The sequence below is a fragment of the Leisingera sp. ANG59 genome, assembly GCF_013317235.1.
Classification (GTDB): domain Bacteria; phylum Pseudomonadota; class Alphaproteobacteria; order Rhodobacterales; family Rhodobacteraceae; genus Leisingera.
Window position 1 is genome coordinate 1 of sequence record NZ_WLCM01000019.1, and the last position, 54,079, is coordinate 54,079.

The 54,079-nt window shown below is 59.4% G+C and carries 61 protein-coding genes and 2 pseudogenes (1 of these 63 cut by a window edge); 43 read left to right on the top strand and 20 right to left on the bottom strand.

The genetic code is table 11. From position 1 onward, the window contains the following. Window positions 1–466: 466 nt before the first annotated feature. The 4 genes from GKC28_RS16065 to GKC28_RS16080 all read right to left on the bottom strand — a co-directional run bounded on the left by GKC28_RS16065 (window position 467) and on the right by GKC28_RS16080 (window position 3,897). Window positions 467–895, bottom strand: coding sequence for a helix-turn-helix domain-containing protein (locus GKC28_RS16065; protein WP_174148034.1), 429 nt, complete (start codon window positions 893–895; stop codon window positions 467–469). A gap of 99 nt (window positions 896–994) precedes the next feature. Continuing rightward, on the bottom strand, window positions 995–2,005 hold the full coding sequence (locus tag GKC28_RS16070) for a replication initiator protein A (protein ID WP_174148035.1): 1,011 nt from the start codon (window positions 2,003–2,005) through the stop codon (window positions 995–997). A gap of 257 nt (window positions 2,006–2,262) precedes the next feature. After that, window positions 2,263–3,528, bottom strand: a complete 1,266-nt coding sequence (locus GKC28_RS16075; protein ID WP_174148036.1) for a hypothetical protein — start codon at window positions 3,526–3,528, stop codon at window positions 2,263–2,265. Between the two features lie 183 nt (window positions 3,529–3,711). Further along, the gene (locus tag GKC28_RS16080) at window positions 3,712–3,897 is read right to left on the bottom strand and encodes a hypothetical protein (protein WP_174148037.1); all 186 of its coding nucleotides are present in this window, start codon (window positions 3,895–3,897) and stop codon (window positions 3,712–3,714) included. Window positions 3,898–3,992: 95 nt separating this feature from the next. Between GKC28_RS16080 and GKC28_RS16085 the strand changes: the two genes are divergently transcribed. From GKC28_RS16085 to GKC28_RS16115, 7 genes are all read left to right on the top strand, one after another. Next, complete coding sequence (locus GKC28_RS16085) at window positions 3,993–4,256, top strand: BrnT family toxin (protein WP_174148038.1); 264 nt, start codon at window positions 3,993–3,995, stop codon at window positions 4,254–4,256. Continuing rightward, window positions 4,243–4,458 carry a CopG family transcriptional regulator gene (locus GKC28_RS16090; RefSeq protein ID WP_174148039.1) on the top strand — a complete coding sequence of 72 codons (216 nt, stop codon included), beginning with the start codon at window positions 4,243–4,245 and terminating at the stop codon, window positions 4,456–4,458. The genes GKC28_RS16085 and GKC28_RS16090 overlap by 14 nt, the downstream gene beginning before the upstream one ends. Window positions 4,459–5,122: 664 nt before the next feature. Further along, a complete protein-coding gene (locus GKC28_RS16095; protein WP_217434115.1) occupies window positions 5,123–5,323 on the top strand; it encodes a transposase in 201 nt (66 codons plus the stop codon). Between the two features lie 49 nt (window positions 5,324–5,372). Continuing rightward, complete coding sequence (locus GKC28_RS16100; protein ID WP_174148041.1) at window positions 5,373–5,720, top strand: transposase; 348 nt, start codon at window positions 5,373–5,375, stop codon at window positions 5,718–5,720. Next, window positions 5,717–6,088 (top strand): IS66 family insertion sequence element accessory protein TnpB, encoded by a 372-nt coding sequence (gene tnpB, locus GKC28_RS16105; protein WP_174148042.1) that lies wholly within the window; start codon window positions 5,717–5,719, stop codon window positions 6,086–6,088. Before GKC28_RS16100 ends, tnpB begins: the two co-directional genes overlap by 4 nt. A gap of 38 nt (window positions 6,089–6,126) precedes the next feature. After that, the gene (locus GKC28_RS16110) at window positions 6,127–7,629 is read left to right on the top strand and encodes an IS66 family transposase (RefSeq protein WP_254604271.1); all 1,503 of its coding nucleotides are present in this window, start codon (window positions 6,127–6,129) and stop codon (window positions 7,627–7,629) included. Between the two features lie 66 nt (window positions 7,630–7,695). Next, window positions 7,696–8,682 carry a glycosyltransferase family 2 protein gene (locus GKC28_RS16115; protein WP_174148043.1) on the top strand — a complete coding sequence of 329 codons (987 nt, stop codon included), beginning with the start codon at window positions 7,696–7,698 and terminating at the stop codon, window positions 8,680–8,682. Window positions 8,683–9,604: 922 nt separating this feature from the next. Here GKC28_RS16115 and GKC28_RS16120 read toward each other — a convergent pair. Together GKC28_RS16120 and GKC28_RS26860 are read right to left on the bottom strand one after the other, a co-directional pair. Then, window positions 9,605–10,225, bottom strand: coding sequence for a LysE family translocator (locus GKC28_RS16120; RefSeq protein ID WP_065269496.1), 621 nt, complete (start codon window positions 10,223–10,225; stop codon window positions 9,605–9,607). A gap of 2 nt (window positions 10,226–10,227) precedes the next feature. After that, the gene (locus GKC28_RS26860) at window positions 10,228–11,136 is read right to left on the bottom strand and encodes a DMT family transporter (RefSeq protein ID WP_065269485.1); all 909 of its coding nucleotides are present in this window, start codon (window positions 11,134–11,136) and stop codon (window positions 10,228–10,230) included. Between the two features lie 129 nt (window positions 11,137–11,265). Between GKC28_RS26860 and GKC28_RS16130 the strand changes: the two genes are divergently transcribed. Then, a complete protein-coding gene (locus GKC28_RS16130) occupies window positions 11,266–12,168 on the top strand; it encodes a LysR substrate-binding domain-containing protein (RefSeq protein WP_065269484.1) in 903 nt (300 codons plus the stop codon). A gap of 120 nt (window positions 12,169–12,288) precedes the next feature. Here the strand turns inward: GKC28_RS16130 and GKC28_RS16135 are convergent, their stop codons facing one another. Then, a complete protein-coding gene (locus tag GKC28_RS16135) occupies window positions 12,289–12,921 on the bottom strand; it encodes a tyrosine-type recombinase/integrase (protein ID WP_174148044.1) in 633 nt (210 codons plus the stop codon). A gap of 471 nt (window positions 12,922–13,392) precedes the next feature. Here GKC28_RS16135 and GKC28_RS16140 point away from each other — a divergent pair, with 471 nt between their 5' ends. After that, complete coding sequence (locus GKC28_RS16140; RefSeq protein WP_174148045.1) at window positions 13,393–14,289, top strand: LysR family transcriptional regulator; 897 nt, start codon at window positions 13,393–13,395, stop codon at window positions 14,287–14,289. Here the strand turns inward: GKC28_RS16140 and GKC28_RS16145 are convergent. The 3 genes from GKC28_RS16145 to GKC28_RS16155 are packed head-to-tail and all read right to left on the bottom strand — an operon-like array spanning window position 14,266 to window position 17,676. After that, on the bottom strand, window positions 14,266–15,738 hold the full coding sequence (locus GKC28_RS16145; RefSeq protein WP_174148046.1) for a pyridoxal-dependent decarboxylase: 1,473 nt from the start codon (window positions 15,736–15,738) through the stop codon (window positions 14,266–14,268). The genes GKC28_RS16140 and GKC28_RS16145 overlap by 24 nt on opposite strands. 2 nt (window positions 15,739–15,740) lie before the next feature. Beyond that, window positions 15,741–16,673, bottom strand: a complete 933-nt coding sequence (locus tag GKC28_RS16150) for a DMT family transporter (RefSeq protein WP_174148047.1) — start codon at window positions 16,671–16,673, stop codon at window positions 15,741–15,743. Next, the gene (locus GKC28_RS16155; protein WP_174148048.1) at window positions 16,657–17,676 is read right to left on the bottom strand and encodes a quinone oxidoreductase; all 1,020 of its coding nucleotides are present in this window, start codon (window positions 17,674–17,676) and stop codon (window positions 16,657–16,659) included. The genes GKC28_RS16150 and GKC28_RS16155 overlap by 17 nt, the downstream gene beginning before the upstream one ends. A 438-nt stretch (window positions 17,677–18,114) precedes the next feature. On the opposite strand from GKC28_RS16155, the gene GKC28_RS16160 reads away from it, so the two are divergent. From GKC28_RS16160 to GKC28_RS16170, 3 genes are read left to right on the top strand one after another with little or no spacing between them, the layout of a single operon-like run. Then, window positions 18,115–19,224: a fatty acid desaturase gene (locus GKC28_RS16160; RefSeq protein WP_174148049.1), complete on the top strand. Its 1,110-nt coding sequence runs from the start codon at window positions 18,115–18,117 to the stop codon at window positions 19,222–19,224. Between the two features lie 11 nt (window positions 19,225–19,235). Then, a complete protein-coding gene (locus GKC28_RS16165; protein ID WP_174148050.1) occupies window positions 19,236–19,700 on the top strand; it encodes a cobalamin B12-binding domain-containing protein in 465 nt (154 codons plus the stop codon). Window positions 19,701–19,759: 59 nt separating this feature from the next. Then, window positions 19,760–20,971 carry a methylaspartate mutase gene (locus GKC28_RS16170; RefSeq protein WP_174148051.1) on the top strand — a complete coding sequence of 404 codons (1,212 nt, stop codon included), beginning with the start codon at window positions 19,760–19,762 and terminating at the stop codon, window positions 20,969–20,971. A 903-nt stretch (window positions 20,972–21,874) separates the two neighbouring features. On the opposite strand, the gene GKC28_RS16175 is transcribed toward GKC28_RS16170, so the two are convergent. From GKC28_RS16175 to GKC28_RS16210, 8 genes and pseudogenes are all read right to left on the bottom strand, one after another. Further along, a complete protein-coding gene (locus tag GKC28_RS16175; protein ID WP_254604272.1) occupies window positions 21,875–22,165 on the bottom strand; it encodes a hypothetical protein in 291 nt (96 codons plus the stop codon). A 329-nt stretch (window positions 22,166–22,494) separates the two neighbouring features. Then, a pseudogene (locus GKC28_RS16180) lies at window positions 22,495–22,962 on the bottom strand (IS21 family transposase); the annotation flags it as partial. An 86-nt stretch (window positions 22,963–23,048) separates the two neighbouring features. Continuing rightward, window positions 23,049–24,053, bottom strand: a complete 1,005-nt coding sequence (locus GKC28_RS16185; protein ID WP_217434116.1) for a tyrosine-type recombinase/integrase — start codon at window positions 24,051–24,053, stop codon at window positions 23,049–23,051. Beyond that, window positions 24,050–25,039 carry a tyrosine-type recombinase/integrase gene (locus GKC28_RS16190; protein WP_174148052.1) on the bottom strand — a complete coding sequence of 330 codons (990 nt, stop codon included), beginning with the start codon at window positions 25,037–25,039 and terminating at the stop codon, window positions 24,050–24,052. The genes GKC28_RS16185 and GKC28_RS16190 overlap by 4 nt, the downstream gene beginning before the upstream one ends. Further along, window positions 25,036–26,298: a tyrosine-type recombinase/integrase gene (locus GKC28_RS16195; protein ID WP_174148053.1), complete on the bottom strand. Its 1,263-nt coding sequence runs from the start codon at window positions 26,296–26,298 to the stop codon at window positions 25,036–25,038. The genes GKC28_RS16190 and GKC28_RS16195 overlap by 4 nt, the downstream gene beginning before the upstream one ends. Window positions 26,299–26,462: 164 nt before the next feature. Beyond that, a pseudogene (gene istA, locus GKC28_RS16200) lies at window positions 26,463–27,008 on the bottom strand (IS21 family transposase); the annotation flags it as partial. Window positions 27,009–27,331: 323 nt separating this feature from the next. Then, window positions 27,332–29,740, bottom strand: coding sequence for a YbcC family protein (locus tag GKC28_RS16205; protein ID WP_174148054.1), 2,409 nt, complete (start codon window positions 29,738–29,740; stop codon window positions 27,332–27,334). A 14-nt stretch (window positions 29,741–29,754) separates the two neighbouring features. Further along, window positions 29,755–31,305, bottom strand: coding sequence for a proton-conducting transporter membrane subunit (locus tag GKC28_RS16210; RefSeq protein WP_174148055.1), 1,551 nt, complete (start codon window positions 31,303–31,305; stop codon window positions 29,755–29,757). Window positions 31,306–31,416: 111 nt separating this feature from the next. Here GKC28_RS16210 and GKC28_RS16215 point away from each other — a divergent pair, with 111 nt between their 5' ends. The 7 genes from GKC28_RS16215 (at window position 31,417) to rplP (ending at window position 38,303) form a co-directional block, all read left to right on the top strand. Then, on the top strand, window positions 31,417–32,307 hold the full coding sequence (locus tag GKC28_RS16215) for a LysR family transcriptional regulator (RefSeq protein WP_174148056.1): 891 nt from the start codon (window positions 31,417–31,419) through the stop codon (window positions 32,305–32,307). Between the two features lie 280 nt (window positions 32,308–32,587). After that, window positions 32,588–35,302 (top strand): EAL domain-containing protein, encoded by a 2,715-nt coding sequence (locus GKC28_RS16220; protein WP_174148057.1) that lies wholly within the window; start codon window positions 32,588–32,590, stop codon window positions 35,300–35,302. A gap of 356 nt (window positions 35,303–35,658) precedes the next feature. Continuing rightward, the gene (gene rplB, locus GKC28_RS16225) at window positions 35,659–36,501 is read left to right on the top strand and encodes a 50S ribosomal protein L2 (protein WP_019297986.1); all 843 of its coding nucleotides are present in this window, start codon (window positions 35,659–35,661) and stop codon (window positions 36,499–36,501) included. A gap of 3 nt (window positions 36,502–36,504) precedes the next feature. After that, window positions 36,505–36,783 carry a 30S ribosomal protein S19 gene (gene rpsS, locus GKC28_RS16230; protein ID WP_008554066.1) on the top strand — a complete coding sequence of 93 codons (279 nt, stop codon included), beginning with the start codon at window positions 36,505–36,507 and terminating at the stop codon, window positions 36,781–36,783. A 3-nt stretch (window positions 36,784–36,786) separates the two neighbouring features. Then, window positions 36,787–37,167 carry a 50S ribosomal protein L22 gene (gene rplV, locus GKC28_RS16235; RefSeq protein ID WP_008557868.1) on the top strand — a complete coding sequence of 127 codons (381 nt, stop codon included), beginning with the start codon at window positions 36,787–36,789 and terminating at the stop codon, window positions 37,165–37,167. Continuing rightward, complete coding sequence (rpsC, locus tag GKC28_RS16240; RefSeq protein WP_019297987.1) at window positions 37,167–37,877, top strand: 30S ribosomal protein S3; 711 nt, start codon at window positions 37,167–37,169, stop codon at window positions 37,875–37,877. Before rplV ends, rpsC begins: the two co-directional genes overlap by 1 nt. Window positions 37,878–37,889: 12 nt before the next feature. Beyond that, window positions 37,890–38,303 (top strand): 50S ribosomal protein L16, encoded by a 414-nt coding sequence (rplP, locus tag GKC28_RS16245; protein WP_019297988.1) that lies wholly within the window; start codon window positions 37,890–37,892, stop codon window positions 38,301–38,303. A gap of 543 nt (window positions 38,304–38,846) precedes the next feature. Here the strand turns inward: rplP and GKC28_RS16250 are convergent. Continuing rightward, entirely contained in the window at window positions 38,847–39,620 is a 774-nt protein-coding gene (locus GKC28_RS16250; RefSeq protein WP_174148058.1) for a hypothetical protein, read from the bottom strand. 358 nt (window positions 39,621–39,978) lie between these two features. Here GKC28_RS16250 and GKC28_RS16255 point away from each other — a divergent pair, with 358 nt between their 5' ends. The 18 genes from GKC28_RS16255 to GKC28_RS16340 all read left to right on the top strand — a co-directional run bounded on the left by GKC28_RS16255 (window position 39,979) and on the right by GKC28_RS16340 (window position 48,540). Next, entirely contained in the window at window positions 39,979–40,311 is a 333-nt protein-coding gene (locus tag GKC28_RS16255; protein ID WP_174148059.1) for a hypothetical protein, read from the top strand. Between the two features lie 91 nt (window positions 40,312–40,402). Next, the gene (locus tag GKC28_RS16260) at window positions 40,403–41,023 is read left to right on the top strand and encodes a 2OG-Fe(II) oxygenase family protein (protein ID WP_174148060.1); all 621 of its coding nucleotides are present in this window, start codon (window positions 40,403–40,405) and stop codon (window positions 41,021–41,023) included. Window positions 41,024–41,065: 42 nt separating this feature from the next. After that, entirely contained in the window at window positions 41,066–41,431 is a 366-nt protein-coding gene (locus tag GKC28_RS16265; protein WP_174148061.1) for a hypothetical protein, read from the top strand. Between the two features lie 74 nt (window positions 41,432–41,505). Continuing rightward, window positions 41,506–42,549, top strand: a complete 1,044-nt coding sequence (locus GKC28_RS16270; RefSeq protein WP_174148062.1) for a succinylglutamate desuccinylase/aspartoacylase family protein — start codon at window positions 41,506–41,508, stop codon at window positions 42,547–42,549. Between the two features lie 168 nt (window positions 42,550–42,717). Beyond that, window positions 42,718–43,065: a hypothetical protein gene (locus GKC28_RS16275; RefSeq protein ID WP_174148063.1), complete on the top strand. Its 348-nt coding sequence runs from the start codon at window positions 42,718–42,720 to the stop codon at window positions 43,063–43,065. A 212-nt stretch (window positions 43,066–43,277) separates the two neighbouring features. Then, on the top strand, window positions 43,278–43,478 hold the full coding sequence (rpmC, locus tag GKC28_RS16280) for a 50S ribosomal protein L29 (protein WP_039125973.1): 201 nt from the start codon (window positions 43,278–43,280) through the stop codon (window positions 43,476–43,478). Between the two features lie 11 nt (window positions 43,479–43,489). Next, window positions 43,490–43,720, top strand: a complete 231-nt coding sequence (rpsQ, locus tag GKC28_RS16285; protein ID WP_174148064.1) for a 30S ribosomal protein S17 — start codon at window positions 43,490–43,492, stop codon at window positions 43,718–43,720. 99 nt (window positions 43,721–43,819) lie between these two features. Continuing rightward, window positions 43,820–44,188 (top strand): 50S ribosomal protein L14, encoded by a 369-nt coding sequence (gene rplN, locus GKC28_RS16290; protein WP_005621870.1) that lies wholly within the window; start codon window positions 43,820–43,822, stop codon window positions 44,186–44,188. A 2-nt stretch (window positions 44,189–44,190) separates the two neighbouring features. After that, window positions 44,191–44,496 carry a 50S ribosomal protein L24 gene (gene rplX / locus GKC28_RS16295; protein ID WP_019297995.1) on the top strand — a complete coding sequence of 102 codons (306 nt, stop codon included), beginning with the start codon at window positions 44,191–44,193 and terminating at the stop codon, window positions 44,494–44,496. Next, complete coding sequence (gene rplE, locus GKC28_RS16300) at window positions 44,496–45,059, top strand: 50S ribosomal protein L5 (protein WP_039174354.1); 564 nt, start codon at window positions 44,496–44,498, stop codon at window positions 45,057–45,059. Before rplX ends, rplE begins: the two co-directional genes overlap by 1 nt. A gap of 20 nt (window positions 45,060–45,079) precedes the next feature. Next, on the top strand, window positions 45,080–45,385 hold the full coding sequence (gene rpsN, locus GKC28_RS16305) for a 30S ribosomal protein S14 (RefSeq protein ID WP_019297997.1): 306 nt from the start codon (window positions 45,080–45,082) through the stop codon (window positions 45,383–45,385). Window positions 45,386–45,398: 13 nt separating this feature from the next. Further along, window positions 45,399–45,791: a 30S ribosomal protein S8 gene (rpsH, locus tag GKC28_RS16310; RefSeq protein ID WP_008554600.1), complete on the top strand. Its 393-nt coding sequence runs from the start codon at window positions 45,399–45,401 to the stop codon at window positions 45,789–45,791. Window positions 45,792–45,803: 12 nt separating this feature from the next. Continuing rightward, window positions 45,804–46,337, top strand: a complete 534-nt coding sequence (gene rplF, locus GKC28_RS16315; protein WP_039191295.1) for a 50S ribosomal protein L6 — start codon at window positions 45,804–45,806, stop codon at window positions 46,335–46,337. An 11-nt stretch (window positions 46,338–46,348) separates the two neighbouring features. Further along, a complete protein-coding gene (gene rplR, locus GKC28_RS16320) occupies window positions 46,349–46,708 on the top strand; it encodes a 50S ribosomal protein L18 (RefSeq protein ID WP_174148065.1) in 360 nt (119 codons plus the stop codon). Window positions 46,709–46,822: 114 nt separating this feature from the next. Beyond that, window positions 46,823–47,392 carry a 30S ribosomal protein S5 gene (gene rpsE, locus GKC28_RS16325; protein ID WP_019298001.1) on the top strand — a complete coding sequence of 190 codons (570 nt, stop codon included), beginning with the start codon at window positions 46,823–46,825 and terminating at the stop codon, window positions 47,390–47,392. A gap of 13 nt (window positions 47,393–47,405) precedes the next feature. Beyond that, window positions 47,406–47,594, top strand: a complete 189-nt coding sequence (rpmD, locus tag GKC28_RS16330) for a 50S ribosomal protein L30 (protein ID WP_019298002.1) — start codon at window positions 47,406–47,408, stop codon at window positions 47,592–47,594. A gap of 250 nt (window positions 47,595–47,844) precedes the next feature. Then, on the top strand, window positions 47,845–48,057 hold the full coding sequence (locus GKC28_RS16335; protein ID WP_174148066.1) for a DUF1127 domain-containing protein: 213 nt from the start codon (window positions 47,845–47,847) through the stop codon (window positions 48,055–48,057). Window positions 48,058–48,324: 267 nt separating this feature from the next. Then, window positions 48,325–48,540: a DUF1127 domain-containing protein gene (locus tag GKC28_RS16340; RefSeq protein WP_174148067.1), complete on the top strand. Its 216-nt coding sequence runs from the start codon at window positions 48,325–48,327 to the stop codon at window positions 48,538–48,540. Between the two features lie 551 nt (window positions 48,541–49,091). Here the strand turns inward: GKC28_RS16340 and GKC28_RS16345 are convergent. Continuing rightward, window positions 49,092–49,598: an SMI1/KNR4 family protein gene (locus GKC28_RS16345; protein WP_174148068.1), complete on the bottom strand. Its 507-nt coding sequence runs from the start codon at window positions 49,596–49,598 to the stop codon at window positions 49,092–49,094. A gap of 197 nt (window positions 49,599–49,795) precedes the next feature. On the opposite strand from GKC28_RS16345, the gene rplO reads away from it, so the two are divergent. The 6 genes from rplO to GKC28_RS16375 form a co-directional block, all read left to right on the top strand. Continuing rightward, on the top strand, window positions 49,796–50,266 hold the full coding sequence (rplO, locus tag GKC28_RS16350) for a 50S ribosomal protein L15 (RefSeq protein WP_019298008.1): 471 nt from the start codon (window positions 49,796–49,798) through the stop codon (window positions 50,264–50,266). Window positions 50,267–50,377: 111 nt separating this feature from the next. Next, window positions 50,378–51,742 (top strand): preprotein translocase subunit SecY, encoded by a 1,365-nt coding sequence (secY, locus tag GKC28_RS16355; protein WP_174148069.1) that lies wholly within the window; start codon window positions 50,378–50,380, stop codon window positions 51,740–51,742. Next, a complete protein-coding gene (locus tag GKC28_RS16360; RefSeq protein WP_019298010.1) occupies window positions 51,739–52,386 on the top strand; it encodes an adenylate kinase in 648 nt (215 codons plus the stop codon). Before secY ends, GKC28_RS16360 begins: the two co-directional genes overlap by 4 nt. 270 nt (window positions 52,387–52,656) lie before the next feature. Beyond that, window positions 52,657–53,025 carry a 30S ribosomal protein S13 gene (gene rpsM / locus GKC28_RS16365; RefSeq protein WP_019298012.1) on the top strand — a complete coding sequence of 123 codons (369 nt, stop codon included), beginning with the start codon at window positions 52,657–52,659 and terminating at the stop codon, window positions 53,023–53,025. A gap of 14 nt (window positions 53,026–53,039) precedes the next feature. Continuing rightward, window positions 53,040–53,429: a 30S ribosomal protein S11 gene (gene rpsK, locus GKC28_RS16370; RefSeq protein WP_019298013.1), complete on the top strand. Its 390-nt coding sequence runs from the start codon at window positions 53,040–53,042 to the stop codon at window positions 53,427–53,429. A 113-nt stretch (window positions 53,430–53,542) separates the two neighbouring features. Then, a protein-coding gene (locus GKC28_RS16375) for a DNA-directed RNA polymerase subunit alpha (protein WP_174148070.1) crosses the window boundary here: on the top strand, window positions 53,543–54,079 show its 5' portion. 480 nt of this gene lie beyond the right edge of the window; only the first 537 of its 1,017 coding nucleotides appear in the window; its start codon is at window positions 53,543–53,545; its stop codon lies off the right edge, out of view.

The window sequence follows — 54,079 nt, forward strand, 5'->3', positions numbered from 1 at the left end:
TGCAGCTGCGCAAGGCTTCAATTGATTGGCACCGCCGCAAATTTCACGAGATCATCAAAGACGACTACTATCGCGACCTTTTCAGTTTCTGTTGTCTGAACAATGGCAGGCGAGCAATCATTTGAGCCGTGCTACGAAAAATTTGCGTCCAGCAGTTCCCCGCTTTGGAAGCTTGCAGCCTAAGACTGTTGGCCGCATCTTATGCTTCAGAGCAAGCCGTTATTAGTGCGGGCTGACCGGACGGTTACCTTGAGAGGCTGCTAAGGTCTTCTTTGCATATGTACAGAGCGCACCTCTCGCTGCGGGTGCATGGGGCGTAGGTCGAGAGCTTACGTCCCAGCTCTGGAATACTAGCAGGGGGCTTTTGTAGTGCGTAATCACCGATAATCTTAAGTAGTGTCACACTACAATTTTCAATAAGCTATTGGTATAATTAAAAAATATCGTGTTTCGACGTAATGGCTTCCTAATTTAGTAAGCGGGAAAAGAAGCTACGCTTTGGCCTGTTGTCGGAGAGAAGTGCTGTCACACGGCCTTCGGAGCTGTCCAGGCGCTTCCGTAGATCGTTGATCGTGTCAGTCATCTGCTCCTTTTGAGCCTCCAATCCGTTGGCCCGCTCGCGTGCGACCGCCAGCTCTTTTTCCAGTTCAAGAATGCGGTCTAAGTTTCTGTTGGTAGGGGTTAAATTGTCCTGTCGCGCAACGTTGCTTTGTTCGTGTTGCGCGTCGTGTTGCGTGGCGGTGGGGGGGAAGACGCGGTGCAATTCGGATGGGTCGATCTCATATGAACCGCTGTTACCTTTGGCCGCTGAAATCTTTCCGCTTTTTATGGCTCTTTGGATTGTTGTCTTGTTCTTCCCAGTGGCCTTCGCAGCCTCGGATAGTGTGTATTTCATGCTATTGCGCCACGTTTCTTATTGCCTGTTGCGCAACAGTTTAACGTGTTGCGCCTTGCAGCGCCAAGGAAACCTGGTGCGAGGCACCTCGAACTCAAGTTAACGCAAGCTGCCCTGCTTCCCGCAGTAGGCGACGAAGGCAGCACCTGCGTTCTTCGGCGGGTTTCCTTTGGTCGTTTCGCTCTTGGCGAAGGAGAGCCAGTCAGAGCGCAGGGCGTAGTAGTCTAGGCCTTTCTCCCTGGCGATACCCCGTGCCTTTTCCTCGGCCCATTCCGGCAGTCGGATCTCGGGCAGGAGGTCGCTCTGCGGTGAGCGGGGGCGGAAGATCACCAGATCTTCGGCGGTCAGCTCCATGCGATAGAACGGCGTGTGATCGTCCTCGATGATCTGGCGGATGTTCAGCCGGAACTTCTTCAGGGGGGCATTGCTGCCGGTCTTTTCCTGAAGCTTGGCGAGGCCGACCTGCCACTTTGGCTGACCTCCGCAATGCTTGCGGCCGATCTCATACAGGCGGCGTTCTAGGGGGCGGCGAAGGCGGAAATAGTCGTTCGAGATCGTCACAACCTCGTCGCCCTCGATCGCGCGCATCACCCAGTCGGACAGGATTACCTCGCAGTAGTCGAGCCGCCACTTGCCCTCTTCTTTCATGACGAAGCCGCTACCCGATTCCAGCAGGCTGAAAAAACGTGTCTCGCGCTTGTTTCCCGTCTGAATATCGGTCTGGAAGGTCGTCCCGATGAGCCTCTGGAACGCTTGTTCCAGGCGTTGATACTCGACCCCACCCGTCTTGCGGTTGGTAGTGATCATCAGCTCACGGGCGCTGAAACGCACTCGTTTGCCGATTTTCTCGCCCCGGTTTTTTCGGTGCATGAGCTGGCTCACGCAGAAAATCAAAATGTCCTTATCGAAGATCGTGGGCAGACCGACCCCGGACGGTACGATTTTCAGCCGGTTGTCGCCACCGCGATATTCTAGGTGGCGCATGTCTGGCTTGGTGGCGAGCGAGAACAGTGGGTGCTCCATCGAGGCCATGTCGTCCTTCGGCACCACATCGGAAATGTCGAGGATGAAGAAATCCTTTTGGGGGTGTCTGTCGGGGAGCAGGGGCATCCATTCGCCTAGTTGGGTTCGTTATATCTGGAACCAGCATTGGACAGGACCGGCGGGCTCGTCAAGTTCGTTATATCAGGACCCGAATCTGAGGTGAAATTCGTTCGTTAGTTTCGGAACCCAAATTCGTTAGTTTCGGAACCCAAATTCGTTAGTTTCGGAACCCTGTGGATAATTTCCTTTTTTTTAAACAGAAGGTTAGGGGCATATTTTGGCCCCGTAACATACTCCGTAGGTAACACTATTAACACTAGCGGTCAGCGACCGTGGCTCGGTCCCCGATCCCGTTCCGGGCTGGGACGCTCGGTGAGATCAGTTTCCCGTTCTGCCGAGGGTTCTTTCCGAACCGCAGGAGCTGCCAGGCCAAGATTCATCTCATGCCGCTCCACCTCTGCCAGTGCCTCCTGCGGCCAGCAGATTTGCTCATCGATCTGGGTTGCCTCCGGACGCAGCATATTTTTGACTACGGCCTCGACCCTGGCGCAAAACGCTCCGCACTTCGCCACCACTGCCGCCAGGTGCATCCGGTCGGACAGGCTGGGGAAGAACTCACGCCCGGACTCATACCCGTCACCCATGTTCGCCCGCAGTCCCATGCCGACCCCATGGGCCGCTTCAAACACACGCTCTGCCCCTAACCTGACAGCCCGGATCAAAGGCCAGGGATCCGTTTGGGGATCTCCCCTCACGCGATCCAGCTCCAGAGCGCCCTCAGGAGGCTCGTAGGAGCGCCCTTGGACCTTGTGGCGGGCAATCTCCCCCTTGAGCATCAGAAAGTCGCTCAGGGCCTCTGTGTCGCGTTCTGAGAGGTCTGTGTCCCGGATGGCATCCCACAGCCCCTGTGAGGGCGCTCTGACGCTCTCACGGGCCTTGTCCATGACCGCCCCATAGGTTTCCGGGGAAAGGTGCTGGCGCTGAGTGATTTCTTTCCGGGTGCCGCGCACGATTTCAGGGTCCAGATGCTCGCGGCACCAATCGGCCCAGGACGTTTGCAAGGCAGAGTATTCATTCCGCTCGCCTGTGGCCTCCTTCAGCTCGCGCAGCGCCTTGTTGGTCGAGATCACCGGCTTGCCCCGGCTTTCCCGGACCGGGGAGACCAGCACATCGACCACGGCGCCGCCCTTCTCATCAAGATCGAGGCGGGTGGCGATCACCGATCCTTTGCCGCCCCAGCCCTCGGCCCATGCCTTTGCCTGGTCAAAGAGCTGGCGGTTGCGCGGGTTGTCGGGGTCATGCAGGCTGCCGACCTTTTCCACCCATTCAGGGGAGACCACGCAGATGGCCTGCAAGCAGAGCGGCGCACCCTTCCGCTCGCCGGCCCCCAGCTCGGTCTTGTGGGCTTTGAAGGCGGCGAGATAGTCGCGGTCGTTCTCGGCCTTCGACCAGGCAAGGCCGAAACCGGGTTCCGCATCATCCCGGACCCGCGCCTTGCCGGTTTCGTCGTGGCGCTGCGCATGGAGGGACGCCCCGCGAAGCTGGGCGATGGTGGAGAGCTTGTTGACGCGGATGGCAGCTTTGAACATGGGGCGGTGATAGCGGAGAGCGACAGAATTGTCATTTCAAATGACAACCCACTAGGCAATTCTCTCCGAGCCGCTCCGCTAATTGCCATGGGCCGGAGGTGCTGCGCCCTCCTGGACCTCCTGCTATTCGCCCGCTCAGCGGGCGACAAATCCCTGCCTTCCCCTGCCTATTGGCGGGCGATGTCAGTCAGGGATTTGGGAGCTGCCGAACCGTTCCGCAAAATCCGGCGGCAGCATATGCTGCCGCTTTGGCGGCGTCCGGTCCCAGATTTCCGCATCGGTCAGGGTCTCGGAGCTGACCTCGTAATTCCCGCAGTCGAAGCGGGACGAGCAATCAGAGGGAGCATTCTCGTGGCGGTCGTGAGGCATTTGTTTCCCGATCTGGTTATTGGAGGACCAAGATGGCGGCGGTGGCCAAACAGAACCATTCTTGAAAGTGGATAATTATTATACCATATTCAAGCATGGATTTTGAGTATGACCCCGCCAAAAGTGCCTCGAATCTGTCGAAGCATGGCATCGACTTCGATCAGGCGCAGGCCCTTTGGGATGACCCATGGATGCTCGAAGCGCCCGCCAAGACCGAGGATGAACCGCGCTTCATCTCGATTGGGAAGATCGAGGGCAAGCACTGGGCGGCTGTCTGGACGCCGCGAGGCGAAGCGGTGCGTATCATCTCGGTGCGCCGCGCCCGGAAAGAGGAGATCAGCTACTATGAAGGCAACTGAGTTCGACAAGAAATTCGACGCCGGTGAGGACGTGGGCGATGCAATCGACTGGTCCCAGGCGCGCCGACCGAACGACCAGCCCAAGCGCGTGAATGTGGATTTTCCCGCGTGGGTCGTGGAGGGCCTGGACAAGCAAGCTCGGCACCTCGGCGTGACACGGCAATCGCTAATCAAGCTTTGGATTGCGGAGCGTTTGCAATAAGTTTTGGGTCGCTCACTACGTCAAAATCGAGAGATTGTTCTCCAGGCCAAGATTCCCAAAGTCGCAAAGAGGGAAAAGGCTGAGGTTCTGCGGGATCTGATTGGCCAGTTTTTGCGTGCTAACCTTACCCAAGACCTGTCGGAACGTAAGCACAAAGCGATTGGTTCATCGGTACCACAGCCTAAGATCTTGAAGACAGATGCTCTTCCGACGGTCATCAGGTCGATACGAATATCAACCGAGATGGATGCTGAGTTAGCTGAGTTCGCTGGCATCATGCAAATGACCAAGCGAGATGTAGTGCGATTGGCTATCACTATGGGTGTTGAGCGCATGCCTTGGGAGCTGAACTTAGATAATGATTTTCTCACGAAACGCCGTGGTAGCCGTAGCTTTCAACCTAAGTGGTCAAAGTGGTGATGCCCCCAACAGGGGGCATCTTTTCTGATTATTTGAACCGGTCCCATAAAAGCAAAAGCAGTCTCAAGAACCAGTACGTGGCATGACACCAATCACCAAAAGTCATCCAGTACGACAAAAAATTTCCTTTCTACCTGGATGTTTCAAACTTGAGAGGTAACCGTCCGGCCTGCCCGCACTGACGGCCCTCGTTAGTGAGGGATAATGTCCATTAGCGAACAAGTGGACATTATCGAGGTTGGGCATGGCAAAGCGGCGCAGACGTCGGAATTGGTCTGAAGACGAGAAGCGTATGGTTTGCGCGCAGACGCGGGTGCCCGGTGTATCGGTTGCCCAGGTTGCACGGCGCTACGATGTGAATGCCAATCAGGTCTTCAACTGGCTGAAAGAACCCCGGTTTGCGGCNGTAACCGTCCGGCCTGCCCGCACTGACGGCCCTCGTTAGTGAGGGATAATGTCCATTAGCGAACAAGTGGACATTATCGAGGTTGGGCATGGCAAAGCGGCGCAGACGTCGGAATTGGTCTGAAGACGAGAAGCGTATGGTTTGCGCGCAGACGCGGGTGCCCGGTGTATCGGTTGCCCAGGTTGCACGGCGCTACGATGTGAATGCCAATCAGGTCTTCAACTGGCTGAAAGAACCCCGGTTTGCGGCCGAGGCTGAAGAAGAACCCGTCACCCGGTTCCTGCCGGTCGAAGTTTTAGATGCTGAGCCTGCTTCAGCCCCGCCAGATGCCGGGGCGCAGATCGAGGTGGAGCTTGCCAACGGCCACCGCCTGAAGGTTCAGGGCGGATTTGATCCCGATGCGATTGCCGCACTGATCCGGAAGCTTTCGGCGTGATCCCGGTTCCGGCAAGCACGAAGATCTGGCTGGCCGCCGGAGTCACGGACATGCGCAAAGGGTTCGGCGGGCTGTCGGCACTGGCTGAGAAGGTGCTGGCGGAAGATCCGTTCTGCGGGCACTTATTCGTATTCCGGGGACGGCGGGGGGACCTGCTGAAGGTCATTTGGTGGGATGGCCAGGGGGCGTGCCTGTTTTCCAAGCGGCTCGAGCGGGGCCGGTTTGTCTGGCCTTCTGCGAAAGACGGCAAGATCAGCCTGACACCGGCTCAGCTGTCGATGCTGCTGGAAGGGATCGATTGGCGATTGCCGCAGAAGACCTGGAAGCCACTGACGGCTGGTAATTTTCCCGCGATAGCAGAGCTGTAGGATTCCCATCCCGCCATAGCCAGGGTATATTTCGGCCCATGCTGGATGCGCCCAAAACACTGCCTTCTGATCCCGGCGAGCTCCGCGACACAGCGGAAGGTTTGCTCGATCTGGTGAAGGCGCAGGCGCTGAAGATTGCCAAACTGGAACACCAGCTTGCTGGCCATAACCGGCACCGGTTCGGATCAAAGTCGGAAAGCCTGGATCAGCTTCAACTCCGGCTGGATGAGGAAGAGACAGCGGCGGCGCAGGTTGCCATCGAAGATGCTCCTGATGGTGATGCAAAGAGCCAGAAGGCCAAGCCTAAACGCAAGCCTCTGCCGCCGGAGCTGCCCCGGTTCGACCAAGTGCTGACACCGGGCGAGACCTGCAAATGCGGCGGCATGCTGCGAACTCTCTCGGAAGATGTCACCGAGGAGCTGGAATACGTCCCTGGCCGCTTTATCGTGAACCGGATTGTCCGTCCGCGCATGGCCTGCCGGGATTGCGACCTGATCATTCAATCAGCACTTCCATCGCGTCCCATCGAGCGCGGACGTCCCGGTCCGGGTCTCCTGGCCCATGTCCTGGTCAGCAAATATGCGGACCACTGCCCTCTGTACCGGCAATCGCAAATCTACGGACGGGAAGGGATCAATCTGGACCGGTCCACCCTGGCGGATTGGGTTGGCCGCTCTGCTGCGCTGCTGGAACCCTTGGCTGATGCCATCGGCCGTCATGTCAAAGCGGGGCAAGCGATATTTGCCGACGATACTCCCATCAGCATGCAGGCAAAGGGCAAGTGCGCCACGGCCCGCTTCTGGACCTATGTGAGGGATGAACGCCCATGGAACGGAGCTGACCCGCCTGCCGCCTGGTACCGGTTCACCTCTAACCGCAAAGGCGAGCATCCCTCAGCGCATCTGGCCAGCTACAACGGTTGGATGCACGCGGATGGCTATACCGGCTTCAACGAACTTTACCGGTCCGGTGCAATCCGCGAGGTTGCCTGCATGGCGCATATCCGCCGCAAGTTCGTCGATGTGTTCCAATCGCAGAGGCTGGCCGTTGCCGAAGAAGCGATCCGCCGGATTGCTGAGCTCTATGCCGTGGAAAAGGACGCCCGCGGATTGCCGCCGCAGGAGCGCGTCCAACTGCGCCAATCCCGGTCAAAGCCGCTGCTCGATGATCTGGAAGCCTGGCTGGCCGCGCAGCTGGCACGGATTCCGGGCAAATCCGAATTGGCCAAGGCCATCCGCTATGCTCTGACGCGGATGAAGAAGCTGTGCCCCTATCTGGATCACGGCATCCTGGAACTTGACAACAACTCCGCGGAGCGGGCGATGAAGCCAATTGCGATAGGCCGCAAAAATTACCTGTTCGTCGGCTCCGAGGGCGGCGGAAAAGCGGCTTCCATCGCCTATACCCTGATCGAAACTGCCAAGATGAACGGCGTAGATCCACAAGCATGGCTCACTTGGGTTCTCGCCCGAATTGCGGATCACAAGATCACTCGCCTCGACGAGCTGATGCCGTGGCGTTACGCTGTGCGGGCAGAGTGACAGCGCCCATTCAATCACGGTAGAGCAGATCTACCGGAAGGGCATAATTTAATAGCAGGCAATTATATGAAAAACGGCAACCGTTTCACGCTTGTGACAACCGCTAAGAATGAAGGCCCATATTTTCTTGAATGGATAGCTTATCACCGTTTGATAGGTTTCGATGATTTCATCATTTTCCAGAACGACTCGGATGACTGCACTCATGAGATACTTAGTTGCCTGAGTGACTTGGGACTCGTGAACTACAAGTATAATCGCGCCGGCAAAGGCAAGCACCAGATCCAAGCTTACAGGCGGGCGGTGCGGCAGCCCGAATACCTGCGGAGCGATTGGGTCATGGCGCTTGATATGGACGAGTTCCTGTGCTTGCAGCCCCCGCTGGAAACACTTGACGACTGGTTCGAGAAGCTTCCGGAAGCAGACCAAGTATATGTCAATTGGGCAATGTTCGGAAATTCCGGCCTGACTGACATAACACCCGATCTGGTATCAGAACGGTTCCAGCTCGCCACGCCACGAGAAGAAAGTATCAAGGATTTCCGGCCATTCAAAACCCTGTTTCGCCGCTCCCGTTTCCAGCGGCCAGGTATTCACATGCCGGTCCCGCTCGATGCATCAAACGATACAGTAAAGACCATCAATGCCTCGGGCTTGACTGAACAGCAATTTGAACAGCGGAACTTCCAAAGTACAGACCCAGGTCAGCTCGCCTTTGCCCAAGTCAACCATTATGTCGTCCGAGATGCCGCGAGTTTCGTCATCAAGTCATGGAAAGGCAGCGCACATCAGGCCAACCGTAGCGTCGATCAGACATTCTGGCAGAAACGGAACCGAAATCAATCCAGAGATGAAACCCTCTCGCGTTGGTCTTCCCGTGTCAAAGATGAGATGCAAGTGCTGGATGACCTTTCGGATGGCCGCCTAATGCAGCTGCGCAAGGCTTCAATTGATTGGCACCGCCGCAAATTTCACGAGATCATCAAAGACGACTACTATCGCGACCTTTTCAGTTTCTGTTGTCTGAACAATGGCAGGCGAGCAATCATTTGAGCCGTGCTACGAAAAATTTGCGTCCAGCAGTTCCCCGCTTTGGAAGCTTGCAGCCTAAGACTGTTGGCCGCATCTTATGCTTCAGAGCAAGCCGTTATTAGTGCGGGCTGACCGGACGGTTACCNTGCAGCTGCGCAAGGCTTCAATTGATTGGCACCGCCGCAAATTTCACGAGATCATCAAAGACGACTACTATCGCGACCTTTTCAGTTTCTGTTGTCTGAACAATGGCAGGCGAGCAATCATTTGAGCCGTGCTACGAAAAATTTGCGTCCAGCAGTTCCCCGCTTTGGAAGCTTGCAGCCTAAGACTGTTGGCCGCATCTTATGCTTCAGAGCAAGCCGTTATTAGTGCGGGCTGACCGGACGGTTACCCACCTGCAGAGCGAGGCACCGGTCTAATCGGGGAGGAGCTCGCAAACTGCACCTGTCATCGGATTGGATCGCATGGGGCGGATCGGCTGCACCCAGCCCGGAGCGGTCATTGAACCGCCACGGCGCACTGCCTCAAATGCTGCGGTCAGCACCAGTGGCAGTGATGCGCAGATAGAGACATTTGCAAAGTCTGGGGATCTGCCCACCGGGCGGCGATCCCATGCTGCACGAGCAATGGAAGGAGCAGACCTTCGCCGCAGGTGCAGCCACCAACCATCATCGAACTGAAGGGACGCCGGACTTTGCTGCCGTTGCCCTTCCCGGTGTTTGCTGACGCAGCATTCGCTCGTGGGTGCGGCGTGGTTTTCACTGTGAAGCAGCATGTGTCGCCAAACCGGCCGTTGAAAGTCAGTCCGAGAGGACAAGTCAAATCCTCCCTTTCGCCGCAACGTGGATCGACCATCGAAGAGCGGGACTTTTCAAACCTTCGCTGCAAATTCGCGAATGTCCCCTTCAGTGAGCTGTTCAACAAATGGCAGATTTCGTCGCTATCGAGTTGCCGCCATAAATACGCTTCCACCGATCAGGAACCCGCCACCTGTGTATCCGAACCGCCGCCGCGATTGTGCACTCTGGAAAGATTTGTGAGCTTGTGCGGCCAGTAGTGCATACCCGCCAAGAACGACCCCGACGATAACCGCTGAAGTCACAACGACAATGGCAAACTGAGTGTAGGTATTTGCTGTAGGATCGAGAAACTGTGAAAGAAATGCCACGTAGAAGATGATGGCTTTCGGGTTCAGGACGGCAGTGAAGAACCCGGCCCTGGCGCTGGAAATGCCGCTGACCGATGTTTCATCAAGTTGTAGGGTTACATCTTCCCGATGCGCTTGGATGATCTGTGAAATACCCAGATACGCCATATACACAACGCCCGCCCACTTAACGATTTGGAACAATTCAGAGGAAGCGGCCAGAATGGCACCGACGCCGAACAGGGAAAGCGCCACAAGAACGACGCCGCCGACCAATTCACCCGCAATGCACTGAAACGCGGCTTTTGTTCCTCGCGACAAAGCCAAGCCTGTGACGACAAGAACGCTTGGGCCGGGAATGATTGAAATGACGGTATAGGTGGCAACGAAAGCAAGCCAGAGTTCGAGTTCCAAGATCATATATCCTTAGCGTTAATTCTACTTCTGTTTGACGGCAGGGCGAGAAGTCCTGCCCCTACAATGATGACAATGCCAGCCAGAGAAAGCGTGTCCGGCAATTCACCGAAGAACAATCCGCCCCAGATCAGGCTGAACACCAAGTAACTGTAATCGAACGCGGCCACGGTCGCGGGGGGACCATTCTGATAGGCGATGGCGGCACCCACACTGCCGATCAGGATCACGGCTGCGAGGGCTGTAACGATGCCAAACAGTTTCAATTCCACGGGTTGCCACGATCCGAAGATGATCGATTCTTTCTGTCCCGCAAACAGGCTGAGGATCAGACCGCCAATGATGAACGCGATGTTCAGCGCAAGCGCCATGGCAAACGGATCATTATCGCGGCATTTGGCAGAGGTCAGGACCATCGCGCAGGCATAGAGGGACGCTGCAAGAACCGGCAAAAGCGTTGTGACCTGAAACTCCGACGTGTCCGGTCTCAAGACGAGGATGACGCCGCCGAACCCGAGGGCAATCGCCACGAGGGCGCGTGGTGCGGGCCATGTGCGGGCCAGCATCGCGGCAAGCACCGTGATCAGGATCGGGGACGTGTAGTAGGCCGCAGCGGCCAGCGAGAGCGGCATGAGCGGGAGGGACACGTAGTAGCTCAACCACATCAGGACCAGCAGAACACTTCGCGCAACAACCCATCCCAATGACTCGAAAGGGCGGACACCATTCTTCCAGACAAGCAAGTATAGGATCGGAAGGACCAACGCGGAACGAAGAACATACATCTGCCAAAGCGGCAGGGTGAGACTGGACGTCTTGATGATCGCGTCCCCCAGCGACAAGGCCAGAACCGCAATCACCACAGCCAGTACAGCCCGTTCGGTGTCATAAGTCTTTGCCGCTACTGTCACGGTTGCGTGTCCTGCTTTCCATTTATCGGGATCGGCACCAAATTGGGGGCCGATGTTTCAAGGCGACATAAATCATATATGATGCGTTGAGAAAAAAGAGATTCAGAACACTTTGCATGACCACAGATCATGGATAACCAGTTGCGGAACCTGCCACCACTATCACGGTTCAAGCCGTTCGAGGCTGCGGCTCGTCTCGAAAGCTTTTCGCTGGCGGCGGCGGAGCTGGGCATGACTCAGACAGCGATCAGCAAACAGATTGCGCAGTTGGAAAGTGATCTGGGGACCACCTTGTTCGAGCGCCGAAACCGTGCGGTGTTCCTGACAGGCGAAGGGCGCAGATTGGGACAGGTGGTCAGCACAGCTTTGTCCAGTATCGCGTCTGAGGTGGCGTATATTCGCGGCGATGGGCGCTCGGATGAACTGATCCTGCATTGCCAGCTTTGCGAGGCGTTTTACTGGCTGATGCCGAGGTTGGCCCGCTTTCATGAACGGCATCCCGGCACCGAGCTGCGCGTCATGAGTGCGCTCAAGCCGTTGACGGAGGCGCAAACCCCGTTCGATGTAGCGATCCAAACAACAGGCAGGCCGTCAGGAACCGCAAAGCTGGCCTTCACTGTGTCGGACGAGATTTTTCCGGTCTGCGCTCCTAGCTTGATTGATCCATCGACTTTACCTCTCGATCCCGACGATTTAGCGGCTTACTCACTTTTGTCCCACCGAGTCATCCCGCAGGACTGGATGGATTGGCCGGACTGGTTTGAGGCCTTTGGTGTTGCCCAGACAAGTGAGCGGTTCACACATTTTGACAGTTTTCCTATCGTTCTACAGGCGGCAGTGGCAGGGCAAGGCGTGGCCCTTGGCTGGAAGCGCACGGTGCAAGGAATGATAGACGAGGGAAAGTTGATCCGGCCCTGCCGTGAAACTGTTGTGCATCCCGCCGAACTCGCGGTGTATCAAGGATCGGGCGGTAAGCTGCACCCTATGACCAAGCCGCTATTGGCGTGGTTGTCAGATGAGCTTTCAGAATAGAGCAGTCATTCGACCATTTCGCAGCATCAGTCTTTCTGGGCTCGATCCAACCCACCGCTGCGATGCGAATGCAGGTCCGCTTCGGATTGGCGAACGGCACGAGCCGCCCGCCAAGATGGTTCAAATGTCGATTTGCTCGGCGATGCTCAGCGCATCTTCAAGTTCGACGCCAAGATATCTGACTGTGCTGTCAACCTTGGTATGTCCGAGCAGAAGTTGAACCGCTCTGAGATTTCCGGTTTTGCGGTATATCTCCGCTGCTTTGGTCCGGCGCAGCGAATGGGTGCCGTATCCGCTGGGCTCCAGCCCAATCGCGGCCACCCAATCCCTCACAAGCCGGCCATATTGGCGTGTTGAGATATGCGGGCGGTCATGAAACCTGCTGGGAAACATGAAACGGCAGCCGAGCATCTCCGGTGACTTGATCCATGCGGCAATGGTATCCCGCGTGTTTTCAGAGAGTTCAAACTGAACTGGCCGCTTGGTTTTGCTCTGGATCACGGACACGCGTTCGCGAACGCGATCATCCCTCACCAGGTCGGCGACGGCCAGTTTCACCAAATCGCATCCGCGAAGCTTGCTATCAATGGCCACGTTGAACAGCGCAAGATCGCGCAGGTTGCCCGCCAGCTCGAGCCGCGCGCGGATCGCCCAGACCTGTTTCGGCAAAAGCGGCCGTTTCTGGCCGATGATCCGGCCCTTGTTCCAGGCTCTTCGTTTCGGGGTGACAGCGGGAAGTTGGACTCTTGGCATTGTGCGCCCTCCAATCCTCCCGCCAAACCCAAACATCAGCACAGCGCTGACGCCTCAGTTTACTGGTGGTTTGAATGGCCGCTGTCAGGTTGCTTTTTTCTTTGGGAAACGCTGCAGACGCATTGGGCAGCAGAGAGCCCAAACTGTTTGATGCTGCGCTTTGCATGAATGTCCGCACTACTTTGTTCGTCCAAAACCGCGACAAATCAAAGTGCGTTTTGCCAAGAGATTGTATGACAAGATTTTTAATGGTCTCGGAAAACAAGCGCATTGCGCCAATAATCGCCGTTTGTGCCGTTGCAAAACATTCAAATACGAGAATATGTTGCTTGTTCAGAACCAAGAACAGGCTAAGATCTATATCCGCCTCCCTTTACGCGTTAGTTGGAGCTGAAACACACTTTTCACGTGCGTCAAATTGCGTAAAGTAACCCCAACAATATGATTTCGTCCAAAACCTGGGAGCAAAGATTGAACTGGAACAACCTGAAGGTGTTTTGCGCGGTCGCTAGAAAGAAGAACCTGACTGACGCAGCAACTGAACTGCGGATCAGCGCTTCCACTGCCTCGAGAAAGATATCCGAACTGGAAGACTCGCTTGGCGGCGCTTTGTTCAACAGGCGCACGACGGGGTATTACCTAACCCTTCTAGGGGAAAGAATCCTGCCCATCGCCATGGATACCGAAGCCCAGATGGGTTTCATCATGCGGCAGGCCAGCAGCGGAGACACCGACAAACGCTGTGTCGTCCGCATAGATCTGCCCGAGCTGCTCGGCACTCATATCATCCTGCCTGCACTGAGCTGCTTTCAAAAAGACAATCCTCATATTGCGTTTGAGTTCCTGAACAGCGTGCAAAACATCAAACTGTCCGGCCACGCCAGCGACATCGTTATTCGCCTCAGCGCTCCAACGTCAGGGCAATACAAGGTCCGGCGTGCGGGACAGATAACCCAAGCCGCATATTGCTCACCAAAGTTTTTCGACCGCCACCGAACGGCATTAGAACAACGGGAATACGATACCATCCCCTTTATTGGCTGGTGTGATGACTTTCGCCATATCCCGCTGGCAAGATGGCTGGACGAAGCCACCAGGGGTGCAGAGCTCTGGATGCAAATGTCCAGCCTTCAGTCACAGCTAGCAGCGATCTCTGAGGGGCTTGGCATTGGGGTGGTTCCGAAATTTGCCGCCGCCCGGCATGATCTGGTGCATGTGCTGCGCGACTGTCCGCCCTTGAACTCCGGTTTGTGGCTTATGCGCAATTCTGAGACCGAAGGTCATCTGCACGTGGACGCTGTCATGGAGTGCATAGAAGCTGCACTCCATGATAATCAATCGAGCTTAGTGTGCAGCCAGGCTGCGTGATCCTGCAGGCGGTTCTGGTTTCATCAGGCTGGCAGGGACCTTTTCCCGGGCAGCCTCGCTCAGCAGCATTTCCCCAACCTCCTGGATACGCCGACATAGGTCATCCAGATAGCTTTGGTTGACCTCCTGGTTGGCCAAGATCATCCGGATTCCGGTTTGGCCCCCAAAGGACGCGTAATCAATAAATGCTTCACCGGTCTCTGCGAGATAGGCGCAAATCCTGATATTCAAATCAGAAATCGCGGGTTCGTCCATGGCGCAGCTGGGGCGGTACTGGAACAGGACATTCAGGAATTCAGCTGGTGCGATCACCTCAAAAGCCTCATGCCCCTTCAGCAGCTTTACAAACTGGCGCCGCATATCGATCAAGTGGTCCACTTTGCTTCTGAACCCGTTCATCCCAGCAGCCTTCCAAGCCGTCCAGACTTTCAGGCAATCCGCCCGGCGCGCGCTTTGGAGCGACAATTCTCCCAGTTCTGGAAGCTGGTCGCTCGTAGCATGGAACAGGTAGTTTTCACCACCACCCGAGGTCGCCGATTTTAGCAGGCCCTTGTCACGGGTTAGGATAATTCCTGCTGTCAGCGGCACATTGAGCAACTTGTGTGCGTCCCAAGTGAAAGAATTGGCACGCTCGCAGCCTGCAAGCACATGCCGGTGCTGATCGGAAAACAGGATGGGCGCGCCCCATGCACCATCGATGTGCAGCCAGACATCATGCCGTTCCGCAACTTCGAGACAGGCACTGACGGGATCGTAGGCACCCAAAACAGTGGTTCCGGCTGTCAGCCCGATATAAAATGGGATCTTGCCCTGCCGCTTGCTGTTTTCGATGGCACATTCCAGTGCCAACGGGCACATCCTGCCTTCAGCGTCGCTGGCGACTCCAATCAGATTGCTTTCACCGATGCCCAGAACATTGGCTGCCCGGCGCATGGAATAGTGCGACTGATCCGAAACATAGGCTACAAGCTGTTTGCCTGCATAGCCTTCTGCTTTGATCTCCGGGCAAACCGAATGCCGAGCCAACATCATTGACACCAGGTTTGCCTGGCTTGCGCCACTGACCATCAGCCCCTCCCCGTTGTCGAAGCCGACAAGCTGGTTCAACTGGCGGATGACTTCCATCTCCATAAGGTTGGCAACAGGTCCGACCTTGAAGGTATGCATCACCGCATTGCTGAGCGAAGCCACCCAATCGCCCAGAACCGCGGGCATGCTAACGCCGGAATACAGCTGTTTGTGAAAGCCAAGCTGCGACACGTCCGGGTTCAAGGCCAGGAACTGCGAGAGAGCTTGTTCGATTTCCGCCAGGGAGCTGCCGTTCTGACTATCCAGCCCGACATCAACCAATTCAGCAAATTCATCCCGAGACTTCACGTGGCAGACAGGCCGGTCAGCAGCTTGATGTTGCTGCACAAGGCGGTTCAAAATTTGGCTATAGCGTTCCATACTCACGCTCCTTCAGAGATTTTTGAGGCGGCAGGTGCCTGCAGCCAGTTTGCAATTTTCTTTCCGAGGCCATCCGTCGAGATGACGAGGTAAACCCCCAGTACGGTAATCAGGCAGCCCGCGATCGAGAGCCCTCCCAGCCGTTCGCCAAACAGGATCCACGCCTGCAGAACCGTGGCCGGCGGCACCAGATAGAAGTAGCTTGCAACCTGAGCGATTTCGCCAGCCCGGATCACCACCATTAGCAGCAGCAGAGCCGAGACCGACAGTCCGAGGACCAGCCAGGACATTGCCATTACAAGCTGAGGCGTCACGGTGACGCTTTGGGTTTCAGTGACCATCGACAGAGCAAAGACAACTGCAATTGCGCCGACGTATTGATAGGTTGCCCCGCCCAGCAACGGCAGCCCCTGGCCCGCTCTCTTTTGCAGGATCGACCCCGCCGAAATTCCCAAAAGGGCAATGATGCAAGCCGTCAAGCCACCCAGGTTGACCGCGCCTTCGCCGATTTTCCCTGACCCGGCAATAACCAAAAGCGTGCCGGCAAAGCCTATGCACATGCCCAGTTTCTGCAGCCCCTGCAGCCCCTGCGCCAGCCAGAAACGGGAAAACAGCGCAGTCACCAGCGGCTGCAGCCCGACGATAATCGCCACAATGCCCGCCGACATGCCGGATTTGATGGCGTAAAACACACCCCCCAGATAGGCGCCGTGCAGCAGCATACCGACCAGCATCTGCCCGCCTTTTTCGGGCGTGCTCAAGCGGCGTTCCCGGAACAGCCTCGCCAGCAGGAAAAGCAGTCCGATGGCACAGGCGAAACGGATCGTCAGCATGAAATGCGGCTCGATGTAAGGCAGCCCGTATTTGGCGCCAATAAACCCTGTGCTCCAGAGCCAGACGAAAATGAACGGAAACGTGTTATTCAACCTTTGCATGCTGCCCTCCTTTGCGTGCTGCCGCCGCCGGGCTCATGATCGTGGGGCCTACCAGCTGGCGGCCTTCCAGCGCTCGATGGACCTCAGCGGCCTCACTCAATTCGAACCGGTTGATTTTCCCAGCGCGGATGATGCCCTCTCTGATCGCCGTCAGTACGGTCCCGGCAGCCATGCGGAATTCATCCTGGTCGGCGATGTAATGGGCGATCGACGGCCGGGTCAGGTAAACCGATCCCTGCGCTCCCAGGCGTGATGTGTCGAAGCCGTCCACCTTACCGGAGGCATTGCCGAACAGGACCAGAGTGCCGCGAGGTTTCAGGGCTTTCAGAGACTGGTCGAAGGTTGCGGCACCAACGCTGTCATAGGCAACGTCCACCCCTTGCCCGCCGGTCAAGGCCTGCACATCTTCCCCGAAGCTTGGGGAACTGCTCAGCAGGACATTGTCAAACCCGTTTGTTTCGGCGGTTGCCCTTTTGTCTTCACTGCCAACCACACCGATCAAATTGGCGCCCTTATGTATCAGCCATTGGCCTGCAATCCGCCCGATGCCGCCGGCTGCGGCATGCCACAGCACCGTCTGACCCGCCTGCACCGGAAAGCACCGGTTGATCAGGTATTCAACCGTCAGCCCTTTGAAGAGCAGCGCTGCAGCAATGTCATCCGCAACCTCGGCGGGCAGCGGCAGCACACGCTCCTGCGGAAACAGCCGATGGGTCGAATAGCTACCGGGCGCACCGCCAACTGTTGCCACCCGGTCGCCGATTGAAAACTCCTGCACGCCGCCACCCAAGGCGGCGATCCGTCCGACCCCCTCGACGCCGATACCGGATTGGCTGTGCAGCTCCCCGGGAAGCTGCCCCGATCTGAGATAGACATCAATGAAGTTCACTCCAACCGAGGTCATTTCAATCAAAACCTCTCCGGGGCCTGGCTGCGGCAGCTCCTTGTCAATGGCGTATAAGACGCTGGGCGGTCCGGCGCTGTCGAATACGATGCTAGTCATTTTTTCCATGTTGAATCACCGATTTTCTAATGCAACTGCCCAACATTACCCCTTGCGGGAATTTCAATTTAGGCAAGTTATTGGAATTTGGTTTTTCAGAAATGAAATACGGAGCGAAGGGTCGTCTCCTTGACATATTGCACTATAGGGGTGTGTCTCGAAGGTGTGCAAAATGCAGAGTGGCACCCTTCAGCATTATCTCCATCGCAGTTGCAACGTTAATCTATTGTTTTTATGATGTAATATCGAGCTGTGAGTTGAGGAAGTCGGCGGCCGATCCGACCCTGCAAACGCCTTCCTTACAGCGGCCCAGGCCCCAGAACCTTGCCTGCCAAAAATGGAAAACGGAATTTTATTTTTTTCTATTCCTTTCGGAAATCATCTCGTCAACTTTCAAGCCACGGCGAAATTGAGGAATAAAAAATGATTAGAAATTCAATGCAGGAGCTGCCGGAATTCACGCAGCCTTTCTGGAGCTGGCTCACAGCGAAACCTTTGAAACAGGAGCTGGAGAAGACACAGACACGAACCCCTGGCTACCATATCGCCACAACCTCGCTCACGTTGCTGTGCGGCATCGCCTGTGCCGCTGCTGGTTTTTCTTCCGGCAGCTTTCTGTTGTGGCTGCTGGGCTTTGTGCTGACCACCTCCGGCATCAAGAAAATGCAGGTGATGATCTGTCACAACTGCGCTCACAATATGGTCTTTGACAGCCGCGAAGCGAACATGCGGGGCGGGCATTTGATCTCCGGCTTGATGATGCTCAAGCCATTCGACATCTACAAAAAGGAGCATTTGCTGCATCACGATCACAAAACGCTTCTGACGGAAAACGACGATACTCTTTCCTTCCTCCAAGGGGTTGTCGGTCTCACCCCGTCAGACAGCGTCGCAATGATGTGGTTCAAATTGACGGCACGGGCGTTGTCGCCGGCGGTGATTTTGAGATCCTCGATCGAGCGTATCTATGCAACCGCGGCAGGCCCGAACCGGCGTGTGGCAGTGCTGACAATAGGCTTTTGGACGGTGCTGACGGCCGCTGCAATAGCACTGAATCTGTGGCAATACCTGTTGGTGGCCTGGGTCGTTCCGGTGTTTGCCGGCTATCACATCAGCACGACGTTCCGCCTTGCGGCCGAACATACCTGGCCAAGTGTCGACATTCTGGAACGCCGCGGGATCGACTTCATTTCAGAAAGCACCACCGGCGTCTTCATTGGTGAAGAGCTGAAGATCCCCCACGGCACCGGCCGGTTCGGACGAATGATCCGCATCGCGGTTTGGGCCGGCAAAATGCTGACCTTCCATCTGTTCATCCGCATCTTCGTGATGGTCGGCGATACCCCGTGTCACGACTTCCATCACCGTCGGCCGAAATCCAAAGACTGGCCCAACTATATCACCGCCCGCGAGCGTGATCTGGAAGCCGGCTCGAAACCCTATCCGTCCAACTACCAAGACTATTGGGGCTACCTCACAGCGGTGACCGTGAACTTCAAGAATTTCCGCGCAGCCCGCGCTTATTACGAAACCCAACCCGCAACATAAGGAATTTTGACATGCTTCTTAACAAAAAAGCCCTGCTGGCCACCATTCCCTCGGACTCACACAGCTGGAACCTCGTCTTTATGGAATTCTTCCTGGAAGAAAACGGGTATGACGTCAGCAATCTTGGTCCCAACACGCCGTTGCATGACATCGAAAAGGCACTCCACACCGGCTATTACGACATGGTGGTGATCAGCTCGACAAACGGGCACGCCTATATTGAGGCCCAGGAACTGGCCAAACGAATCCGAGCAAGCGCAACACACAATGGCCAGCTGTTTCTCGGCGGAAAAATCTGCACACAAACCGACCCCGAAATCATCGCGCACCATACCGCAGCTCTGAAAGACTGCGGGTTCGACGAAGTTTTCGACGACAGCGTCATGAACAGTTTCGACCGCTTCCAACTGTTGCTGACGCCTCCCGCCAGCATGCCAGTTCAGCCTGTTTCCGCAATGCACAGGGCCTCGGCCTGAAGGCACTATGCCGTAACCGGGACGGGCAACCCGTCCCGGCAATTTTCTGGAGAACCAAATTGCTCGACTTCAACAAACACGTGCTCGAAAGCGCAGCAGAATACGGCCCTGTCGTCCAACCCAGGATGGGGTTCAGTGATCCGCAGCTCATGTCTCAAGGTCTGCAAGCAACCGCCCAAGCAAACGCCAACTCGGTTTGCACCATAACGTTGGATGCCTTTACCCGCGTGAATAATTTTCAGGCGGCAGGGCGGTCCATTGAGCAAGGAGCCGCGCTGAACGGGTACCCAATTGTGAACCATCCGCCCGCAGTAACGCGCAGGATGCTGCAAGATATCGAACAAACCCGCAATCTACCGGTTCAGATCCGTCATGGTTCGCCTGACCCAACGCAAATTTTCAAGCGTATGGGCGAAGTTGGTGTTTCCGCCACCGAGGGAGGCCCTGTTTCCTATTGCCTGCCCTATTCCCGGGTGCCGCTGGAGAAAGCGCTCGCAGATTGGGCTGTGGCCAGCCGCTCTCTGTCAACATCTTCCCCGCATTCTCATGTGGAGTCCTTTGCCGGCTGCATGATGGGGCAGATGTGCGATCCGGTAACCCTGATTGCGCTGAACATACTTGAAGGCTTGTTCTTGCAAGATCACGGGGTTTCCACGGTTTCGTTTTCGTACGCTCAGGGCATATCGCCAGTTCAGGATCTCGCTGCTGCAACTGCATTGAAACATCTGGCCGCAGATTTCTTTGAACAAGGCAAACACCATTTGGTACTATACGTATTCATGGGGTTCTTTCCCAAAAGCCTGGACGGCTTCCGCCGGATTTCCACCGACGCGCTCAGAGTCGCAAAACAAGCTGGCGTTCAACGTATCATTCTGAAGACACCAGTAGAGTCCAAGCGTATTCCAACGATCCGCGAAAATGTAGCGTCTATGGAGTTCGCTGCGCAGATCTTGCGCCACCCTCAGACAGGGTCTGGGCTTCCTTTTGACAGGGATGAATATCGGCGCATTCTGTCACAGGCCTCCACTCTGATAGATCAGGTCCTTCAGCTGGATCCGGACCTCTCCCAAGCCCTACTTATGGCCTTCGCTTCGGGACTGCTGTCCATTCCGTACTGCCTGCACCCGGACAACAAACGTACAGCCAGGGTAACGCTGACCAAGGACAATTATTATCTGAGCCATGCGAATGAAGAACTGGACTGTTCTTATTCGTTTCTGAAAAATCTTCGCCGAAATATCGATACGTACGATCTTACTGTCACAGCGTGATCGATGCTCTGAGGCAACAAAGCGACTGATGGGAATTCGAACTTCTTAACTTTCAGTCTCAGTTCCTAGAGCGCAGCGTAACACCAGTATCTCTGGTATAGTCGGCTCCCATTTCATGCCTGTGGGGGTCGGCCACAAAACTCCTCGACCCTGGAGGCTGGTGCCGGAAGAGGCAGAATCCTACGTTTAAGGGCTGAGCCGCCGTCCGTGCAATGAGTGGTGCAGCTCGTCCTGATTGCGCATGAACAAAGTCACTACGAGAACCGATCCCGCCAAAGCAGACAACCAGGTAAACCGATCATCGAAGGAAATTGCGCCGAGTATCGTGGCCATATAGGCGAGATGAAATTTGCAAGTGAAACATGCGTCGGGCCATAGTCGCGGGCCAATTTCAAGCAGACTGTCTGACGTCAGCGCTTAGGCGAACTGGACCCGTTGCTGGAAACATTCAATCGGATGGCGACTAGAAATTCATCCATCGTGAAATCCAGCCCGTTGAGAACGCGGCCACCTCCATTTTGAAGTCATAGCAGTCATTGGCGCAGGCGCAGCGAATTCAGAGTTTGTCCGGCGACATGTAAATTCGGGTTTCAGATCTCGCTGCAGCACGCTTGAATGGCTGGTTTTCACGCCGCGCAGCGGCGCCGAACAAGATGCAGTCGCGGCGATTTTGCTGCTGCGAGCGCGCGCAGCGAGAAAATCCCAAGGTACAAGTTGGGCTCAAAGCTACCAACCTCAATGTCTATCCGGATGTCCGCTTCGGTGACTGCGCCAGGCTGTGCAAAGTCAGCTACCTGCGCATAGCTGCCGCTCGGTAGTCCAAAAGCAGCGCCCGCAGCGATCATCCGCTTTGAGTGGGGTCGTTGGGGCCTTCGGAGAACCGGATGGGCTTTCCCCCGCGTGTTATACGGCTTGGATGAAACAGGGTCCAAATCCTGCTCCCGCAACCAACGCTTCCGACCAAGCCTCCGCAAAACGCGGGGGCTTTTTCGATTCAGGGCTCCCCAAAGCCATCAGCCCCGCCAATTCCCCAACAAGTTCAAGCTGATGCCCGCCCGGCGCATCAGCATCCGGAACCATCTGCACCTCCGAAATCAATACCACCAGCGACGCCGCCGCCTCCCGCCGCACCTCTGGTGCATTCAGGGCGCCAAAACCATCCGCGATCCGGCTTTGTCGCGGAATTGGGAGCATTGCAAGTTGCGGGAAGGCTGAGAAATCCTAATGCAAATCCATTGCACCGTAGCATGTGTAAGCTAAGGGCAGGCAGTGGCGGCGGAACTTGGGGAGGGGGAAAGCTGCAGGCTGCGCCTGCATGAGCTGGGGCAAGGGCGATTTGCAGGGCTTGCCGGCCGCAAGTCCTGCCAGCAGCCGCCCGGTATAGGTCGCCATGGCCACGCCGCCGCCGTGATAGCCGAGCCCGGTCCAGGCGCGCCGCCAGTCCCCGATCCGCCCGGCATATGGGGTGAGGCCGCGGGTCAGGCAGACCAGGCCGCTCCAGTGATACGCGGTTTCCGCATTGGCCGTTCCGGATAGATCCTCAAGCTGACAGGCCGGTTCGCAAAAGAGGCGGGGAGGCTGTAACGGTTCCGCTCGAAGGTGATCAGACAGGTTGGGGGTACACGTTTTCTCTGTTCGACAAAGCTGTCGAAGACTGGAGGAAACGGCATCAGCACGGACGTCTCCTCGGCCCAGACGTCAGCGACGGAGCCCGTGCGCGAGCCGTGCGGGATCTCGCTCCAAAGCTCTATGCAGCGGCCCTCCAGCCAAGCATTCAAGGCCGCCAGGTCTGGATGGTTCGGCACCGGCTGCCAGAGCCGGTGGCGGGAATCCCGGACATTCTTCTCGACTTGGCCTTTCTCCCACCCCGCCGCCGGGTTGCAGAATTCCGGCTCGAAGACATAGTGGCTGGCCATTGCCAGGCAGCGCGCATTGATCTGGCGGTTCTTGCCTTTGCCGGCCTGGTCAACCGCTGTGCGCATATTGTCATAGTTTTGTGGCGCGAACGGTTATGTGCCCCGCTGTCTGTTGGCCCAATCTTTCTCGACTGTAGCGCTTACATTGGGGCACATAACGGTCAGAGGCCGGCGAGCCATTCGAGCAGTTTTGGCTCGCTCTGCCAAACTGGCCTTCGGGGAGGTCCCACCGAAGAGGCCAAAGGCACATGGCAAGCTTCCAGCGCCTCCTGCTTCATTCTGATATTGATCTCGGCATACCGGTTTGTCGTATCCAGGCTAACGTGGCCGAGCCAAGCCCTTATAACGTTCACGTCAACTCCGGATTCGAGTAGATGCACGGCCGTCGTGTGCCTCCAAACATGTGGAGAAATGGGCCTTTGACCATTGCCGATACGAATGCCCGCGCCATGTCGCCGTACAATTTTGTACAGGCCGAAGCGTGTCAGCGGCTGGCCGACATTGCTGAGGAAGACCCGGCTGGCCGGCGTCGCAACCGGGTGTCTGACGCGCAGCATGTCGCCAAGCAGGCGAGCGGTCTCGGGCCATAATGGGCAGATCCGCCACTTGTCGCCTTTTCCGTGCAGGTTCACGCGCGGTGAGGACGTCAAGACCAGCTGTTTGACGGTCAGTCCTGTAACTTCTGTTGCCCGGGCCCCGGTATTATACAGGAACATGAGGAGGGCTTTGTCGCGGATGGCCAACCTTCCGTCGCGCGGCAATTCATTGAAAAGCCGTTCGACCTCGTCGCGTTCGAGATAATAGGTGGCCGCCGGCTGCGTGCGCTTCCTGGGAATGGCAGCGACGCGTTCGGCTTCCGGCAGCAGCGCCGGTTCCTGGCCGCCGGCATAAGCGAAGAACCCATGCAACATTGCGAGCCGGTGGTTCCGCGATCGGATGCTGTTGCCGCGCTCGGCTTCAAGATGGGCGAGAAAGGCCCGCACATTGTCAGCGCTGAGATCGATTAGTTGAAGCTTGCTGATCGGGCGCCGGTTCCTCCTGGCAAGGAAAAGAAGGAACAACCGGATTCCGTCGCGGTAGCTCCGGATCGAGGTTGAGGCCAGCCCCTTCTCGGCTTTGAGATGGAGTTCGAAGAACTGGTAAACAAGGCTGCCAACGGTACTCATGAGCAGGCCCCTCGCGATAGCGGCGCTGCAAAGCGCTCGAAGCGCTGACTAGCGGCTTCCAGGAGATCGGCAGTGACGGTGAGATAGACCGTGGTAGAGGCTGGATCCACATGCCCCATGAAAGTCGAGAGCTTGACCAGCTTGTCGGTGGGATTGCTCCCGTCGCGATACCAACGCAGAAGGCGTCCTACCGCGAAACTGTGCCGTAGATCATGCACGTGAGCCTGGGTTCCTCCTGGCGGTACCGGTATCTCCATCTGATCGGCCAGTGACCGGAAAATGCCGCTGATCGTGCCGGGGCTTACAGGCTGATCCCGCTGGAAAGAAAACACCGGTGTTCCGGCGGCAACCGAAACCCGGTGCTGAGAACGCAACGCCATGAACATATAAAGGCGCTGTGCCAAGTGCGGCCCCATGGGAACAAGCCGCGACTTGGAAAACTTCGTCTGGCGAATGGTCAGGACGTCACGGTCCCGATCGACATCCTGCCAGCGCAGGCGTGCAACCTCGCCGACGCGCAGACCGAGCCCGAATAGCAGGCTGAAGATCGTGGCATAGGAGGGGCCGCGAAGCGGAGCATTGTTCCGGTCTGGGAGCTTTGCGGCGCGGTCAATGAGCTGTTGAGCGGTCCGCAGGTCCAGGATGCAAGGCGGCCTTGGATTCCCCCTGCGGCGCGGCTTCATCGTGACGGGGGAGTGATCCATATAGTCATGTTCGACCATCCACTCGAACAGTCGGCCGACAACGCCGACAAGGTGGTTGAAGCTTCGCGGCCGCGTGCGCGGGCGGCTCAGGAAAAATGCATCGAGAAGCGACGGGGTGATCCCGGTCAGGCTCGTTACGCCTTGCCTGTTCAGATAGCCGTCGAGCATCCGCAGCACCTTATCCTCTACGTCGTAACGCCGGTTGAGCGCGCGCTTGTGGCGAACGAATGCGACGATGTAGGGCGCGAGCGGGCTTGATGGCTCGGGAAGCCGGGGGCTCATTGCAGGTCCTCCCCATCTCCCTGGGCGACTTCACGCAAGTCGCCGACCTGGACCTTGGCGTAGATCATGGTCGAAGAGGCGGCGCGATGTCCGACATAGTCGCCGATGGTTTTGAGCGGAAAACCTCTGTCGACCAGTCGTTGGACGCAGGCATGACGGAGTGTATGTGATCCGGGCCGGCTGACTGGAATGCCGGCCCGATGAAGATACTTGCTGGCCGTGGCGGACACCGCCGAGTGGGTTAGTGGCAATTGGGGCGCCAAGTGGCGCCAGAAAAGCTGTCGGCTTTGAACGTCGGGCCGCCCGTTCCTGAGGTAATCCACGATGGCCTCGCCTACGATGGGTGCCAGCGGGTATGTGGTGCTGTGCTCGGCCTTGCGTCCGCGCACATGCAGCCGGTCGCGCTTCCAGTCGATATCGTCGAGTGTCAGCAGTGCCACTTCACGGGCACGCAGCCCATAAACGGCCATCAATAACAGCATGGCGTAATCACGGCGGCCAAAGACAGTGCGCCGGTCGACCTGATCAAGCATGTTCTGGACAGAGGCCCAGCTGATCGATCGAGGGATATCGGCCAACCGGTAGTTCTGCGGTATCTCGACAAGCTTGCTGATGTCGCGCTGAAGGATGCGTTCCCGATGAAGGTATCGAAGGAACACCCGTAGGTTGCTGGCGAGGCTGATCATCGAAGTGCGTCCGAAATGCTGCGCCTGGATCGTGATGAAGGCCGTCACCACCGGTAAGGTGAGCGCCCCAGGATCACAGCCAATCTCGCCGAGGTGCCGCTCGAAGACGCGCAGGTAATGCCGGTAATGCTTGATGGAGCCTTGCCGCAGTCCTCGTTCATCGCGGAGATAATCAAAAAACCCTGGAACTTGGACAGCAAATGGATCAGGCAGTGGCGGTCTGGTACGGTCGCTGTCTGCTTCCCATAGGACCAGGCTGAAAAAATGCCGCATGACACCAGCAACAAAGTTGCGGTCGCGTCGATGTGCGCCGACGGACCGGTCAGAGTTGCGGCCTGACAACCTATCAGCGATGAACGGCTCTATGAAGTTCTCTGCCTGTTCAAGCTGTTTGACATTTTTGGCCGCTGTGAATGTCGCGAACTTCACCAGCAAGGGCACGCGCCGGTGGATGCTCCGAGGCGCATAGGCCCGGTCTGCGAGGGCCGTCACATACTGCTCGATCTGCGGCCCAAGCCAGCATTCGGTAATCCGGTCGATAGTATGCGGCTTGACGAAAAAGCGTTCCAACATGGCAACCTCCATTCTGGATTAAGAGAATAAGAGGATGCGCTTGATGCTTCGCCTGTGCGATGTGACGTTAAAGAAAATCAGGTGGTTTAATCACAGAAACTTATGCCTCGCGGGGCACATAACCGTTCGCGCCACAAAAGTACGATTACGTGCCCGGGCACGTAATCATAAATCCCGCGCCGGGGCACGCCGCCGAAGACCCGGAACGCATGCCAATGCGCGTCAAACAGCATCTCATGGGTTTGCAGAAGGTAGGCCCGGACCAGGAAGGCCCGGCTGTGCGACAGCTTGATATGGGCAACCTGGAGCTTGGTGTGCTCTCCACCGAGGATCGCCCAGTCTTCGCTCCAGTCGAATTGGAAGGCTTCGCCCGGCTGAAACACCAGAGGAACAAACGTCCCGCGGCCTGCCGGCTGCTGAATGCGCTGGCGTTTCGCGCGCCATGCCCGCGCGAAGGCCGCCACCCGCCCGTACGAGCCGGTAAAGCCAGGAGCCGCCAGGTCCACATGCAGCTGCTTGGCAGTGCGCCGCTGCTTGCGGGGTTTGCGCAATTCCGCGGCAAGCCAAGCAGACAGCTTGTCCGCGAAAGGGTCCAGCTTGCTTGGACGCTGCGGGACCTGAAACCGGGGCTCAACAGCACCCGAACGTAAATACTTGCGAATGGTGTTGCGGGAGAGGCCCGTTCGCCTCGCTATCTCCCGAATAGACATCTGATCCCGAAGCGCTCAGCGTCGGATCACACTCAAAAATGCCTTGTCGATCACTCCAATAAACCCTGCCGATAAAAGCCAGGGGCACCGTCACACATGGGTCAATTCTCGATGAAAACTTTCGCCTGTCCCGGGTCAGATCTCAGCGGAAATCAGCAGTATGAGCAGCAAGAACGCGGATCCTGCTTTTGGTTTGGAAGAGAAACTAACGGCGGAAGGTATCAAAGCTCTGGCCCTCGGAGCAAGCCGGAGGCGGCACAAGATCTGTAATCTTCAGACCGGTGCCGCCCGATTGCCATTCTTTCCACTCAGGTACAGGCGGGCTATTCTGCAGCCATCGCACGGGGGGGGGCGGAGCGCTCGTTGAAACGTGCCCATTTGAGCCCGGGGCGGTAGCGCCAGGCCAGCTTGCCTTCGCTGTCCATTGCGATCAGGTGCAGCCAGCCGTTGTCAAACAGGTCGCGTACCCCGGGGTGACGTTTCAGGATCTCCGACATCGCGTCGCGCGGGGCTTCTATGATCACGGTCAGGCGCAGCGGATCGTGCTGCAGACCGGTGCCGTCGTGGACCGATTGCCACGGCAGCCCCGGACGCGGGGCGCCGGTGTTACCCTCGAGCACGCCTATGCCGCCGACCACGTTGTGAAGCAGCTTGTTGCCGCCGCCGAACAGGGACGGCGCCACGGTGGAGCCGTAGTACTGGAGGCTGATCCAGCTTGCGACAACCACGGGGGCCGTCATGATCAGTTCGAGTACACCGAATCCGTCGTCACGGTGCCAATCGTAGTTGTGCAGAAAGGCCTGCCCGGAGAGATCCGCGCCGTCGGTACGGTGGCGCGGTGCGGCGACGAAGGCACGGCACCCTGCCAGGCCCCACTCAGGGCGTGTTTCAGCCCAATCCCGCGCCCGCCGGGCGATCGCAGCGGCGCGGTCCGCGCGCGGCAGGCGCAATGCGCGCTCGGCACGCGCCAGGCTGCCGGCTGCGGCGAGCCATTTTTTCAGCTGCTCGAGCTCTTTTTCCGGCTTTGCTTCCGGCAAGTCCTGTTCAAACAGGGTCAGATCGTCGGTTGTGGTATGGTGGAGCGCCGGCAGGAACACGGTATCGGCAGGAATCCGGATCCCTTTTTCGCGCAGGCCAGCCTGCACGCTGCGGTCGTTCAGAAGGCCGGCAAGCAGCCTGGCATTAACATCTCCGGCGTAACCGCCGCAGGCGCCGCAGTGCAACGCGCTTTCGTGCGGATTGTTGGTCACGCGGGCGCCGTGGCCCGTCAGCATCACGATCTGCGCGAAATTCTCCGTCAGCGACATAGCCGTCAGCACCGACTTCGCCATTCCAACTCGGGTTTCCAAGCCGATTGCCGGGTCCATCACTGGTGCGGGATCTGCCGCTGGCAAGCTGTTCAGACCCAGCGCCTCCCGGAGCAGCTTGCCCACATAGATCGGGCCTGCGGCCTCCACAAACGCAAAGGACGAAACAGCGGCGAGCTTGAACCGGCCCCAGGCGCGTTTTGCCCGCGCCGAATAGCGGCGGTTGAGATCGGCTTGCCCGGGTTCACTTGCCCGGGAGGACAGGCCGGGCTGCAGCAGCACCGGGTTGCGCATTTCCGTCACATCCGAGCCTGCTGCCTTGTGGGCGCTGGCAAGGCCGAAGAAGCCGGCAAAACCGATGGTCTGGATGCTGCTGCTTTGCGCTTCCAGTGCACGACGGAACACTTCGGAACGCACGTCGATGCAAAAGGCTGCCTGCACCTCCGGGCGCCCTTCGGTTTCCTGCGGTTTGCCCTGCAGCAGCCTGGCCTCCAAGGCGCGTTGCCCGGCCCGTTCTGCGGCGTCCTGAAGAACGACGTCGATGACCTGATCCTGCGACGGGGTGACCGGGGCCTGATGGGCTGCAACAACCTCTGCCCAGCGTGCCAGGATCTGCTCCTTGTACAATTCGAACAGGGCTTCATCAAAGACCAAGCGGATGGCCAGAAGCTCTGTCACCGTGCTGTCCTGCCTGCCCTCCAGTTCCGCCTGCCACAGAAGATAGCGGCTGTACTGGGCCCAGCCGCCCAGCGTCATCAGCCAGCGGTGGAACGCAGTTGCCGCGGCGCTGGAGGTGACACCAAGAGTTTCCGACGCCCGGCCGATCGCGCGCCAATGCGACCGGTTGGTGTCCGCCACGAAGGCGCAGAACCCGGTCAGGCCATGGATTTCCGGCGTCAGATCTCGCGCGGCAAAGTCCCGCCAGGCACTGAAGGCGCCGCCGGAGCCGCTCTGCTGCCACAGGGCCTGCCCCTGGTCGAAATGACTGGCGGCCCATACGCTGATGCGGTCCTCAATCAGTCCGGGCCAGTCGATGCCCGAAACCTCCGCGGCCAGTTCGGCCACGGTGGGAAGGGCTTTGGGTTCAGCGGTCTCGCTGGCCAGGGCGGTTTTAATGTCCTGCAGGCTTGGCGCATTGAAGCGGCCTTCGGCTGCAGCCAGAGCGTCCTGCAAGTCGGCTTCGGTGATGCTGCCTGCCTCCAGTTTCTGCGCCCAATGCGCGCGCGGCGGTGTAATCCGGGCGCCCCCTGCGCGCTCAAGGCGCGCAGCGGTAACAGCCAGGGGCTCGCCGGTCTGGCCAAGGAACGGGTTCACCGCAACATTGGCAGAGAGCGGGAAGAGCGGCGGGATCGCCTTGGCGGCGGTTTTGGCTTCGGCAACCAGTTCCAGCAGGGCGGCAGGGTAGGACTCGAGTTTCGCAAACATGAGCGTGTTTCCTTTCAGGCGGCAGCGCGCTTGGACCATCCGTCCAGCAGCTTGTCGAAGATCGCGTTGGCATAGAGACCGTTGGTCAGGTGGACGCGCAGTCCGGCGGCCGCCGGGTGAGATGCCCAGAGCGGGAAGGTCGCCTGTGCCACGGCCACCAGGCCAAAGCTTGCGAGGGCAAGGAGGATCAGCGCCCATTCCAGCGGGCCGGGGCTCGGGGCCGGCGGCAGGCTGCCGGCGGTCAGATGCTGGGCGATGACCTGCAGGGCAAAGTAGCTGACCGAGGCGGCCAGGGCATAGGCCGCGGTCCGCTGCATCAGTGCCCGCGGTGCCGCATCGGCAAAGCCCTGCGCCAGCAGGTAGGCGACGCCGAAGATCAGGATCACGCCCAGGGCAATGGCCTGGACCGACTTGCCGTCAAATCCCAGAACCGCGCCCAAGCCGCAGTAGATCACGATGGCAATGGCAAAGGCCTGCAGCACGTTGCGTGCGCTTGGCACCGCAACCGGGCCGGGCCGGCGGATCGCGGCGACATTGCGCACCGCCTCGCCTGAGCTGAGGAAGGCATGCGCCTTATAAAGCGAGTGCGCCACGATATGGAGCAGGGCAAGTGGAAAAAGCGCCAGGCCGCATTGCATGATCATGAAGGCCATCTGCGCGATGGTCGACCAGGCCAGCGAAGTCTTGACTGCTGGCTGGGTCAGCATCACCAGGCCGCCAAACAGCGCCGTGAACCCGCCGAGCATGACCAGCAGCGCCATCACCCCCGGCGCCAGAAGCATAACGTCTGCAAACCGGATCAGCAGGAACCCGCCCGCGTTGATCACGCCCGCATGCAAAAGGGCGGACACAGGTGTAGGCGCCTCCATCACCTCGGTCAGCCAGCCATGCAGCGGGAACTGGGCTGAGGCAAGCACCGCCGCCGCGGCGATCAGCAGGGCCGCCGCCGCCGTGAGCCAGCCTGCCCCGGCCGCGGACAGGATGGTTTCGATGTCGGTGGTTCCGGTTGCGGCGATCAGCAGTACAACAGCACCGGCCAGCGCGGCCTCGCTCAGCCGCGCGACAACGGCCTTCTTGCGGGCGGCCCGCCGGGCCGTCGCGCGTTCGGGGTAGAACAGCAGCAACCGGTTCAGCGCCAGGCTGGTCAATGTCCAGGCGGCAAACAGCTGAACAAGGTTGCCGGACATCACCAGCAGAAGCACGGAGGCCAAAGCGGTGCTCACCCATCCCGTGAAGGCGCCCTGCCGGTCTTCGCCGTCCAGGTAGGTCTTGGAAAAACGCAGAACGATCCATCCGATGAAGCTGACCAGGACCAGCATCACCGCGCTTACCGCGTCCAGCTTCACCGAAAGCCCGGCCCCAAAAAGCCCGATCAATGCCGAAGTGCCTGGGCCGTTCACCACAAGAAGCGCGGCAGCTGCGGCCGCGATGGCAAAAGCGATGAATGCGGCGGCCTCGGCCAGTGCAGGCACCCGACCGGGGCGCCTGCCGGGATTACGGAACGCATAGAAACCCGCCGCCAGCAGGGCAAGCGGGCTGAGGAGAGGCAGGAAGAGATAGGTCATGATCGAACCCCTTCAGTTTTCACGGTCAGAGACATTTGGAGATGCATAGGGCAGGGCTTGTCGTGATAAAAATTCATTGTTTGATGGATTTGGTTCTATTAAACAGAACGAATGCCGTTGAACTATCATCACCTCCGGTACTTCTGGGCGGTTGCGCATGACGGCAACCTGACCCGCACCGCGCAGCGGCTGAATCTGTCGCAGTCGGCGCTGTCGGTTCAGATCAAGCAACTGGAGGAGCGCTTGGGCCACGACCTGTTCGAGCGGCGCGGACGGCAGCTTCATCTGACTGAGGCCGGGCGTATCGCCCTGGGCCACGCGGATGCGATTTTTTCGACCGGCCAGGAACTTGTCGCCACCTTGTCGGGAAAGGTCCAAAGCCGGAAGGCCTTGCGTGTGGGTGCGCTGGCAACCCTGTCCCGCAACTTCCAGATCGGTTTTTTGCGGCCGATCCTGTCCCGCAGCGATGTCGAGGTGGTCCTGCGGTCCGGCAGCCCGGCGGAGTTGCTCGAAGGCCTGGGGACACTCAATGTCGATCTGGTGCTGATGAACCAGCCGCCGCCCGACGACAGCCTGACACCCTATGAAACGCACAAGATCGGCGAGCAAGACGTCAGCATCGTTGGGACGCCGGGGCGGCTGGAACCGGACCGCCCGCTCAGGGAGCTGCTCCTAGATCAGCCTTTCATTCTGCCCACCGCCGGCAGCAGCGTGCGCGCGGCCTTCGACGCTCTGGCCAGCCGGTTGTCAGCCCGCCCGCAGATCGCCGCAGAGGTGGATGACATGGCCATGATGCGGCTCTTGGCACGCGAGGATATCGGGCTGGCCCTCGTTGCGCCTATTGTCGTGACGGACGAGCTGAATTCCGGCCGGCTCAGGGAAGCCAGGGAGCATCCCCGGATCCAGGAAACATTTTATGCGGTCACGCTCCGCCGCCGGTTCCCGAACCCTCTGGTTCAGGAACTGCTAGAACGGCATTCTGATTCGGCCTTCCTGTCCTGATGCCTGCCGCGGAGTTCTCCTTTTGGGCAAGCTGTCGGCGGGATCAAGGCTGCTGCGGTAATTGCGCCAAAGTCTTCCGGGCCATGACACCTGCTGTGAAAGAAAGGGCGGCGTTTCTTGCGCCGCGCCCGACAAGGAGCCAGTTGTGAGGCTCCTGACGGAGCTGGAAGAAGCCCTACCACACGCAGAAAACAGTTAGGCCAGACGGAAAGGAAATTTTGACATTCACAATCTAAGGTAGCGTTCGTGATGAGTTCTCGCTCCCAATGAGGGTTTTTGAATGTCTGAAGCTGATGCCATCTGGATCCTGATCTCCGCATTGCTGGTACTTGTTCTGCAATCCGGCTTCCTGTGCCTGGAATCCGGCACTGTGCGGGCCAAGAATGCCGCCAACGTTGCCCTCAAAAACCTGTCGGATGTCTGTGTCGTTAGCACCGCCTTCTGGCTGACCGGTTTCGGTCTGATGTTCGGGCCCAGCTTTGGCGGGCTGTTCGGTGTCGGCGGTTTTTGGCCCCGGCTCGACAATGCCGCCGGACATTCGGCTGCCATTTTCCTGTTTCAGATGGCCTTTGCCTCCACCGCGGCCACAATTGTCTCAGGCGCCGTGGCCGAGCGGGAGAGGTTCCTGGGCTACATGGTGATGTCGGTCATGCTGGGCGCCTTCATCTACCCGGTCGCAGGTCATTGGGTCTGGAACGACGCAGGCTGGCTGCGGCAGGCCGGTTTCATCGATTTTGCCGGGGCGACGGTGGTGCACAGTGTCGGCGGTTGGACTGCGCTTGTGGCAGTTGTGTTTTTGGGGCCGCGGCTGGGCCGCTACGGGCCGAAGAAACGCTTCTTCGAGGAAAACTCCATTTCCCTTGTCACCCTGGGCGGCTTGCTGCTGTGGGTCGGCTGGGGCGCATTCAACGGCGGATCGGCCCTTGCCTTCAGCAGTGATGTCGGGCCTGTGATTGCCCGCACCATGCTGTCGGCGGCTGGTGCGGGAATCGCCAGCATCGCCATCGGCCTCGGGCTGTTCCGCTGCGTCCGGGCCGAGATCCTGGTCAACGGCTTTCTTGGCGGGCTGGTGGCGGGCACTGCCGGTATTCATCTGGTGACGGGACCGATGGCCTTTGTGATCGGCATCGCGGGATCGGTCACGGTCATCGTTGCCCGGGACATTCTGGATGCGCTGAAAATCGATGACGTGGTGGGTGCGGTTCCTGTGCATCTGGCAGCGGGTCTCGTGGGCACGCTGGCGGTGGCCTTCACGGTTCCGCTGGAACTGCTGCCGGCAGGCAGCCGGCTGGGGCAGCTGGGGGTCCAGGCAATGGGGGCTGCTGCCGTTGCGGCTTGGGTGATCTGCTGCACGGCGCCGCTGGCCGTTTGCCTCAAGGCGGCTGGGCTGCTTAGGGCGCACCCGAAAGACGAAGTGCGGGGATTGAACCTGGCGGAAAACAACCAGCGCAACGCGCTGCTGGAGCTGCTGGAGGAGATGAAGCAGCATCAGCGGTCAGGATCTTTCAGCAGGCGCGTGCGTGTCGAACGGTCCTCTGAACTGGGCGCACTGGCGTTCCGCTACAACCGGGTTCTCGACCGGGTTGAGGATGAGATCAGCCTGCGCGTGGAATCGATCCGCAAGGAGAGGATGAGCCGGGAGCTGGCGGAGGAAGCGTTTGAAGCAATGCGCGAGGCGCAGGAGGAGAGCGCCTGGTCGGCACGGCACGACAAGCTCACCGGACTTGGCAACCGCAAGCACCTTGAGGAAATAGCAGCAGCGCCAGCGGCGGAGCAGCAAGCCGGCACGCTGGTCATCGCGCTGGACCTCGACCGGTTCAAGGAAATCAACGACACCTATGGCCACGAAGCCGGCGATCTGGTTCTGGAACACGCAGCAAAGCGGATTTCATCCCTGATTAAGAACGGGCGGGACTTTGCCTTCCGCATCGGCGGCGACGAATTTGCCGTTCTGATGGAGTTTTCCGGCAGCGAGGCAGAAGCAAATGAATTCTGTTGCGACCTGCTGTTCGCGCTGCTTCAGCCGGTCACTTACAAGGATACCGGCCTTCAGGTCGGCGCCTCCATCGGATTTGCAATTTGCGCGCCGGAGGAACCCCTCCTGTCTGCGCTGCGGCGGGCGGATCTGGCGCTTTATGCCTCCAAGGCAGACGGGCGCTCCTGCGTGAATGCTTATTCCGCCTCCATCGGCTCCGCCCATGACGAGAAGATGGACCTGATCCGGGATTTCAAGCAGGCTTTCGAGAAAAACGAGATCGAGGTCACTTTCCAGCCCCAGGTCGATGGCAAAACAGGAGCACTGGCCGGATGCGAGGCGCTGGCCCGCTGGAACCATCCCCGCCGCGGCGTAGTCGGCCCGGATGTTTTCGTGCCGATTGCAAAGGAGGTGAACATGCTGGCGGAGCTGGACCGGCGGGTTCTGGATATTGCCCTGTCGGCCTATTGGGAGTTTGCGCGCCAGGGTGTCGTTCTGCCCAGCATCTCGGTGAATGTCTCGGCAGAGCGGCTGGGCCATCCGGGCCTGATCGAAGAGCTGAAACAGCGCACGGACATCCCTTCCAGCGGCCTCGCGTTCGAGCTTCTGGAGACCGTCTTTCTGGACCATGTGAGCGACGGTTACACCAAGCAGATCAATGCGATCAAGGCGATGGGCATCGGTATCGAGATTGATGATTTCGGCACCGGCCACGCCAGTATCGCGGGGGTGCTGGCGCTGAAGCCGGACAGGCTCAAGATCGACCGCATGTTCACCACCGGGATCGACAAGAAGCCTGTCCGCCGCGACTTGATGCGGGGGCTGATCGAAATGGCTTCAAGCGCCGGCGCTGTAGCCGTCGTGGAAGGTGTCGAAACCGCCGGAGAGGCGGAAGTCCTGTCCGGGATTGGGGCCGCCATCCTGCAGGGCTATGCCTTCGGGCGCCCGATGAACAGCACCCGGTTCATGGCCTGGGCCCGCGAATGGCAGGCTGAGCACTGGCCGCTTCAAGCCGGGTAGGCAAAGGGGGTCGGCACGCTTTGGCATTGCTTCGCACGGGGCGGCAATGCTGGGCCGTGACATACGGTAGCGCCGATCCGGCAGAGCAATTCCAGTGGCTGGCGCATGTTTCTGGCCGCTCTGCGGCCGAACCTGGAAAAGCCGGAACTCTGTCATTGCCACCTCCCGGCGACTCTGCTAAACGCCATCCATCCTGAAGACCCCGGATTCGTTTCCGGGGTCGTTATGTTTGTCAGGATGTTCGAACTCGGGGACCTTCGGGGCCCTATAACTCGGCCACCTTCGGGGGGCTTTCAACATAGCCGGGCCAAAGACAAGAACCTAAGGCCTGGCACGCTAAACGGAAGACAGAAAGCATGGCACTCAAGTCGTATAAACCGACGACGCCGGGCCAGCGTGGGCTGGTTCTGATCGACCGTTCGGAGCTTTGGAAAGGGCGTCCGGTCAAATCCCTCACTGAGGGCCTGACCAAATCGGGCGGCCGGAACAACACCGGACGGATCACTGCACGCCGCCGTGGCGGCGGCGCAAAGCGCCTCTACCGGATCGTTGACTTCAAACGGAACAAATTTGATGTAGCGGCCACCGTTGAGCGGATCGAATACGACCCGAACCGGACCGCATTCATCGCGCTGATCAAATACGAAGACGGCGAGCAAGCCTACATCCTGGCGCCGCAGCGTCTGGCTGTTGGCGACAAGGTTGTCGCGTCTGCAAAAGCCGACATCAAGCCGGGCAACGCAATGCCGTTCTCGGGCATGCCGATCGGTACCATCGTTCACAACATCGAAATGAAGCCCGGCAAAGGCGGCCAGATCGCCCGTGCAGCCGGTACCTACGCTCAGTTCGTTGGCCGTGACGGCGGTTACGCTCAGATCCGCCTGTCCTCGGGCGAACTGCGCCTGGTCCGTCAGGAATGCATGGCCACCGTCGGTGCCGTGTCGAACCCCGACAACTCGAACCAGAACTTCGGTAAAGCCGGCCGTATGCGCCACAAGGGCAAGCGTCCCTCCGTGCGTGGTGTCGTGATGAACCCGATCGACCACCCCCACGGCGGTGGTGAAGGCCGGACCTCCGGTGGCCGCCACCCGGTGACCCCCTGGGGCAAACCGACCAAGGGCAAACGGACCCGCAACAAAAACAAGGCGTCGCAGAAGCTTATCGTCCGCTCGCGCCACGCCAAGAAGAAAGGCCGCTAATCCATGGCACGTTCCGTATGGAAGGGCCCCTTCGTTGATGCTTACGTCCTGAAGAAGGCCGAAGCAGCGCGTGAATCGGGCCGCAATGAAGTGATCAAGATCTGGTCGCGCCGTTCCACCATCCTGCCGCAGTTCGTCGGCCTGACCTTTGGTGTGTACAACGGCCAGAAGCATATCCCCGTCAACGTCTCGGAAGACATGATCGGTCAGAAGTTCGGTGAATACTCGCCGACCCGCACCTATTATGGCCACGCCGCAGACAAAAAAGCGAAGCGGAAGTAAGTCATGGGCAAGGAAAAGAACCCCCGCCGCGTGGCAGACAACGAAGCAATGGCAAAACTGCGCATGCTCCGTACCTCCCCGCAGAAACTGAACCTGGTGGCTCAGATGATCCGCGGCAAGAAAGTCGAGAAGGCCCTGACCGACCTGACTTTCTCCAACAAGCGGATCGCGCAGGACGTGAAGAAATGCCTTCAGTCCGCCATCGCGAATGCTGAAAACAACCACAACCTGGACGTCGATGAGCTGATCGTCGCCGAGGCATGGGTTGGCAAGAACCTGACCATGAAGCGCGGTCGTCCGCGTGCCCGTGGCCGGTTCGGCAAAATCCTGAAGCCGTTCGCGGAGATCACCATCAAGGTGCGTCAAGTTGAGGAGCAAGCCTAATGGGTCAGAAAGTCAATCCGATCGGCATGCGCCTTCAGGTCAACCGCACCTGGGACAGCCGCTGGTACGCCGACACCAAAGACTACGGTGATCTGCTGCTCGAGGACCTGAAAATCCGCGAGTTCATCAAGGAAGAATGCAAGCAGGCTGGCATTGCGCGCGTCATCATCGAACGCCCGCACAAGAAATGCCGCGTGACCATTCACACCGCCCGTCCGGGCGTCATCATCGGCAAGAAAGGCGCGGACATCGAAGTCCTGCGCAAGAAAATCGCCAAGATGACCGACTCCGAGCTGCACCTCAACATCGTTGAAGTGCGCAAGCCGGAACTGGACGCCCAGCTGGTCGGCGAGTCCATCGCTCAGCAGCTGGAGCGCCGTGTGTCCTTCCGCCGTGCCATGAAACGGGCCGTGCAGAACGCCATGCGCATGGGCGCCCTGGGTATCCGGGTGAACGTCGCTGGCCGTCTGGGCGGTGCGGAAATCGCGCGTACCGAATGGTATCGTGAGGGCCGCGTGCCGCTGCACACCCTGCGTGCCGACATCGATTACGCACACTCCGAAGCGATGACTCCCTACGGGATCATCGGGATCAAGGTCTGGATCTTCAAAGGCGAGATCATGGAGCACGATCCTTCGGCGCGTGACCGTAAAGCACAAGAAATCCAGGACGGCCCTGCACCCCGTGGTGCTGGTGGCGGCCGTCGCTAAGGAGGATTTGAGATGCTTCAGCCAAAGCGCACTAAATTCCGCAAGATGCACAAGGGCCGGATCCACGGCCTGGCAAAAGGCGGTTCCGACCTGAACTTCGGCACCTATGGCCTGAAGGCGACCCAGCCTGAGCGTGTGACTGCACGCCAGATCGAAGCTGCCCGCCGTGCCATGACCCGCCACATGAAGCGTCAGGGCCGTGTTTGGATCCGTATCTTCCCGGACACTCCGGTGACCTCGAAGCCGACCGAAGTCCGTATGGGTAAAGGTAAAGGCTCCGTGGACTACTGGGCAGCCAAGGTTAAGCCTGGCCGCGTGATGTTCGAGATCGACGGCGTCAGCGATGAAATCGCCCGCGAGGCCCTGCGCCTGGCCGCGATGAAGCTGCCGGTCAAGACCCGCGTCGTGGTCCGCGAAGACTGGTAAACGGCGGCTCTGCCGCCGTATGTGCTAGTCGTTTTTGCCTGCAAAGGCGGCAAGGGCGCACCCGGTCTGAACAAATCAAAGGCCCCCGCTGAGTGATCAGCGGGGGCCTTTCTTGTCGGCAACATGGGTATCTTACAGCCGCACCGCCCTGTCAGGCGTGAGCTGGTAGATCTCGGAGCCCAGGTTCTTGGCCCGCAGATAGCGTGCCAAAGAGCCGAGGGTCACCGTGAAAATCCAGCGAAAAATCCGTCGTCCCCCTGGGCAGCCTGCAGTTTTTTACCCGGGGCAGGGCGGCTATGGGTATGGCTGCGCGGCGGCCAGCGCGCCTGCACACACTGCAAGCCCTGCGCCCACGGCTGGAGCGGGAAAAGCAACAACTGCCAGACCGGCTGCCGCGGCAGCTTCACAGCTGGCGGCTGCGCTGTGGCCGGAATGCTGGAGGCTTTGTGCCGAATATTGAGCGCCGGGGCTTGCTGCGGTTTGCGTCGCTGCGCAGTGCTGCCAGAAGTGTGTTGGGAAAGGGCATCGAAGCCTGCCGCACCGCTAGGCGGCGCCCGTCAGGCCCGGGCTGCAGGCCGGGCCGGGCAAGGGCATGCCAGCCGGTAGCGGAACCAAATGGCTGGGAGCGGCGGCAGGGCTAAGCCGTTCGCAGGCCTGCGAGAAGCTGAGACTCGTGTCCCCGGCAAGGCTGGCCTGGATGCAACTGTCCAGCTCGCCGCGCTCCTTGAGGTCAGCTGCAAGAGAATGGACGGCTTCGGGAAAGACCCAGTGATGAATATTGGCGCCTCTGGGAAACAGCTGGGCATGCAGGCCGTCCATGCCCGTGCCGCTTGAGAAGATGAAATACTCCGTCTCCGGCACAAAATAATGGCCCGCAGGCTTCATCGGAAAGCTCTTGATGCTCTTGGAGTACACCCGCCACCGCCTGTCTCCGGGCGCTGCCTCCGGATCGACGCTGAACTGCGGCACAAAGGCGACCGACCGGGCAATTGGCAGGAAGGCGCTTGCAACGATGGCCAAATAGCCGCCCATGCTGTTGCCGATCGAAAACAGCGTGCAGCCCCCTGCCACCTCCTGAACAGTTCTGGTCAGCACGTCCCAATCCAGCCTGTTTCCCCAGGACCGGGTCTTGTCATAGCAAAAGATGACATTGCTGCAATTGCGCCCCGACCCGGCGAATTCCGGCTGCTGAACGTCGATCAGCTCCACCCCTTGACCGATGCCGGGAAAGGACAGCAGAACGGTGCCCCTTGCCGGTGCCGGCCCCGGTTTCAGGGATTCCAGCCGCAAGGTTTCGTCTTCATAAATAATGTGCATATTCCAATGCCTTCGCTTCTGCGGTTTCGGGGGAATCTTGCACAAGGGAGGTTAACCCGCGGTAAGCCCGGACAGCTGAAGGACTGGCTTACGCATGTTTTGCGGTGGCAGTCTTGCCGCTGGGTTTCACTGGATCGGATCCCCGCATTGCATCCGGGCGCTGGCAAGCCTGTTAACGCGCCGGACACATGCTCTTTTCCTTGTGCTGCGGGCCAGTGGCCATTCCGCTCGGCCTATCGCCTGTTAACGATATGTACAGCATTTGTTCTCATACTCGGCCTGTAATTGATTGACAGCTCCAAATCTGCCCCTAGCGGGCGTTCTGTAGCGGTGTGTGTAACGATGAAAGGGAAGCTTCATGATGCGAATGATCGTTCCTGCAGCCCTGTGTTTGAGCCTGCCCGCTTGCGGCGGGATGGAATTTGACCGCAATGATTTGTCCCATATGTATGGCCCTGCGACGAACTACCGGAATCCGGTGGCGACACGTCAGATCTCCAAAAGTTTCGTTTCCCAGGAAACCGTATCCCTCGACGGCAATGCCACGCATTGGACGTCGCCCGACGGCTGCACGTATTCCCGCACCCAGGCTCCGGGGTATGCGCCGGTCTGGTACCTGGTGCAAAACCCCTTTCACATAGGAATGCCAAACGCGCACCGTGACTGCCCGATTTCCGTGGTGGACGGGTAGGGCTGGCAATAACCCCGGGGGCCGAATGGAATCCTTGGCCAGGTGCAGGAGGTGTCTCGCCTCTTGCCCGGTGCTGCGCTAAGACGGCGCCATGGCCCAGATTGAATCGCTCTTCGTGACCCGCCTCTACCGCGCGCAGCTGTCCGAATACGGACCCAAGGTTGACGCGCAGGAACTGGAAAACTCCTGCCTTGTCATCGCCGGCGACGACGATGCCGGCCAGGACTGGTGCGAGGAGAACGGCTATCCCGGCTACACCTCCTATGCCTCGCTCACCGATCTGCCATGGCGCTTTCCGATCTTTGCCGACCTGGTGAAATCGCTGGACCAGCATGTGGCGGCCTTTGCCAAGGATCTGGAGTTCGATCTGGACGGGCGCGAGCTGAAGCTGGAGGATCTTTGGATCAATATCCTGCCCGAGGGCGGCACCCATTCCAGCCACCTGCACCCGCATTCGGTGATCTCCGGCACCACCTATGTGTCGATGCCCGCCGGCGCTTCGGCGCTCAAGCTGGAGGACCCGCGGTCCGCCCGGATGATGGCGGCGCCCACCCGCACCAAACGGGCCCGGCGCGAGTTGCAGCCCTTCATCTACATGAAGCCGGACGTGGGCGACGTGCTCTTGTGGGAAAGCTGGCTGCGCCACGAGGTGCCGATGAACATGGCCGAGGAAGAGCGGATCAGCGTCAGCTTCAACTACCGCTGGGACTGATCAGTATTTCGGTGCCGCCCGCCTGCTCATGGACCATCGCCTGTGTATGACTATACGCCGATCGTGCTCCATGAATGCGAGCAGCTTGTTTATGCGGTCCACGCGCGCATTGCACCCACGCTGACCGAGGTTCTGGTTGTTGTTCTTTGCGCGCCGGTTGCACTGGTGATTTGGCTGTTTGTTCACCGGGCTTTCCGCTCAGCCACTTATGTGATCAATACCCGTCGGGTTTTGGCGGTTGATAAACAGGGCGCATTCGGTGAAGTCGCGATCAGAAACATTCGGCGCCTAAAGACCTTCAGGGGCGCCATGATGGTGCATGCCGGGGAGACCCGCCTCTGGCTCCCCCGCTTGCCGAACGGGTGGCAATTTGAAACCATCCTCAACAAGGTGCGGCAATTGGGCTAGCGGTTCGGCTCCCCGCAATTGTAAAAGTCCGCAAAGCCGCTTAGCCTCCCGGAACGGCTCTGCGGGAGGTATAGATGGCGCGGCGTTCCCCTTTTGAAATCGGTGGCTTCCACATTCCGCCCGGCACCCGCCGCACGGTGGATATGCCGGTCAGCGTGCTGTCGGACCACACGCCGGTCACCATGTCCGCCCATGTGATCCACGGTTCGGAGGAGGGACCTGCGCTGTTTGTCTCCGCCGCTATCCACGGCGACGAGGTGATCGGGGTGGAAATTGCCCGCCGCCTGCTGCGCAGCCGCCAGTTCTCGCGCCTCAGGGGCACGCTGATTGTGGTGCCGATCGTCAACACCTTCGGCTTCCTGAACCACTCCCGCTACCTGCCGGACCGGCGCGATCTGAACCGGTCCTTTCCGGGCAGCGAGGGCGGCTCGCTGGCCAGCCGCCTGGCGCATCTGTTCATGACAGAGGTGGTGGCGCGCTGCGATCTGGGCATCGACCTGCATTCCGCCGCCATCCACCGCACCAACATGCCGCAGATCCGGGTGTCGCCCAAGTCGCAGGAGACGCTGGGTTATGCCGATGCCTTCGGCGCGCCGGTGGTGATCCGGTCGTCCCTGCGCGACGGCTCCCTGCGCAAGGAAGCGCAGAAGGCCGGCGTCGATATCCTGCTCTATGAGGCGGGGGAGGGGCTGCGGTTTGACGAGCAGTCCGCCCGCGTCGGCGTTGCGGGCATCCTGCGGGTGATGCACGCGCTTGGCATGATCCCCGATGACGGCGTGCCGCTGGCTGAGGCGGTGCCGGTCAAGGCCAGCGACAGCAGCTGGGAGCGCGCGCCCGCAGGCGGTCTGTTGCGCGCCTTCAAGACCACTGGCGAGATGGTGGGGGAGGGCGAGGTGCTGGGCATCGTCGCCGACCCCTTCGGGGAGGAGGAGGTGGAACTGACCGCCAGCCAGCCGGGCCTGATCATCGGCCGCGCCAACATGCCCATCGTCAACGAGGGCGACGCCCTCTTCCACATCGCCAAAGTGTCCGCCCCGGAGGAAGCCGAAGGCCGCATCGAAAGCCTGAACGCCCAGCTGGACGGCGCCGCGATGTTCGATGAGGATGAGATCATTTGAGGGAAACCAGCCAGCCGGCCAATGCAGGGCGGCGCGGCGAGGCCCGGTTCAGTTGTGTTCGCGGCAGTCCGGCAATCTATTGTTGACTGAAGTTCGTTCTGCTACGTCCGCAGCGCCCAACGCTGCGTTGCATTGGGCCGGCTTGAATATTCTCAAAGGACTCCAGTTTTGAAGACAAAACTCATTCTCTTGGCCGCAGCCGTTGCTTCGGTTGCAGCCTGTTCCAAAGACCTGGGCAAAGTACATGAGCGGCGCGCTGCCCTTGTTGCCCGTGTATTCCCGGCGGAAGCCGACCGCACCGGTATCACTCTTGCCTTCCCCGTCGAGAGCCACCTGGAAATCATCTACTTCCCGGACGAAGTTTCTCACTCGGCCATTCAGTCGAGAGCAGCTGCTTATTGCAAACGTATCGGTCATCCGACGCTGAAGGTCGCCAGGCCGCTCAAGGATACGCAAACCACCATGGCGGACGGTACAGTGCGGGCGTCTAAGGGTATCCTCTTCGATTGCGATTAACGGCTTGACTGCACCAGGGCGGGTGAGGGGCAAACACCCCCTTGCCCCTCACCCCCTTCTCCTCTATAGGGAGCCATCGCTTGCGCCCGGTCCGGCCTGGATCAGGGGCAGGTGATTCTTTTTTGCTGCCCGTTCCGGGCGGTTGACATAACCCACCAGGTAACAAGGTGACCCTCGGGGCCTTCTGGTGCTTTGGACAAGGAACAAAGGCGATGAACGCCAATGATCTGCGCGAGAAGACCGTGGATGAACTCCGCGATATGCTCGCATCCCTGAAAAAAGAGAGCTTCAACCTGCGCTTTCAGCAGGCAACCGGTCAGCTGGAATCGACCGCAGGCATCAAGGCGGCCCGCCGCAATGCTGCACGCGTCAAGACCATCCTGAACGAAAAAGCCGCTGCAGCGGCCGAATAAGGAGCGACACAATGCCCAAACGTATCCTGCAAGGCGTTGTGACCAGCGACGCAAACGCCCAGACCATCACCGTCTCGGTTGAACGCCGCTTCACGCACCCGGTTCTGAAGAAAACCATCCGTAAGTCCAAGAAATACCGGGCTCACGATGAAAAGAACGCTTTCAAGGTCGGCGACACTGTCCGCATCATCGAATGCGCGCCGAAATCGAAAACGAAACGCTGGGAAGTTCTGGAAGCCTAAGAGTCTCATCCGAGACTCCTGGCGGCTAGACTTAACAGTCAGTCGAAACCCTGGGGGATACCAGCACGCATCGCTGCCCCATAGGTCGGGAGAAACCACATGATCCAGATGCAAACAAATCTGGATGTTGCTGACAACTCCGGCGCCCGCCGAGTTCAGTGCATCAAGGTTCTGGGTGGCTCCAAGCGTAAATACGCTTCCGTTGGCGACATCATCGTCGTCTCGGTTAAAGAAGCCATCCCGCGCGGCCGCGTGAAAAAAGGCGACGTCCGTAAGGCCGTTGTCGTGCGCACCGCCAAAGAAGTCCGCCGCGAAGATGGCACCGCGATCCGTTTTGACCGGAACGCAGCTGTCATCCTGAACAACAACAATGAGCCGGTCGGTACCCGTATCTTTGGCCCGGTTGTTCGTGAACTGCGCGCGAAGAACTTCATGAAGATCATCTCGCTGGCTCCGGAGGTGCTGTAATTATGGCTGCGAAACTCCGTAAAGGCGACAAGGTCGTCGTGCTGGCAGGCCGCGATAAGGGCAAGGAAGGCACCATTGCTTCCGTTGACCCGAAAGCCGGCAAAGCCGTTGTCGAAGGCGTGAACATGGCAATCCGCCACACCCGCCAGACTCAAAACAGCCAGGGCGGCCGTCTGCCCAAGGCACTGCCGATCGACCTGTCGAACCTGGCACTGCTGGACAGCAACGGCAAAGCAACCCGCGTCGGTTTCCGCGAGGAAGACGGCAAAAAGGTGCGCTTCGCCAAGACCACCGGGGAGACTGTCTGATGCTTGACGCTGCAACCTACACCCCGCGCCTGAAAACTCTCTACAAGGACACCATCCGTGGCGCCCTGAAAGAAGAGTTCTCCTACAAGAACGAGATGATGATCCCCAAGCTGGACAAGATCGTTCTGAACATTGGCTGTGGCCGCGCTGCTGTCAAAGACAGCAAGAAAGCCAAATCCGCCCAGGCCGACCTGACCGCGATCGCGGGCCAGAAGGCTCTGACCACCGTGGCAAAGAACTCCATCGCCGGCTTCCGCGTTCGCGAAGGCATGCCGATGGGCGCCAAGGTGACCCTGCGCGGTGACCGGATGTACGAATTCCTCGACCGTCTGATCACCATCGCGATGCCCCGTATCCGCGACTTCCGCGGTGTTTCGGGCACCTCCTTCGACGGCCGCGGCAACTATGCCATGGGCCTGAAAGAGCACATCGTGTTCCCGGAAATCGATTTCGACAAGATCGACGAAGCCTGGGGCATGGACATCGTGATCGCCACCACCGCGAAAACCGACGCGGAAGCAAAGGCGCTGTTGAAAGCTTTCAACATGCCCTTCAACAGCTAAGCGCGGGAAGGATAGAGACCATGGCTAAGAAAAGCATGATCGAACGCGAGAAGAAGCGCGAGCGCCTGGTGGCTAAATACGCCGCAAAGCGTGCCGAGCTGAAAGAAATCGCAAACGACGAATCTCGCCCGATGGAAGAGCGCTTCAAGGCGCGTCTGAAACTGGCGAAACTGCCGCGCAACTCGTCGGCAACCCGTCTTCACAACCGCTGCCAGCTCACCGGCCGTCCGCACGCTTACTACCGTAAGCTGAAGGTCAGCCGTATTGCGCTGCGCGAGCTGGGCTCTGCTGGTCAGATCCCCGGCCTGGTGAAATCGAGCTGGTAAGGGAGAGACTGATATGAACGATCCTATCGGCGATATGCTCACCCGTATCCGTAACTCTCAGATGCGCGGCAAATCCACCGTCATGACCCCGGCTTCCAAGCTGCGGGCATGGGTGCTGGACGTGCTGGCAGACGAGGGCTACATCCGCGGTTATGAGAAAACCACTGGTGAAAATGGCCACCCGGCCATCGAAATCAGCCTCAAGTACTTCGACGGCGAACCTGTCATTCGCGAGCTCAAGCGGGTCTCCAAGCCCGGCCGCCGCGTTTACATGGGCGTCAATGACATCCCGTCGGTCCGCCAGGGCCTGGGCGTGTCGATTGTCTCCACCCCCAAGGGTGTGATGTCGGACGCGAACGCACGCGCAGCCAACGTTGGCGGCGAAGTGCTTTGCACCGTCTTCTAAGGAGGCCTCGCAATGTCCCGTATTGGTAAGAAACCGGTCGAACTGCCCAGCGGCGTCTCCGCCTCTGTGTCCGGCCAGACCATCGAAGTGAAAGGCCCGAAAGGCGCCCGCACCTTCACCGCAACCGACGACGTCACCCTCTCCGTGAACGACAACGTTGTCACCATCGAGCCGCGCGGCAAGTCCAAGCGTGCCCGTCAGCAGTGGGGCATGTCCCGCACTCAGGTGGCCAACCTCGTGACCGGCGTGACCCAGGGCTTCAAGAAAGAGCTGGAGATTCAGGGTGTGGGTTACCGGGCTCAGATGCAGGGCAACACCCTGAAGCTGAACCTGGGCTACAGCCACGACGTCGACTTCGTTGCGCCCGATGGCATCACCATCACCGCACCGAAGCAGACTGAAATCGTTGTGGAAGGTATCGACCAGCAGCAGGTGGGCGAAGTGGCGGCGAAGATCCGCGACTGGCGCCGTCCCGAGCCGTACAAAGGCAAGGGCATCCGCTACAAGGGCGAGTTCATCTTCCGCAAGGAAGGCAAGAAGAAGTAAGGACCAGCAAAATGGCAAACAGCAAACGTACCCTGTTTCTGAAGCGCCGGCTGCGCGTCCGGAACAAGCTTCGCAAAGTGAACGCAGGCCGTCCGCGTCTGTCCGTGCACCGTTCGAACAAGAACATCTCTGTTCAGCTGATCGACGACCTGCGCGGCGTGACCCTGGCAGCGGCGTCGACCCTGGAAAAAGATCTCGGTGTTGTCGGCAAGAACAACATCGAAGCGGCCACCAAAGTGGGTGCAGCAATCGCCGAACGCGCAAAAGCGGCTGGCGTGAGCGAAGCCTACTTCGACCGCGGCGGCTTCCTGTTCCACGGCAAGGTGAAGGCTCTGGCCGACGCTGCGCGTGAAGGCGGCCTGAAGATCTAATCCCATGCGGGCGGCCTCTTGGGGCCGCCCCGATGATCCGGGAACCCGGACCCGTTCCGGGTTCACCAAGGATTGATAGAACAGGCGCCTGGCGCCCTATGAAAGGAATGCCTGATGGCAGAACGTGAAAACCGCCGCGGCCCCCGCCGCGAGCGTGAAGAGGCACCGGAATTTGCAGATCGCCTGGTCGCGATCAACCGCGTGTCGAAAACCGTAAAAGGCGGCAAGCGCTTTGGCTTCGCAGCCCTGGTTGTCGTTGGCGACCAGAAAGGCCGCGTCGGCTTTGGCAAGGGCAAGGCGAAAGAAGTGCCCGAGGCGATCCGCAAGGCGACCGAGCAGGCGAAGCGCCAGATGATCCGCGTGCCGCTGAAAGAAGGCCGCACCCTGCACCACGACATGTCCGGCCGTCACGGCGCAGGCAAAGTTGTGATGCGGACCGCACCTGAAGGTACCGGTATCATCGCGGGCGGCCCGATGCGTGCCGTGTTCGAGATGCTGGGCATCAAGGACGTGGTCTCCAAGTCGATCGGTTCGCAGAACCCCTACAACATGATCCGCGCCACCCTGAACGGCCTGCAGAAAGAGCAGAGCCCGCGCTCGGTGGCTCAGCGCCGCGGCAAAAAGGTCGCCGACATCCTGCCCAAGCGGGACGAGGCACCGGCAGCTGCCGAAGCTGAAGCGTAAGGAGTAGAGAGACATGGCAAAAACCATCGTCGTCAAGCAGATCGGCTCGCCGATCCGCCGCCCCGCCAAACAGCGCGCAACCCTGGTTGGCCTGGGCCTGAACAAGATGCACAAGACCCGCGAGCTGGAGGATACCCCCTCCGTGCGCGGCATGGTCAACTCGATCCCGCATCTGGTTCAGATCATCGAAGAGCGCGGCTAAGCCCCTTTTCGAGCACTGACTTTGGAAAACGCCTCCGGGAAACCGGGGGCGTTTTCGCATGTGAAACGCGTTCTTGGAGGCGGGACGGGCCGTTTGCCCGGCAGCAAGCCCCTTGCAGCGCATGCATAGCGGCTTGCCGGTTCCGTCAGTTGTTCGACTCAGGCCCCGGTCCTATCTCGGTGTCACAGCAAACGACCAAACACGGACCGCCGGGAATAGGCCCGGCCCGCAACAGACAAGGACCTTAACGATGGCACATGTTATCTCCGCTGCACACACCGGCCACAGCCTCAGCGCCCGCATCCGCGCAGCCGTTGAAGGGCTGGTCGACTCCTGGGCCAAAGCCCGCGAATTCCAGCGCACCTACAACGAGCTGGACGCGCTGAGCGACCACGAGCTCTCGGACATCGGCGTCCGCCGCAGCGATATCGCCGACATCGCGCGCCAGCACGTCTACGGCTAAGAACTCCCTTTCTCCCGGGCGCTCCTCTCCTCCTCCTCTTCATGCCCGGGCCAAAGCGCCTCTGCCCCATCCGGGGCGGGGGCGTTTTCTTTTGCCGGCTTTCAAGATCCCTCACGCATTTGTGCTATGCGTGCCCGGCATAGCCGCCAGACCAAAGCGCCCGTTGCACCTCCGCCGGGCCATCCTTATTTCCCGTTCACCTCAGACGAACAGATCAAGCGACGCGCCGGAAGCACGTTCCGGCAGCGCAGCGAAGGAACAAGAACAATGGCTTATTCAACTCTCACCGCGCCGGTTTCCGCCGGCATCCCCGCCCGCCTGGCAGGCATCGTGTCCGGCCTGATCCGGAACTGGCAGCTGCGCCGCGAATACCGGCAGACCGTCCACGCGCTGCGCGCGCTCTCGGCCCGCGATCTGGCCGACATTGGCCTCAGCCGGTGCGCCATCCCCGGCGCCGCCCGCGAGCACGTCTACGGCAAGTGATCTCCCCGGCCGGCTGATGGATCCTCCTCCCGCTCCAACAGTCCGACCCCAAAGCGCCCCCGCCACTCCGGCGGGGGCGTTTTTGTTTGTTCTCCGGGCAAGCACGAAAAAGTCACCGTCCGGCGGCACGCCGGGCAGCGCCCGAACCGCCCCCGTCAAACCGAAGGTTTGCCTCCGGCAAAACGGGTGGGCGCTCTTCGCCCACCCCTCGGTTCGGGCGCTGCCCTCCGGGAACTTCAAAACCGGGGTCTCCAGAGCGTTGCGCAGCCACCGTACGCACCGCCTACGGGGTTTTAACCCGTCTCTGGCAATATCATCCCCGGTCATGATCACCCGCCGGGCCTGACACCCCCGGCACCTGGAACTGGGCTCCGGTCTGGCACCCGGAGCGCGCAGACGCGTTTTCGCATGGGCAATGCCCATCCCATCTCCACCCCGGCGGCGCCGCCACCCTTAAACGGACGGCCTAAAGCGGAACGGAGACAGAGGCAGGCAGTACTGAGAGCAACCGGCAGGGCAGGGGCCTTGGCGGGCGGCAAGTGCATTCGGATTCAGGGCAAGTACAGCTTGAGGAACGCATCGAAGCTTTTTGCGAGCTTTGTTGTTGTCAAGAAGTCATGATCCCAAAAGAGAACCGGAGCCTCCCAAGGGGATCCGCCGCGCAAAGCCTCCATGTCAAAGCAGATTTGGTTTCCGGAGCTGTCATTTGCAAAAGGAAGAAGGCTTTCCGGCATACCGGCTTCACGCCACACCAGCGCTTTCTGCACGTCGGTTGGATGGTGGAAGTCAGCCAAGTGAGGTGCGCGCTCTGGAAGGATCAGCGCTAAAGGCGGAAACCGATTGAGCCATTTGAAATGCCGGTTAGCCTTTTCGCTAAGCCAGTCCCAAAGTCTAGCAGTCGGTGAAGGCAATCCTACTTCCAGCAATTGGGAGAGATAACTTGCAGGCAGTGTAATGGCCAAATTTTTTTCAAGAGCCCTTAGGTCGCCCTCATTAACGGTTGTTGGGCGATAGTCAGGGTGGCTCCAAGATTCGTGAAATTTCTTTAAGTTGCTCATTGTCGGCCTCAATCAAAATAGCGGACATCCTTTGGCTGTGTCTGCGAAAGTCAACAGCTTTCGCCTCCACCCTTGATCCCTCGCCCCAACCCGTTTATAGGCACCCGGTGGCGTTCCGCGCCACGGAATCACCAATCAAGAAACGCCGTGTTTGGCCCATCACGCTTCGGGGGCCACATCCGGCAAGGAGAAGCGACATGAAACTTCACGAATTGCGCGACAATGCAGGCGCCGCCAAGAAACGCACCCGTGTGGCCCGTGGCCCCGGTTCCGGCAAAGGCAAAATGGGCGGCCGCGGCATCAAAGGCCAGAAATCCCGTTCGGGCGTATCGATCAATGGCTACGAAGGCGGCCAGATGCCCTTGTACCAGCGTCTGCCCAAGCGCGGCTTCAACAAGCCGAACCGCAAGGCATACGCCGTTGTGAACCTGGGCCTGATCCAGAAATTCATCGACGCAGGCAAGCTGGACGCGGCCTCCATCACCGAGGATTCGCTGGTTGCCTCCGGCCTGGTCCGCCGTAAACTGGACGGCGTCCGCATCCTGGCCAAAGGCGAAATCACCGCCAAAGCAACCATCGCTGTCACCGGCGCATCCGCTGCTGCTGTTGACGCTGTTGCAAAAGCTGGCGGCACTCTGACTGTGGCAGCCCCCGCCGCCGCAGAGTAACGGCTTGTGAGCGGCGCCAATGCCGCTTACATAGTCTCCGAGTTTTCCTAGAACGCCGCCCGAGCCGGAAAACGGTTCCGGGCGGCGTTTCGCTAAAGAAGAGACCTTTTCATGGTATCAGCAGCAGAACAAATGGCGGCAAACACCAGCTGGGCTGCCCTTGGCAAAGCTACGGATCTGCGCAACCGCATCCTGTTCACCATCGGCCTTTTGATCGTCTACCGCCTGGGCACCTTCATTCCGGTTCCCGGCATCGACGCAGCCGCCCTGCGCCAGTTCATGGAGCAGGCAGGCCAGGGCATCGGCGGCATGGTGTCGATGTTCACCGGCGGCGCGCTTGGCCGCATGGGGATCTTTGCCCTCGGCATTATGCCTTATATCTCCGCCTCCATTATCGTTCAGCTTCTGACCTCGATGGTGCCCTCGCTTGAGCAGCTCAAGAAAGAGGGCGAGCAGGGCCGCAAGAAGATCAACCAGTACACCCGCTACGGCACCGTGGCGCTGGCGACCGCACAGGCCTATGGCCTGGCCGTGTCGCTGGAGCAGGGCGACCTGGCGACCGATCCGGGCATGTATTTCCGCATGGCCTGCATGATCACCCTGGTCGGCGGCACCATGTTCCTGATGTGGCTGGGCGAGCAGATCACCCAGCGCGGCATCGGCAACGGCATCTCGCTGATCATCTTCGTCGGCATCATCGCCGAAGTTCCGGCAGCGATTGCCCAGTTCTTTGCTTCCGGCCGTTCCGGCGCCATCAGCCCGGCGGTGATCATCGGTGTGATCATCATGGTCATTGCGGTGATCATGTTCGTGGTGTTCATGGAACGCGCGCTGCGCAAGATCCACATCCAGTACCCGCGCCGCCAGGTCGGCATGAAGGTCTATGACGGCGGCTCCTCGCATCTGCCGGTCAAGGTGAACCCGGCGGGCGTGATCCCGGCGATCTTCGCCTCCTCGCTGCTGCTGCTGCCGACCACCATCTCTGCGTTCTCTTCTGGTGCGGCGACCGGTCCAGTGATGTCCTGGCTCTTGGCCAACTTCGGCCCCGGCCAGCCGCTGTACCTGCTGTTCTTCGTCGCGATGATCGTGTTCTTTGCCTATTTCTACACCTTCAACGTCTCCTTCAAACCGGAAGACGTGGCGAACAACCTGAAGAACCAGAACGGCTTTGTCCCCGGCATCCGCCCCGGCAAAAAGACCGCCGAATACATCGAGTATGTGGTCAACCGCGTGCTGGTTCTGGGCTCCGGCTACCTGGCGCTGGTCTGCCTGCTGCCGGAAGTCCTCCGCGGCCAATTCGCCATCCCGGTTTATTTTGGCGGCACGTCCGTTCTGATTGTGGTATCCGTCACGATGGACACCATTCAGCAGGTGCAAAGCCACCTCCTCGCGCATCAGTATGAGGGCCTTATCGAGAAGAGCCAGCTGCGCGGGCGCAACAAGAAACGGACAAAACGGGGACCCTCTCGCCGATGACCAACATTATTCTCCTTGGCCCGCCTGGTGCGGGCAAAGGTACGCAAGCGCGCTACCTGGTTGAATCCCGCGGCATGGTGCAACTCAGCACCGGCGACATGCTGCGGGAGGCCCAGACCTCCGGCACTGAAATGGGCAAGAAAGTTGCCGCCATCATGGCCGAAGGCAAGCTGGTCACCGACCAGATCGTGATCGGCCTGATCCGCGAAAAGCTGCAGGGCGGCGCCGAGGGCGGCTTCATCTTCGACGGTTTTCCGCGCACCCTGGCCCAGGCCGACGCGCTGGCCAAGCTCCTCGATGAGATGGATCTCAAGCTCGACGCCGTGATCGAGATGCAGGTCGATGACGACGCGCTGGTCGCCCGTATCACCGGCCGCTCCACCTGCGGCGGCTGCGGCGAGGTCTACCACGATCAGACCAAACCCTGGCCGGCCGATGGCAAATGCGCCAACTGCGGCAGCGACAACGTGCAGCGCCGGGCGGATGACAATGAGGACAGCCTCAAGACCCGCCTGATGGAATACTACAAGAAGACCTCGCCGCTGATCGGCTACTACTACGCCAAGGGCAACCTCCAGCGCCTGGACGGCCTTGCGTCGATCGAGGAAGTCCGCAAGAGCATGGCTTGGATCATGGGCGAATAAGCCGCCCGTTTACCGGATCGGAGTGCCCCGTGCTGCATAAGCGCGGGGCGTTTTCAATTCCGGGGTTGCGTTTTCTCCGAACACGGGTTGACCCCCGCGGCAATTCCACATAGGCAACCCCATCCCTTCTGGGAATGATTCCCGGCGGATGGATTCGTCTGTCTGCCGTACCACCTCGAAATGCTGGACCCTCTGGCCACACTGCCACGGTCAAGTGTTGTGAAAAAAGGTTCCGGCGTTACGGAACCGCAACGAAAAGGAAAGTGACACGTGGCACGTATTGCCGGCGTTAACATCCCGACTGCAAAGCGGGTTCCCATCGCCCTCACCTACATCACCGGTATCGGCAACACCTCGGCGAAAGCCATCTGTGAGGCTGTTGGCATCGACGCAACCCGTCGTGTGAACGAACTGTCCGACGCTGAAGTTCTGGCCGTGCGCGAGCACATCGACGCCAACTACACCGTCGAAGGCGACCTGCGCCGTGAAGTGACCATGAACATCAAGCGCCTGATGGACCTGGGCTGCTACCGTGGCCTGCGCCACCGCCGCAACCTGCCGGTCCGCGGTCAGCGCACCCACACCAACGCCCGCACCCGCAAGGGCCCGGCGAAGCCGATCGCCGGCAAGAAGAAGTAAGGGGGGCTTGATCAATGGCACGCGATAAAACCCGCATTAAGCGTAAAGAGCGCAAGAACATCGCCTCCGGCGTTGCTCACGTGAACTCTTCGTTCAACAACACCAAGATCCTGATCTCCGACGTGCAGGGCAACGCGATCTCCTGGTCGTCCGCCGGCACCATGGGCTTCAAAGGCTCCCGGAAATCCACTCCTTACGCGGCTCAGATGGCTGCTGAGGACGCGGGCAAGAAAGCCCAGGAACACGGTGTAAAGACCCTGGAAGTCGAAGTTCAGGGCCCCGGCTCCGGCCGTGAATCGGCTCTGCGCGCACTGGCCGCTGTCGGCTTCAACATCACCTCGATCCGGGATGTGACCCCGATCGCGCACAACGGCTGCCGCCCGCCGAAGCGCCGCCGCGTTTAATCCGAATTTTTTGCTGGGGCCCCGCTTGATTCGCAGGGCCCCAGTGCGTCATTTAAACCTCGGGCGTCCTTGGCCTTCCGGACATGGGGCAGGGACAGGAATGGAGGGAACGCATGATCCATAAGAACTGGGCAGAGCTGATCAAGCCGGCACAGCTGGAAGTGAAGCCGGGCAACGATCCTGCGCGTCAGGCAACTGTCGTCGCAGAGCCGCTGGAACGCGGTTTCGGCCTGACCCTGGGCAACGCGCTGCGCCGCGTCCTGATGAGCTCGCTGCAAGGCGCGGCCATCACCAGCGTGCAGATCGACAATGTTCTGCACGAGTTTTCGTCCGTGGCCGGTGTTCGTGAAGATGTCACCGACATCATCCTGAACCTCAAGGGCGTGTCCCTGCGCATGGAAGTCGAAGGCCCCAAGCGCCTGTCGATCAATGCCAAGGGCCCGGCAGTTGTCACCGCTGGCGACATCGCCGAGACCGCAGGCATCGAGGTTCTGAACCGCGACCACGTGATCTGCCACCTGGACGACGGCGCCGACCTGTTCATGGAACTGACCGTGAACACCGGCAAGGGCTATGTTTCGGCAGACAAGAACAAGCCGGAAGACGCACCGATCGGCCTGATCCCGATCGACGCGATCTACTCGCCGGTC

What these genes read in the sequence shown, in the direction of transcription:
- rplE (WP_039174354.1), top strand. Translation starts at nt 44,496, where the DNA reads ATGCTTGACGCTGCAACCTACACCCCGCGCCTGAAAACTCTCTACAAG.
- GKC28_RS16080 (WP_174148037.1), bottom strand. Translation starts at nt 3,897, where the DNA reads ATGCCTCACGACCGCCACGAGAATGCTCCCTCTGATTGCTCGTCCCGC.
- GKC28_RS16110 (WP_254604271.1), top strand. Translation starts at nt 6,127, where the DNA reads ATGCTGGATGCGCCCAAAACACTGCCTTCTGATCCCGGCGAGCTCCGC.
- GKC28_RS16085 (WP_174148038.1), top strand. Translation starts at nt 3,993, where the DNA reads ATGGATTTTGAGTATGACCCCGCCAAAAGTGCCTCGAATCTGTCGAAG.
- GKC28_RS16135 (WP_174148044.1), bottom strand. Translation starts at nt 12,921, where the DNA reads ATGCCAAGAGTCCAACTTCCCGCTGTCACCCCGAAACGAAGAGCCTGG.
- secY (WP_174148069.1), top strand. Translation starts at nt 50,378, where the DNA reads ATGGTATCAGCAGCAGAACAAATGGCGGCAAACACCAGCTGGGCTGCC.
- rpmD (WP_019298002.1), top strand. Translation starts at nt 47,406, where the DNA reads ATGGCAAAAACCATCGTCGTCAAGCAGATCGGCTCGCCGATCCGCCGC.
- GKC28_RS16335 (WP_174148066.1), top strand. Translation starts at nt 47,845, where the DNA reads ATGGCACATGTTATCTCCGCTGCACACACCGGCCACAGCCTCAGCGCC.
- GKC28_RS16155 (WP_174148048.1), bottom strand. Translation starts at nt 17,676, where the DNA reads ATGACTAGCATCGTATTCGACAGCGCCGGACCGCCCAGCGTCTTATAC.
- rpsQ (WP_174148064.1), top strand. Translation starts at nt 43,490, where the DNA reads ATGCCCAAACGTATCCTGCAAGGCGTTGTGACCAGCGACGCAAACGCC.
- rpsE (WP_019298001.1), top strand. Translation starts at nt 46,823, where the DNA reads ATGGCAGAACGTGAAAACCGCCGCGGCCCCCGCCGCGAGCGTGAAGAG.
- GKC28_RS16215 (WP_174148056.1), top strand. Translation starts at nt 31,417, where the DNA reads ATGCCGTTGAACTATCATCACCTCCGGTACTTCTGGGCGGTTGCGCAT.
- GKC28_RS16270 (WP_174148062.1), top strand. Translation starts at nt 41,506, where the DNA reads ATGGCGCGGCGTTCCCCTTTTGAAATCGGTGGCTTCCACATTCCGCCC.
- GKC28_RS16340 (WP_174148067.1), top strand. Translation starts at nt 48,325, where the DNA reads ATGGCTTATTCAACTCTCACCGCGCCGGTTTCCGCCGGCATCCCCGCC.
- GKC28_RS16070 (WP_174148035.1), bottom strand. Translation starts at nt 2,005, where the DNA reads ATGCCCCTGCTCCCCGACAGACACCCCCAAAAGGATTTCTTCATCCTC.
- rplB (WP_019297986.1), top strand. Translation starts at nt 35,659, where the DNA reads ATGGCACTCAAGTCGTATAAACCGACGACGCCGGGCCAGCGTGGGCTG.
- rpsN (WP_019297997.1), top strand. Translation starts at nt 45,080, where the DNA reads ATGGCTAAGAAAAGCATGATCGAACGCGAGAAGAAGCGCGAGCGCCTG.
- GKC28_RS16210 (WP_174148055.1), bottom strand. Translation starts at nt 31,305, where the DNA reads ATGACCTATCTCTTCCTGCCTCTCCTCAGCCCGCTTGCCCTGCTGGCG.
- rpmC (WP_039125973.1), top strand. Translation starts at nt 43,278, where the DNA reads ATGAACGCCAATGATCTGCGCGAGAAGACCGTGGATGAACTCCGCGAT.
- rplV (WP_008557868.1), top strand. Translation starts at nt 36,787, where the DNA reads ATGGGCAAGGAAAAGAACCCCCGCCGCGTGGCAGACAACGAAGCAATG.
- GKC28_RS16260 (WP_174148060.1), top strand. Translation starts at nt 40,403, where the DNA reads ATGGCCCAGATTGAATCGCTCTTCGTGACCCGCCTCTACCGCGCGCAG.
- GKC28_RS16075 (WP_174148036.1), bottom strand. Translation starts at nt 3,528, where the DNA reads ATGTTCAAAGCTGCCATCCGCGTCAACAAGCTCTCCACCATCGCCCAG.
- rplR (WP_174148065.1), top strand. Translation starts at nt 46,349, where the DNA reads ATGGCAAACAGCAAACGTACCCTGTTTCTGAAGCGCCGGCTGCGCGTC.
- GKC28_RS16160 (WP_174148049.1), top strand. Translation starts at nt 18,115, where the DNA reads ATGCAGGAGCTGCCGGAATTCACGCAGCCTTTCTGGAGCTGGCTCACA.
- GKC28_RS16345 (WP_174148068.1), bottom strand. Translation starts at nt 49,598, where the DNA reads ATGAGCAACTTAAAGAAATTTCACGAATCTTGGAGCCACCCTGACTAT.
- GKC28_RS16150 (WP_174148047.1), bottom strand. Translation starts at nt 16,673, where the DNA reads ATGCAAAGGTTGAATAACACGTTTCCGTTCATTTTCGTCTGGCTCTGG.
- GKC28_RS16165 (WP_174148050.1), top strand. Translation starts at nt 19,236, where the DNA reads ATGCTTCTTAACAAAAAAGCCCTGCTGGCCACCATTCCCTCGGACTCA.
- GKC28_RS16360 (WP_019298010.1), top strand. Translation starts at nt 51,739, where the DNA reads ATGACCAACATTATTCTCCTTGGCCCGCCTGGTGCGGGCAAAGGTACG.
- rpsC (WP_019297987.1), top strand. Translation starts at nt 37,167, where the DNA reads ATGGGTCAGAAAGTCAATCCGATCGGCATGCGCCTTCAGGTCAACCGC.
- rplX (WP_019297995.1), top strand. Translation starts at nt 44,191, where the DNA reads ATGGCTGCGAAACTCCGTAAAGGCGACAAGGTCGTCGTGCTGGCAGGC.
- GKC28_RS16250 (WP_174148058.1), bottom strand. Translation starts at nt 39,620, where the DNA reads ATGCACATTATTTATGAAGACGAAACCTTGCGGCTGGAATCCCTGAAA.
- rplN (WP_005621870.1), top strand. Translation starts at nt 43,820, where the DNA reads ATGATCCAGATGCAAACAAATCTGGATGTTGCTGACAACTCCGGCGCC.
- GKC28_RS16190 (WP_174148052.1), bottom strand. Translation starts at nt 25,039, where the DNA reads ATGAGCCCCCGGCTTCCCGAGCCATCAAGCCCGCTCGCGCCCTACATC.
- GKC28_RS16255 (WP_174148059.1), top strand. Translation starts at nt 39,979, where the DNA reads ATGATGCGAATGATCGTTCCTGCAGCCCTGTGTTTGAGCCTGCCCGCT.
- GKC28_RS16065 (WP_174148034.1), bottom strand. Translation starts at nt 895, where the DNA reads ATGAAATACACACTATCCGAGGCTGCGAAGGCCACTGGGAAGAACAAG.
- GKC28_RS16185 (WP_217434116.1), bottom strand. Translation starts at nt 24,053, where the DNA reads ATGAGTACCGTTGGCAGCCTTGTTTACCAGTTCTTCGAACTCCATCTC.
- rplO (WP_019298008.1), top strand. Translation starts at nt 49,796, where the DNA reads ATGAAACTTCACGAATTGCGCGACAATGCAGGCGCCGCCAAGAAACGC.
- rplF (WP_039191295.1), top strand. Translation starts at nt 45,804, where the DNA reads ATGTCCCGTATTGGTAAGAAACCGGTCGAACTGCCCAGCGGCGTCTCC.
- GKC28_RS16205 (WP_174148054.1), bottom strand. Translation starts at nt 29,740, where the DNA reads ATGTTTGCGAAACTCGAGTCCTACCCTGCCGCCCTGCTGGAACTGGTT.
- GKC28_RS16195 (WP_174148053.1), bottom strand. Translation starts at nt 26,298, where the DNA reads ATGTTGGAACGCTTTTTCGTCAAGCCGCATACTATCGACCGGATTACC.
- rpsK (WP_019298013.1), top strand. Translation starts at nt 53,040, where the DNA reads ATGGCACGCGATAAAACCCGCATTAAGCGTAAAGAGCGCAAGAACATC.
- GKC28_RS16100 (WP_174148041.1), top strand. Translation starts at nt 5,373, where the DNA reads ATGGCAAAGCGGCGCAGACGTCGGAATTGGTCTGAAGACGAGAAGCGT.
- GKC28_RS16090 (WP_174148039.1), top strand. Translation starts at nt 4,243, where the DNA reads ATGAAGGCAACTGAGTTCGACAAGAAATTCGACGCCGGTGAGGACGTG.
- GKC28_RS16115 (WP_174148043.1), top strand. Translation starts at nt 7,696, where the DNA reads ATGAAAAACGGCAACCGTTTCACGCTTGTGACAACCGCTAAGAATGAA.
- GKC28_RS16220 (WP_174148057.1), top strand. Translation starts at nt 32,588, where the DNA reads ATGTCTGAAGCTGATGCCATCTGGATCCTGATCTCCGCATTGCTGGTA.
- GKC28_RS16145 (WP_174148046.1), bottom strand. Translation starts at nt 15,738, where the DNA reads ATGGAACGCTATAGCCAAATTTTGAACCGCCTTGTGCAGCAACATCAA.
- GKC28_RS16130 (WP_065269484.1), top strand. Translation starts at nt 11,266, where the DNA reads ATGGATAACCAGTTGCGGAACCTGCCACCACTATCACGGTTCAAGCCG.
- rpsS (WP_008554066.1), top strand. Translation starts at nt 36,505, where the DNA reads ATGGCACGTTCCGTATGGAAGGGCCCCTTCGTTGATGCTTACGTCCTG.
- GKC28_RS16175 (WP_254604272.1), bottom strand. Translation starts at nt 22,165, where the DNA reads ATGCTCCCAATTCCGCGACAAAGCCGGATCGCGGATGGTTTTGGCGCC.
- rpsH (WP_008554600.1), top strand. Translation starts at nt 45,399, where the DNA reads ATGAACGATCCTATCGGCGATATGCTCACCCGTATCCGTAACTCTCAG.
- rplP (WP_019297988.1), top strand. Translation starts at nt 37,890, where the DNA reads ATGCTTCAGCCAAAGCGCACTAAATTCCGCAAGATGCACAAGGGCCGG.